Genomic DNA, 57,671 nt, shown 5'->3' on the forward strand with positions numbered 1-57,671 from the left:
AATTATTTATACTCCCCTCAAAAGACCGATGGCTCCCCCATCGGTCTTTTACTTTTCTTTTTTCCACGACTTCTGCTCGAAATACCTTACAGGACTTTGCAGAAAATCTGCTGATAATAGAAACCGGAATATTTATAATGCGCGCAGACTGAACTGGAAGTATCCGCTTCCTCGTCCGGCTGCGCGCATTTACATTCACATTTTATGTTTTTTAGATCATATTCTCAGTTACGTCTTCCGAAAATGCGAAAAAAAACTAGGATCAAAAGCAGCGGGATGACAATCGGCAAAAGCAGCCGCACAATTCCCGTGATGACCGCAAAAATAACAAGGATTACAAGGATAACTCCGAGAAAAAAAAGAATTTTTTTCCACCACGTGTCAATTCCAAGTATGTGAGCGATCATGTCTCCACGACTTTTGTTATTTCTTTTCTCCTCGTCCCCGGTATCGTAGGACCAGGAACTATTTTCCTGCGTTGCGGCATTTCCCCCCGCCGCGATAATAGTCTTCGCGATGATCCAAGGATCCCCCAGCATATCAAGAACTTCCCGTTCGGTCTTTCCGTTTCTGATCTCGTTTCTGATATACTCGTCATAGTATAAGATATGTTCCTGCACTGCTGATCCGCCCAAGTCATTCTCAAGCGCTTCACGAAGTCTATTCAAAAACTCGCTTCGATTCATACATTATACCTCAAATATCAAATCTCCATAGGATGGCATTGGCCATACTTCTTTATCTACAATCATCTCCAACTCATCCACCGGTCTTCTGAGGGCATCCATTGCCGGAACGACATGCTCACGGAATCTTCTTGCCTGATCTTCCCCTTCACCCATCTCAGACGCTTTGCCCGTCTCAGCGATCAGAATATCAAGAGCCTCTTTCGCTTCCTTTAAAAGCCTTCCTGTATCGTTCAAAAGCCCTAACTGTACTTCTGCCTGAGCGCCAGCCTGCGTGACTGCATTGACCGTCTCAGCCAATGTTCTTGTATACCGTATTACTGCCGGAATGATATGTTTGCTTGCCACATCGATCATTGTCCGTGCTTCAATGTTAACCGCCTTGGAGTAGGCTTCATACTTGATCTCCGCACGGGAACGAAGCTCGGCTTCTGTAAATACATGGAACTTTTCGAACATCCGGATGGCATCTTCAGACACAAGAGCAGGGATAGCATCTACCATACTTGAAAGATTCGGGAGTCCTCTTCTTTCTGCCTCTTCTACCCATTCCTGGGCATAGCCGTTTCCGTTAAACACGATCCTCTGGTGTTCCGTCGCATATTCCTTGATAATATCATGAACAGCCTTGTCAAAATCTTCAGCCTTTTCCAGCATATCGCACGTCTCGCATAAAGACTCTGCTACGATCGTATTGAGCACCACGTTCGGCGCTGCCGCGGAATCTCTCGAGCCAAGCATACGGAATTCAAACTTATTTCCCGTAAAGGCAAATGGAGATGTCCGGTTTCTGTCTGTGGCATCCTTGTTTAGTCCAGGAAGTGTCTTTACCCCTGTCTGGAGCTTGCCGCCCTTCAGACTATGGGTGGCATTTCCCGTGTTCACAAGCTGTTCCAGCACATCTTCCAGCTGTTCTCCCAGAAAAACGGAGATGATAGCCGGGGGTGCCTCGCTGGAGCCGAGGCGATGGTCATTTCCCGGATCTGCCGCAGACTCTCTCAAAAGCGCGGAATGCTTGTCCACAGCCCTGAGGACGCACAACAGCATCAAAAGAAATTGGATATTTTCATGTGGTGTCTTTCCCGGATCCAGAAGATTTTTCCCGTCATCCGTCGTGAGAGACCAGTTGTCATGTTTTCCGGATCCGTTGACTCCTGCAAATGGCTTTTCGTGGAGAAGACAGTGGAGTCCCTGTTTCTCCGCCACCTTTTTAAGCGTCTCCATGATGAGCTGATTGTGGTCGACCGCAACATTGCACTCCATATAAATCGGAGCAAGCTCATGCTGTGCCGGAGCCACCTCGTTGTGCTGTGTTTTTGCTGTCACTCCCAGTCTCCAGAGTTCTTCGTTCACTTCCTTCATAAAAGAAGCAATCCTGGCCCGGATACTTCCGAAATAGTGATCATCTAGCTCCTGCCCTTTCGGCGGCATCGCTCCAAATAAAGTCCGCCCTGTAAATACAAGATCCTTTCTCTGAAGATATTTCTGGCGATCTACAAGAAAATACTCCTGCTCGATGCCAACGGATGGTTTTACTCTTTTTGATGTAGTATTTCCAAACAGACGCAAAAATCTTAGAGCCTGTTTGTTTATGGCCTCCATGGAACGCAGAAGCGGTGTTTTTTGGTCGAGAGCCTCTCCTGTGTAGGAGCAAAATGCTGTAGGAATGTATAAGATACACCCGTTTTCATCTTTTTTAACAAATGCCGGAGATGTTGGATCCCACGCGGTATATCCGCGCGCCTCAAATGTGGCGCGAAGTCCGCCGGATGGGAAAGACGACGCATCCGGTTCTCCTTTGATGAGCTCCTTTCCCGAAAAACTCATGAGCACTTTCCCGTTAGACATCGGAGCGGAGATAAACGAGTCATGCTTCTCCGCAGTGACCCCTGTAAGAGGCTGAAACCAGTGCGTATAGTGCGTGGCTCCTTTCTCGATCGCCCACTCTTTCATCTCGTGAGCAATGACGTCTGCCGTTGCAAGATCGAGCTCTTTTCCTTCTTCAATCGTTCTCTTCAACTCTTTGTATATTTTCTTCGGAAGACGTTCCTGCATTACAGTATCATTAAATACATTTTTCCCAAAAATCTCTGCCACATTCACACCTGTTCTGATTTCTTCCATCGTTTTTCCTCCATCTTCTGATACACAAAAAGGCACTCCAATGAATGGAATGCCTTATATTCTTTTTTTCAATTATTCAGCTTTTCCAACGGAACCAAATAATTCCATTTTTTCTTTTACTTTTGCTACAATCGCTTCTGTTCCCGGTTTTAAGAGTTTACGCGGGTCAAAGCCTTTCTTTTCTTTATCTTTGCCTTCTTCAATGTATTTACGTGTAGCTTCAGCAAATACAAGCTGACATTCTGTATTTACATTAATCTTGGCAACTCCAAGAGAAATTGCTTTTTTGATCATGTCATCCGGGATTCCTGTACCGCCGTGAAGTACTAACGGCATATCTCCCGTGAGTTCCTGGATAGCATCCAGTGTCTCAAAGCTTAATCCTTTCCAGTTTTCCGGATATACTCCGTGGATGTTTCCGATACCTGCAGCCAGCATATCTACACCCAGGTCTGCAATCATCTTACATTCTTTCGGATCTGCACATTCGCCTGCTCCGACTACCCCGTCTTCTTCTCCGCCAATAGAACCAACTTCAGCTTCCAAAGACATTCCTTTTTCTTTGCAGGTTGCAACGAGTTCTTTTGTCTTTTCTACATTTTCTTCAATCGGATAATGAGATCCGTCAAACATGATAGATGAGAAACCTGCTTCGATGCATTTCTGGCATCCTTCATATGTACCATGGTCTAAGTGAAGGGCAACCGGAACTGTGATCTTCATTTCTTCAAGCATGCCATTTACCATTCCTACTACGGTTTTATAGCCTGCCATGTATTTTCCGGCACCTTCAGATACGCCGAGGATAACCGGAGACTTTGTCTCTTCTGCGGCTGTCAAAATAGCCTTTGTCCATTCCAGGTTGTTAATGTTGAACTGCCCTACTGCATAATGTCCTGCTTTTGCTTTCTTTAACATTTCAGCTGCTGATACTAACATATTTTTTCCTCCACTTCTTTAAGGTATGACCCCCAGGGGAATCGAACCCCTGATTCCACCGTGAGAGGGTGGCGTCTTGACCGCTTGACCAGGGGGCCATTTGCTGGTGTACATCAGATGTACTCCTCACTTGCATTATTGTATCTTATTTTTCAGAAATATACAAGTCTTTTTCTTCAAGATTTTTGAAATCTTTTTTGTAAGGGTAGTGGATCAGCTCCTGAGCCTTCTCTTCCGGCACCATGATCGACAGTGCCTGCCGCATATTTTCTATCGTAACTTTATCAAATTCTCCGCCAAATTCCCCATCCAAGGTCCACGGGATCTCCTCAAGAGATTCAAAACGGATCTTTTTCGCTTTGAAATTATACATATAGCTGGAATCTTTCTGTTTTCGCATAAGTGCAGTCAGGATTCCCTGAAGCTCCAGCGGATTTTTCGGTGTCTTTACGAGCGTCACTTCAAACTCTCCATCGTCAAACTCCACCTCATGTCCAAACATGTTTCTGAATCCACCCATTGAACGGGAATTTGTAACAGAGGCAAATATGAAATCATCCTCCACCTCTTCCCCATCGAAAGATACTTTGACATGATAAGACGGAATATCAAAAAGACGCTTTGCTCCTTCCAGCACGTACGCCAGATGTCCAAGCATGTTTTTCATCTCCTGCTTTGTCTGGTAGGAAACATCTGTGAACAAACCAAACGCTGCCACATACACAAAAATGTCATTGTTAAAAGTACCTATGTCGCAGTGAAATTCCGTTCCGTTGACCGCGGCATCCGCCGCACTCAACAGATCTTTCGGAATATGAAGGCTGTTGGCAAAATCATTTGTTGTTCCTGTCGGAATATATCCGACCGGAACATGGTTTTTCCGTTTCATCATTCCCGTCACGACTTCGTCCAGCGTTCCGTCCCCGCCGCTGCACACGACGATATCATACTGATCGTCAAATGCCCGTACCTTCCGGTACGCATCGTGATAACTCTGGGTCGGATATATGACTACCTCGCATCCGCTCTTCACAAAAATATCGATAATATCCGAAAGCTTTGGCTTCAGAAGCCCCTTTCCCGCATTCGGATTATAAATAAAAAGTATCTTTTTCATTCTATGTTCTATCTGGCATGCTCCAGGAATTTCTCTATCCCTTTCGCAGCTGCCTCCTCGTCTGCTCCTTCTGTCACAACTGTAAGATTCTCTCCGCCGCTCAGTTTCAGGCTCATCATCCCCATGATACTCTTGGCATTGATCTTTTTATTACCAATTTCGATAAACACCCTGCTTTCGTACTGACTTGCTTCCTGAACAAGCAGCGCAATCGGTCTTGCATCTAATCCGTCATCACATTTAATCTTCAAAGGTTTCTTAATCATACTGTACCTCCTTGCACTCCATTTGCTTCCCTCAATTTTTCGGCAATCTGCCCCAATCGGCGGAGTCTGTGGTTGACGCCTGACTTCCCTATAGGCTCTGCCATCAGTTCTCCAAGCTCTTTTAGCGTCGCCTCCGGATACTTCAGTCTCGTTCTTGCAATATCCTCAAGCCCTTCTGAAAGTTTGTCAAGCCCCATTTTTTCATCAATGTAAGAAATGTCTTCCACCTGCTTTACCGCAGCCGACACCGTCTTGTTGATATTGGCAGTCTCGCAGTTTACCTTTCTGTTGACCGAATTGCGCATCTCTTTTAAGATCCGGATATTCTCCAGCTCCATGAGCGCTACCGGGGCTTCCATAACATTCAGCATCAGCGCGATCTGTGCTCCCTCTTTCAGATATACGACAAACATTTTTTTTCTTTTTACAACCTTAGCGTCCATCTCAAAATCACACATCAGTTTTTGAAGCAGCAAAGCCTTCTCCTCTGACGAACATACGATTTCGAAATGATAAGATTTTTTCGGGTCACTCATAGATCCCGCAGACAAAAATGCCCCCCGCAAAAAAGCTCTTTTACAGCAGCCATTCTGTGTGACCAGGCCGCTGACTGTGGAGAACCCTCCCGTTTCCACTGTGCTTTCTGATAGTTTTGCTGCTTTCCACACTCTTGCCGCATCCCGGCAGTCATCGACCGAAATCGTGTACATGACACTTTTTTTCTCCTGGTTTTGGCGCGTAGAAATTTCAGCCTTTATATTAAACGCTTTTGTCAACAATGTAAAGCATTTTCTTGCAACAGCTTCATTTTCCGTCTGTACTTTCAGAGTTCTGATTCTCCCCTCCCCCCATTTTGCTCTGCCGCAGAAAAGAAGAATAGACGAAAGCTCTGCGATCTGGCAATGCCTGGCTGTACTGATGTGTCCAAGAAGTTCTTCTTTTACATTCCCTGAAAATGACATATCCTTACTTTCCTTTCACCTTGGCATCTTTCTCTATGTCTCTGTGTTCGATTTTCAGCCCGTAACTTTCATCCTGCTCGAGGGCATGATAAAGGCCGTTGGCCAGTGTGACAGACCGATGTTTTCCACCGGTACACCCAACAGCGATGACAAGCTGATTCTTTCCTTCTGTCACATAGTTTGGAATCAAAAACTGGATCATATCCGTCAGTTTGTTCAGAAATTCCTGGGCCACAGGACTTTTCATGACATACTCCCTTACAGGCTCATCATTTCCGCTCATCGGTCGCAATTCTTCGATATAATATGGATTTGGCAGAAAACGCACGTCAAACACAAGATCCGCATCCTCTGGTATCCCATACTTGAATCCGAAGGAGAGGATCGTAACATACAGATTTTTGTAATTTTTGTTCTCAATGAAAATCTTATACATCTCTGAGCGCAGCTCTCTTGTAAGCATCTGACTCGTATCTATGATGTAATCCGCATGCCGCTTCAGGAATAAAAGTCTCCTTCTTTCTTCCTCGATCCCTTTATCTACTCTTCCGCCTCCAGTTAGCGGGTGCGCTCGTCTCGTCTCTTTGTACCGCTTGATCAGCGCCGCATCGCCTGCCTCCAGAAACAAGATCTCAAATTTGATCCCCGTCTCTTGAAAATGTTTTAGAATGTCTGCCATCTCGTCAAAATTTTGCCCTCCACGGATGTCAATGCCAAGCGCCACCTTTGTGTATTCTGTCCCCGGGAGAAGGATCATCTCCATGAATTTTGGAACGAGCGGGATTGGCAGATTATCTACGCAAAAATACCCTGCATCCTCCAGTATTTTCAGTGCTGTTGATTTCCCTGCACCGGACATCCCGGTAACGATTACTATACGCATCTGTACCCCTTTCCACTCTCTTCCCGTTATCTTCCTCAATCTTTTTGTTCAGCCGCTAAAATTCTCCAAGCCGCTTTACTTCCGGCTCCAGTCTCACACCGAATTTCTCATATACTTTGTCTGATACTTGCTGCATCAGGCTGTTCACGTCTTCTGCTGTGGCATCTCCCCCATTTATGACAAATCCACTGTGCTTCTCGGAGATCCTTGCTCCTCCCACACGGAATCCAGAAAGACCGCTGTCCTGAATAAGTTTTCCGGCAAAATATCCTTCCGGCCTCTTGAACGTGCTGCCCGCGCTCGGGTATTCCAGCGGCTGCTTGCTTGTTCTTCTCTCCTTCAGTTCGTCCATAAGTGCTTTTATCTTTTCTTTTTCTCCTTTTTCCAGGCGGATCTTCACACTCAGCACTGTATATCCTCTCTTCATGACAACACTTGTCCGATAGCCGAACTCCAGCTCCTCATTTCGCATCGTCACAATTTCGTTCTCCTCATTTAAAACTGTCACTTCTTCGATGACATCTTTCATTTCTCCGCCGTATGCTCCTGCATTCATGACAACCGCGCCGCCTACACTTCCCGGTATCCCGGATGCAAACTCAAACCCTGCCATGGAATTTTCCAACGCTTTTGCTGCTATCTTGGACATGAGCGCGCCGGCCTGAGCGAAGATGGCGCCGTCTTTTTCCTCAATGCCATTCATTCTGCTCAGACAGACTATCGTCCCTCTGTAACCTTTATCGCTCACAAGAAGATTACTGCCGTTTCCAAGTATATAATATGGCTGTCCTTTTTCCTTCAAAAATCCTATGACATTTTGCACTTCCTGCACATTTTCCGGGAGCACGAAAAAATCTGCCGGGCCTCCGATCCGAAATGTCGTATGTTTTGCCATCAACTCCCCCGTTTTTACTTTTTCTGCCGAAAGACATGCCAGAAGTCCTTCATAAATCTCTTTATTCATACTGTCGTTATCTCCATTTTATTTCTGTTCTGATTTTCCCCACTATCATACATCAAAGCCCTGCCAAATTCAACGTACTCTTGAAAATTAAGATAGAATACGGTAAAATGATAACATGGTCTGTACATCGGGATATTAGTATGAGCATTCCCCGCAAATGGAAGACTAAAAAATTATATTTTTATCACAAAAGGAGTGAACTTTTCATTGGACTCGACTACTGTCATACAAATTATCGTCTTATTGTGTCTTCTCGCCTTGTCCGCATTTTTTTCTTCTGCGGAGACGGCACTTACTACGTCCAATAAGATTCGCATGCGTTCCCTTGCAGATGAGGGAAACAAGCGCGCGAAGCTGGTGCTTTGGCTTTCAGACAATTCTCAGAAAATGCTGACCGCCATCCTGATCGGAAATAATATCGTAAATATTTCCGCAGCTTCACTGACCACGAGTATCGCTTACCAGTTCGGAGGATCGGCGATCGCTGTGGCCAACGCCGCCATTACCATACTGATTCTTATTTTTGGAGAGATCACGCCGAAGACAACGGCAACTCTCCACTCAGAACAAATCAGTCTGGCCTACTCTCCGATCATCCGGCTCTTTACCAAGATCATGACACCGGTTATCTTCCTGATCAATCTGCTCTCAAGAGGCATTTTGCTTCTCCTGCACATCGATCCAAATAAACCGGACAAGACCATGACCGAAACCGAACTGAGGACGATCGTGGACGTGAGTCATGAGGACGGTGTTATCGAATCCGAAGAAAAGGAAATGATATATAATGTATTCGACCTGGGCGATGCCAAGGCGAAGGATGTCATGGTGCCGCGTGTTCATATGACCTTCGCAGATATCGACAGCACTTACGAAGAACTCATCGAGATCTTCCGTGAAGATAAATTTACCAGGCTTCCGGTCTACGAGGAAACGACCGACAACGTGGTTGGTACTATTAATATGAAAGACCTTCTTTTATATGACAGTTCCAAAGAATTTCATGTGCGGGACATTCTCAGAGAAGCGTATTTCACATACGAATATAAAAACATCTCCGAACTTCTGGTAGAGATGCGGGATGCCAAATTTAATATCGCTATCGTCCTGGATGAGTACGGCGAAACAGCCGGTCTGATCACTCTGGAAGATATCCTAGAGGAAATTGTCGGCGAAATCCACGATGAATATGACGAGGATGAAGATGAGGATGTCAAAGAACTTGACACCCATGAATATATTGTGGAAGGTTCCACAAATCTGGACGACCTCAACGACGAACTGGGGCTTTCTCTTGCATCCGACGATTACGATTCTCTCGGCGGATTTATCATCGAGCGACTGGATCGTCTTCCTGCTGAGGGAGATGAGGTAACGACCGAGGATGGTGTTCGGCTTGTCGTGGAAAAGCTGGACAAAAACCGCGTGGAAGACGTTCACGTTTATCTCCCTCCACAATGGGTACATCCGGAAAAAGAAACAAAAGAAAAAGACGAGGAATAACAGAGAGGCAGAGTTTCAACACTCTGCCTCGTTTTTTCGTTTTCCATTCTATTTGTCTTCTTCCTGTATCTCTTCCCCGGCCAGTTTCAGAACTGCCCTAATCTCCGCTTCGCTTCTTTCTGTGTAGAGTGCAAGCTCTTCCAGCGTAATCTTTCGGCCCATCTCTTCTTTCAGCTTACGGATCTGTTCCTCCAGCTCGTCTACTTTTTCTACCATCTTGTTGTCGCGGATTTTTACGTCCTTCTGTTCCGCCAGAAATGCTTCGATCCCCGTCTCTACCGCTTCCAGGATTTTTTCCTCATCCTGCGTCTCCTCCATAGAAAGCATCAGGCTGACATTCCCTTCCTGCACAAGATCCCCCAGAAACACACTGCCGTCGTGAAGTTTGCGGGCAATGTCGAGAACTTTTTCAAGCCAAGGGCCCATCTTTTCCCTGCACGCACCAATCTCCTGTTCATAGTTTTCCAGATATCGCTCTTCCTCAGGTGTGAGAACAGACAGTTCCTTCTCCTCCGCATCCACGATCTTTCCGAACTTTCTTTCATACCCAGATACGGCTACCTTCTGTGATAAAAGGTAGTCGTATACAAGTTCCATCTGCTGTTCGCTTAAATGATCTTCTTCAAAATATTTTTCTACATCTTCTCTTCGGATTCTTCCGCCATGTTCCTTGGCCTCTTCCAGAATCCACCCCAGTTTTCCCTGAAATTCCAGTTTTCCTGACATTGTATCTCTCCTTTTATTTTTTCTGCATTCAAGTTCCTGCTTCTCACAACTGCGAAACAACGACTGTCTGATAACCAGACCGCCGAAGTGCCTGCTCTGTACTTGCCGCCTGATCGACGGATGTGAAATGTCCTACAAGCACTTTGTAAAATGGTCCGATCTGATTTACAAAAGCCGGGAATCCTTCGTTTAAAAGCTCATTTTTTAACCGCTCTGCATATTCCGGATTCCGGAAAGCTCCCACCTGAATATGATATGCTTCCTGTTCACTTTCCTCGGATGGAATCTGAGGCATCACATCCGGGAATGATCCAGGATTCTGGGAGGATGTTGGATTTTGCAGCAATGTATCCAATATTCCTTCTGCGATTGCCTCGGCAATGGCATCAAAATTATCATCAAAAAGCTGATTGTCCGTATCGGAATTGATAAATCCGGCCTCGACGAGCACTGCCGGCATCTTCGTACGTTTCAGAACAACAAGATTCGGTCTCGCTTTCACTCCCAGATTTCGAAAACCGATAGTTTCCAGCTGGTCATTGATATCTTCCGCCATCTCATATTTAACTCCGGAAAGATCATAGACAAGGCTTTCCACCCCCGATACCGCGTTGTCGGTCGGAAAAGAATTTCTGTGTATAGACACAAAATAATCGACCCCCGCTTCATTTGCCTTCATCGCTTTCTGATAAGGGGTTTCATACACATCTGTCGTCCTGGTGTACTGTACATCCAGTCCCCGGTTAGACAGGATTTCTCCGACGGCAAGCGTAAGTTTGAGCGCATCGTCCTTCTCCTGTCTTCCTTTGTAAACTGCTCCGGGGTCTCTCCCTCCATGTGCCGTCTCATATCTGCGCTGTTATCCTATGCCTCCGCCTTTTCCTCACTCTTTGTTCCTTTTTCCATTCTTTTCAAAAGTTTTCGGAATTGAACAAAAAACATTGTAGCTGTCGTTGCCACCGCAAGTGTATCTGCGACTGGTTCCGCCAAAAATACAGCCATCGCTTTGTCTGTAAAGAATAGCGGAAGGACAAAAATCAAAGGAATCAGCAGAATGATCTTACGAAGGACAGCAAGAAACAGGGATGTCTTCGCATTTCCAAGTGCAATGAATGTCTGCTGACATGCAACCTGGATACCAAAGATCAAAGACATTGCCATATAGATCCGCATCGCCCATTCCGTATAGGCAGAAAGATCCGCATCAGATGTAAAGATCATAATGAATGCCTGCGGCGCAAAAACCGCCACTGCCCAAAGCAGTGTTGAGTAGATCACGCAGGCACGCAGGAGAAGAAAGAACGCTTTCTTCACTCGTTCCATATTACCTGCACCATAGTTGAAGCTGACAATCGGCTGGGCTCCCTGTGTAAGTCCCTGAAGCGGCAGCATGGAAAACTGCATCACACTGCTCAGGATCGTCATCGCTCCTACCGCAATATCCCCGCCATATCGAAGCAATGAGGAGTTGAAGCACACTGTGATTGCTCCTTCCGTGGCCTGCATGATAAACGGAGACATCCCAAGAGCCAGGCATGATCCGTAAAGTCTCGGGTCAATTTTCAGATATTTCTTTCGGATCTTCAGCGTCGTCTTCTTTCCAGTCAGGAACAGGAGTACCCACACAGCTGAGAGCGCCTGAGAAATGATGGTTGCCAGAGCTGCCCCGCTTACTCCCATATCAAATCCAAAAATAAAAATCGGGTCCAGAATGATATTTGTAACCGCCCCTATAACAACACTCAGCATACTTGTTCCCGCAAACCCCTGAGTCGTGATAAATGTGTTGAGTCCAAGTGCGATCTGTACGAAAAGTGTGCCGCAGGCATAAATCTTCATATAAGTATCTGCATAGCCAATCGTATTCTCACTTGCGCCGAAAAGCATCAGCAGATCTCTTCCAAAAATAAGGAGCAAAACCGTCAGGATCAATCCCGCTGCAATCGTTCCGCTTGTACAGTTTCCCAAGATCTTCTCAGCTGTCTCACGATCGCCTTTTCCCATCATAATGGAGGCTTTCGGCGCACCTCCCATCGCCATTAAAGCCGCAAATGCACTGATGACCATAATGATCGGAAATGTGACACCCACTCCTGTCAGAGCCGCAGCTCCGATTTTCGGGATATGCCCGATATACATTCTGTCTACCATATTATAAAGTACGTTTACAATCTGGGCTGTAATTGCCGGAACAGCCAACCGGAACAAAAGTCTGCCTACCGGATCTTTCCCAAGATTCGTCTCTTTCTTTTGCTTTGCCATGTTTCCTCTTCCTCTCTTATTATTATGTCATAGGCACATTAACACGCCGGTGCAAAAACCTGTATCTTTTAGTATAGTTCAGAATAAAACAGATGTCCACACCTGTTTTGCCGCTTTACATATCCGCACATCTTTCATCCGCCCTGTCCTGCATCAAGCATAATAGAAACAGCCATAAAAAACTCCCGCATATGTGTTTTTATAACAACATATGCGAGAAGTTTTATTTCTGTGATAAAACATCTATTCATCCGCCTGGCTCTCCGCCTGAAGAATGCGGTTGCTGTTTTCTATCTCATACTGATTGAGCTGCACATTTTGGGTAAATTCTTCTGCTGTATATTTTGGGTCATACCAGTCTTTTGATGAAAACCATTCATTTAAATCTTTTGTCTGAAATGCTCTCCCCCTTCGGGCAAAGATTTCATTTCTCCCTAATCGCAGCTCCTGTCTCGTCTTTCCCTCAAAGTCTTTTTCTGTGAGAAGACGCTTATCACTGTCCGGGAATATATAGTCTCCAGACACCTCCATCTCTTCCTCCTGGGCATCTTCTTCTGTCATCCTCTCGCCATAGTACGCATCCCTTTTCATTGTACACTCCATTTCAGCAGTCAACCCTTGAGGCTGCGTTCCCGACGCCGGCTTTACCGATACTTTCAGGGCATCATCAAGAAATTCGATAACTCCTTCCATCCTGTTTCCGCTCTCATCGGAGAAGGTAAAGGATGCTTTTTTGTCAAATACAACTCCCGTCACGTCGTTGGCACCACGGAATGCATAATCTTCTTCTGCCCCATAGGTATGCCGGATGTCAAAAATGATCTTTTGATTCCCTGCCGTCTTGATGTTGATTTCGTCCAGTCCGTCTGGATCCATGACAGTATTGTCTGCATTTGCCTCGTCGCACCAGTTTCCTCTGTAGCTTGCAAGGCTCCATTTTTCCTCCCCTGTTTCTTTTTGCCCCTGCTCTTTTTTTGTCTCGGCTCCGTTTTTTGCCACATGCTGTCCCAGATAGTGTCCACCAGCCGCTGCAAGACCGATCAAAACGGCTGCTCCGGTCAGGATTGCAATCAACCATTTAAATGAAAATCCCTTTTTATCATCCTTTCCTTCTTCCTCTGCGTAGTCCAATCCTTCCTGAATCTCCAGATAAAGATCGTCCAGTTTCGTCTGTCGTATTTCTTCTTCCGCATCTTCTCTCAAAAGCTCAAACATCAGGTACATCATCTCTTCGGAGACATCGACACTTTCATATCCTTTCTCCGCACACCTAAGTCCAAGCTCAATCCTTGCATACTCCCGAATTCCCTGCACCTTCTCTTCCGCAATTCTGAAAATGCGGGCCACGTCTTCCGTCTTCCACTTTTCGTAATAGCAAGCAAGACAAATCAGCCTTCCGGCAGAGCCGAGTTTCTTATATCCACTTTTCAGTATCCTTGCTATCTTTTGCTTTTCTGCAGTTGTGTCCGGTCTAGATACTCCTTCCCAAGGCGGAGCTGTGTTTTCCTCTTCCAGGTTGAGTCCCTTTTTCTTTCTGCATTCTCTTTCTCCCAGTTTATACAAAACCGTATACAGCCACTTTTCCATCTTGGAATTGTCCTGTAGTGTCTGTATGGTCCGGAATACAACAAGGTACACCTGTTTTACCAAAGCTTTTGCCTCTCCGCGGTTTCCCATCATTAGTCTGGCCCTGAAATATACATCTTCACAAGTTTCCGTGTATATCCGATCGAATCCTTCTATCTCTCCTTGTTTTGCCAATTCTACTGCTGTCTTAAGATTTTCTCTCATACTTACTCCCACTCAACTTTCCCTGCATTGTCTTTCAGCCACTTTCTGTATTGTCTGTAATCCGGCATGATCCGCTCCACCTCGCCCCAAAACGCCTTGGAATGATTCATCTCTTTCAGGTGGCACAACTCATGTATGATCACATAATCGATCACTTTCTCCGGAAGCATGATCAATTTCCAATTAAAATTCACATTCCGTCTGCTGCTGCAGCTCCCCCAACGTTTCCTTTGGGTCTTGACGGTAATTCTGTTCGGCACATAGCCAGTCTGTTCCGAAATCTGTCTCACTCTCTCTGCGATATGTTCTTTCGCCTTTTCCCGATACCATTTTTCCAGTCTCCTGTACCTCTCATCAGAGGAAGTAAAAGCTCCGCCAATCAGAAGATCCTTCCCCGAAATCCGTACTCCCCTGTCCGTTTGCTTCCCCGTCTTCAAAGTATACTCGTTTCCCAGATAAAAATACGTCTCCCCATCCGCAAATTTCTTAGGTTGGCAATCCGCGTTTTGCTCTTCAGCCTTACCTACATGCTTCTGTATCCAGGCGGACTTTTCAGACAAAAAATTCTCAATGACCGGTCTCGACATCCAGTATGGAGCTTTTACCCCTACCTTACCGTTTCGAAAAACGACCACTTCCACTGTCTTTCTCTTTGTCCTTGTAAGATCATAATCAAACATGATCGCATCATCTTTTCGGAAACAGTGCTTCACTCTTTTCTCCCCCAGTCCCTTTCTTTCTATTATCGTCTTTTTCTCCTGTTTGCGCAATACTTTTATCCTTTATATGCCAAAAAGCGGGCCGCACTTCCAATGTCACGGTCCGCCTTCCTTCTTACTTATCATCTTTTTTTATCTTTGCATTGTCCCACAGCCAATTTACCGTTTCTTCCCGCTGCACATTTGATTTGATCTCCTCATCGGTATTCTGACTTTTTAAGTCTTCAACCGAAATCTGATTCAAAGCAGCGTAGTCTTTCAGCCATTGATCGATGTCTTTGTCCGATACACTCACTCCTTCTTCTTTTGCGATCAGATCCAGAGCTTCCTGGCGTTTGATGACATCTTTGATCTGTTTATCCAATTCAGTCTCAAATGTTTTCTCATCCATTCCTGTGTATTGCTGTATCACATCTGCATACTCAACCTGCATTGCATCTGCAATCTGCTGATACTGACTTTTCATCATCTCCGTGTATTCTTCTACCTTTTTTTCCGGATACTTTTTCACTTCGACATTTTCCATCAATGTCTTCTCAATAGCACTTTGCTTTGCAGACTGATAGTCACTCTCTGCTTTGAGTTCCAGCATCTCTTTGATCTCTTTTTTGTATTCGGAGACAGTTGTCTTTTCTCCTTTTACCATCGTCACAAAGTCGTCGTTGACTTCCGGCAGGTTTTTCTGCTGGATCTTCTTCAGAGTAACACTGAATACGACCGGCTGCCCGCTCAGCTCTTCATTTCTGTAGTTATCCGGGAATGTCAAATTGAGATCAAAACTCTCTCCCGTCTTATGTCCGATAATCCCTTCCTCAAATCCATCGATGAAGGTTCCGGATCCTATCTCCAGCTGCTGGTCTTGAGCAGTGCCGCCCTCAAAAGCCACCCCGTCCTTTTTCCCACTGTAATCAATCGTGACGGTATCTCCGTCCTGCACCGCCCGGTCTGTCACATCGGTGTAAGTGGCGTAAGACTGCCGCATGTTTTCGATCTGTGTATCAACGTCCGCATCAGTTACTTTCGTTTTTTTCACATTATCCACTTCAATGCCTTTATAGCCTGTGATCTTTACATAGTCATTTTCGATTTCTTTTGGCGCACATCCTGCAAATGCAACCACGGCCGCCATACACACTCCGGCCATCACTGCTGTCATTCTTTTTTTCATTTATAGTCTCCTTTTTTCTCAAATCATACACAACAACTGTTATATCATATCTTCCATCTCTTTACAAGATATATTCCTTACAGAAGCGGCGAGAAGAGTCTCGATACCTGCTCTTTCATCCGGATCAAAAGTGTACGTTGTTCGTACGTTTCCTCCGTCACTTCCTCGCAGTGCATCAGATCGTTCTCAAATGCCTCTTCCAGTTTTTTTGCCGTTGTCTCACTGTAAATGGTAGCGTTGACTTCAAAATTCAGCTGAAAGCTTCGGATATCCATGTTAGCAGTGCCTACACAGCTTACAAGTCCGTCCACCGTCATCGTTTTTGCGTGAAGAAAACCATTTTGGTACGTATAACACTTTGCTCCCGCCTGAGCCATCTCCCCCAGATAGGAATAGGTCGCCCAGTATACAAGCGGATGATCTGGTTTGCACGGAACCATGATCCGCACATCGATCCCGGATTTTACCGCAATCTTCAGGGAATCCAGTATCGCCTGATCCGGTATGAAATACGGCGTCTGGAAATAAATCCTCTTCTCCGCCATCTGGATCATTTTCAGATAGTTATCCCTCACAGTATCATACTTGGAGTCTGGGCCGCTGGATACGATCTGAACAAGAGAATTGCCGTTTCGTCGGTATTCCGGTATGGCAAAAAGCCTGTCTTCCAGAAAAAGATTCTCTTTTGCCGCATAATTCCAGTCCAAAACGAACCTGACTGCCAGAGATGTGACTGCAGACCCTTCTATGCACAGATGTGTGTCTCTCCAGTAACCGAATTTTTTCGTGTCCAGTCCAATATATTCCCTTCCAATATTAAATCCGCCTACAAATCCAATTCGTCCGTCCACGACGGCGATCTTTCTATGATTCCGGTAATTGATCCGCAGCTGGAGCTGGCCCAAAAATGCCGGAAAAAATTCAGCCACCTGCACGCCTGCTTCCTCCAGCCTGCGCCACGCCCTCTCCTTCATCTTACGGCAGCCCATACTGTCAAAAAGAACTCTTACCTCAACTCCTTCTCTGGCCTTTTTTACAAGTACTTTCTCGATGTCGTGCCAGAGTTCATCGTCCCGTATAATATAATACTGAAGATGAATATAGTTCTCTGCCTGTTCCATCTCCTGGATCAGGGCAAGAAATTTTTCTTTTCCGTCCGTATAGATCCGGATGTCATTGTTGTCCGTAAGAACCGCTTCTCCTGCGTTTAGATTGTATAAGATCAGACTCTGAAAACGCTCCATCTGCGGCGTCTTGAGCCGCAGTTTTTTCCGATAGATCGATTCTTCCTGTCTGCGCACCGCATATTTGATCTCGCCTTCGATCTCTTTCATCTTAAACATCCGGCTTTTTCTGTAATCCTGCCCTACGATGAGGTACAGCACAAATCCCAAGATAGGAATAAAATACAGTACTAAAAGCCATGTCCAGACCGCTGTTGGATTTCTCCTTTGAAAAAAAATGATAACGATGGACAGGAGGATATTGATAAACACAAGATTGTCCAGTATCCACAGAATGACCATTTTGGCCGTATCCAATATCATTTCCATCTTTTTTCCACCTCATTTCTTCTCTTCATTATAACGGGACGGCAAAAAAGATGCAAGCAGGCTTCAAACCTCTTGCACTTAGGCGAAAACAATGCTACAATACAACATGTGCAACAAAAGATTGGAGGAGAGTAATCATGAGCCTTGCATTTAAGATATCTCTTATCGTTTTGGCCATCATTGTAATCTTATTGATCGTTCTCTATTTCCTCGGAAAAAGAGCTCAGAAAAGACAGGCCGAAGCACAGGAAAAGATGGAAGCAATGTCCCAGACCGTTTCTATGCTCGTTATCGACAAAGGCCGTATGAAAATCAAAGAGGCGGGGTTCCCTTCTATTGTTCTTGAGAATACGCCGAAATATCTGCGCCGTTCCAAAGTGGCTGTAGTAAAGGCAAAGGTCGGACCTAAGATCATGACTTTCATGTGCGATGATCAGGTATTTCCGCTGATTCCGGTCAAGAAGGAGATCAAAGCTACTATCAGCGGTATTTACATTACCGGCGCCAAAGGTGTCAGGGGACCTCTGGAGACTCCGAAAAAGAAAAAAGGATTCTTGGCCAGAGCAAAAGAAGCCGCTATGAACAGCAGCGCCGAAAAGAATAACAAGAAAAAATAGCAAATAAAAGTGCTGCCATCCCTGGCAGCCTTTTTTATGCTCTTTATCTGATCGTGTTAGACTGTGATCTTTTGCAGAAGTTCTTCTGACTTTGTCCCTTTCCCTTTGCTGTAGGCGCAAATCTTGGCATGACAGTCTATAGCCGGGCGCTGATCCACTTCTACCGTGTAACGAATATCCAAAAATATTTCGTCTTCCTCTATCGTAATATCAAGCCCTGTCGTCCATATATCAAAAAACACCTGTCCAAACGGAGTGCTGTAGCATGTAAGCGCTCTTCTGTCTTTTTCAAAAAACAGCATTCCTCCCATTTGTCCGTTTTTCATGATCTCTACTGTCTTTTCTTTTTCGTTTATCTTGATCTTGCTTTTGACAATCTTTTTACCGCCGCGAGAAGCCTCGTCGTATACGAAATAATGTTTTCCATTTTTAAAGAAATAATCAGCAGGAACAACAAATTCCACTGACTCCGCATCTTTTTCCTTTGATCCATTTTCCAAACTCTCCGCATGTATTCCTGTTATCTGAAGTAGTATTTCTCTTGTCATCTTCCCTACCATCTCCTAATATTCTTCTATATTGATCTGCTGTGTCGTCCGGATATCGTATGGAAGGATAGAGTTGGCAAAGTGCTTGAACTTGTCTGCCGCATCACTCACATAGAACTCATAGGAACCGTTTGCACAAGATTCCTCTTGTTTATCCGGATCTATGTCTTTTCCGACATTTTGGATGCCCAGTTCTTTTAAAAGCACTTTCAATTCCATTGCCGTCTCATATGCCGGATTGACCAGCCGGATCTCCTCCCCCAGATATTTCATAATTTTGGACCGTAGCAGCGGATAGTGGGTACACCCAAGAATCATCGTATCAATCCCGGATTCTTTCATAGACGCCAGATAATAATCAATCACTTCCTCCGAAATCCGATGCTTGGCAAACCCTTCCTCTACCAGAGGTACAAAAAGGGGGCACGGTTTCCCGATTACCTCTACATCCGGATCCATTTCCCGGATTGTCCGGGAGTACATCTTGCTGCGTATCGTCGCCTCTGTCCCGATGACTCCTACTTTCTTATTGGATGTGGCCTGGACAGCAGCTCTGGCACCAGGAACGATCACGCCCATTACCGGTATATCCGTCTCTTTTTTTACAACGTCAAGCGCCAGGGCGCTTGCCGTATTGCAGGCAATAACGATCGCTTTCACATCCCTTGTTTTCAGAAAACGGATGATCTGTCTGCTGTAACGGATAATGTTGTCCCTGGATTTACTCCCGTACGGCACTCTGGCGGTATCTCCGAAATACACCATATTCTCATCCGGAAGCTGCCTCATGATTTCCCTTGTCACGGTCAGTCCGCCGACCCCGGAATCGAACACTCCGATCGGAGCCGTTCTTTTATTATCTATACTCACTCTTTTTTTCTCCTTATCACTCTTCTGCCTTTCATTTTACAATCTCTCTTTTTATTTTTCAAGGCAAAAAGCAAAATGCTGCAAAAGCACACACTTTTACAGCATTCTGTCTCTATCTTTTGTCTGTTCCTATTATTAGATGGAAAGACCTTTTGCGATATCATACTGATAAGCCGGGATTGCTTTTTGCATATCCAGCGCCTCGTCGATATCGAAATCTACATATTCCCCATGCTTATATCCTACGACACGGTTTGTCTTACCTTCCATAAGAAGCTGTACCGCTTTTGCTCCCATGATAGACGCATATACACGGTCTTTTGCTGTCGGGCTTCCTCCCCGCTGCATGTATCCTAGAATCGTAGCTCTCGTCTCCATTCCCGTGGCTTCCTCGATCTTTCTTGCAAGATTTGCGGAATCGCCTACACCTTCGGCATTGATGATGATGTAATGCTTCTTGCCACGTTTTCTGTTCTCTGTGATATCCTGAATGATCTGTTCTTCATTGTAATCATGCTCTTCCGGAAGAAGGATCTTTTCCGCTCCATTGGCAATACCGCACCACAGAGCCAGGTATCCCGCATCGCGTCCCATTACTTCCACAACACTGCATCTTTCATGGGATGTAGATGTATCGCGCACTTTATCGATCGCTTCCATCGCTGTGTTCACAGCGGTGTCAAATCCGATCGTGTATTCTGTGCAGGCGATATCCATATCGATGGTTCCCGGGATTCCGATCGTGTTTACTCCAAGATTGGACAGCGCTCTGGCTCCTTTGAAAGAACCGTCTCCACCAATGACCACAAGCCCGTCAATCTCATATTTTTTACAGATTGCTGCTGCTTTCTGCTGTCCTTCTTCTGTACACATTTCCAGACATCTTGCAGTCTGAAGGATCGTACCTCCTCTTTGGATTGTATCTGAAACATCACGTGCCGTCATGTCAATAATATCTTCATTTAAAAGTCCTGAATATCCTCTGCGGATACCTCTGACTTTAACTCCATTTCCAAGTGCTGTTCTTACAACTGCACGGATAGCCGCATTCATACCAGGCGCATCGCCGCCGCTCGTTAAAACACCAATTGTTCTGATTTGTTTTGCCATCGTCTTTCCCTCCATAAGGTTTCCTTGTTGAATGTGTTTTTGTTCTTCTGAATATTCTCAACATATTTTAAACTATTTATTTTGCTTTTTCAATATTTTTCCTATATCTTCGACTTTTCGACTACTTTCACGCGTTCATTCCCGAAATAGTTCGTCAATCTGCTCATGAGTTCTTCTGAAATCTCCACATTTTTCCCCGCAGGAAGCTGTTTGACAGCACGTTCCTTTTTACAGTAGATGAACACTTTGTCCTGCCCCTCGCTCATATGGAGCATAGAATAAAGAAGAAGTTCTTCCTGCAAAAACGTCTCCTTATCCGGGTATTGGATCCAAAGTTCTTTTGACGTCTGTTCAAAAGGAATAATGGATTCACAGATCAGCTTGCTGGCCGATTCATCCTCCTCAGACACCCTTCCCCGCACAAATACTTTTCTGTCCACTTCCAGATATTGCTGATTTTTCTCGTAGTCTTTCGGGAAAATAACAACCTCCACCGTACCGAGAAGATCTTCCAGGGTAATAAACGCCATCACTTTGTTCGTCTTTGTGTATTTGATCGTACGGCTCGTGATCATGCCTCCTACTGTCTCTTTTGCTCCGTCCCGTACTTTCGTATGTCCTGTTTCCTGATCATACTGAAAGTCATAGGTTGTGGCGGAGATTCCACGCTTCCATTTTTCTTCATACTCTTCGAGCGGATGGCCGCTTACATAAATCCCAAGAACTTCTTTTTCAAAAGCCAACATCGTCTCTTTCTCATATTCCCCTACATCAGGAAATCGGATGTCAAACTCCTTTTTCTGTTCTTCATCTACAATGTCAAAAAGGCTCAGCTGTCCTGCCATGGAATATTTTTTCTCCTGGTTTACCTGGTCAAGGATCTGAATATAGACCATCATATGCTGCTTTCTTGTCCCTGCAAAACAGTCAAATGCACCGGATTTGATGAAATTTTCGATGGTTCTTTTGTTGATTTCTTTTCCCGACGTGCGCTCCACGAAATCACGGAGATTTTTGAATTCTCCGCGCATGCTCCTTTCTGCCAGAATATCTTCGATGACAGAACGGCCAATACTTTTGATGGCTGCAAGGCCATACCGTATATTGCTGCCATCCACAGAAAAGTCCCCATATCCTTTATTTATATCCGGCGGGAGCAGTTTTATTCCCATTTCTTTGCAGGAATAGATATATTCCGCCACTTTGTTTGGATTATCGATGACAGATGTCATGAGAGCTGCCATGAATTCCACAGGGTAATAGTATTTCAGATAAGCGGTCTGGTAAGAAACGACAGCGTAAGCGGCGGCATGGGATTTATTGAACGCATATTTCGCAAAATCGATCATCTCATCATAAATCTTATTGGCCGTCTGCTCGTCAATACCATTTGCAATACATCCCGGCACCCCTTCTTCCGGATTGCCATAGACAAAGTTCTGGCGCTCCTTTTCCATCACATCAGCCTTTTTCTTTGACATCGCACGGCGAAGCAGATCACTTCGCCCGAGTGTATATCCTCCCAGATCCCGAACGATCTGCATGACCTGTTCCTGGTATACGATACATCCGTATGTGGCTTCCAGGATCGGTTTTAGCTGCGGGCAATCGTATGTGATCTCATCCGGATGATTTTTTCCCCGGATATACTGAGGGATAAAGTCCATCGGGCCTGGACGATAAAGAGAAATGCCAGCTATGATATCTTCCAGATTCTGCGGTTTCAGTTCTTTCATGAAGTTTTTCATACCTGAACTTTCCAGCTGGAACACTCCGTCCGTCTTGCCAGTGCCAAGGGAATCCAGGACCGCTTTGTCATTGTAGTCGATCTTATCGATATCGATCTCTTTTCCGGTACTTTTTTCTGCCAGCTTTACCGCATTTTGAATCACAGTGAGGGTCCGAAGCCCCAGGAAATCCATTTTCAGCAGTCCCAGCTCCTCCAGCGTCGTCATCGTAAACTGGGTCGTCACAGAGTTGTCGGCTCCAAGAGACAGCGGCACATACTCATCGATGGCTTTTTGACTGATAACGACTCCCGCCGCGTGCATGGATGTATGACGCGGCAGACCTTCCAGACGTTTACTCATATCGATGAGTTCCCGGACCTGTTCGTCTGTCTCGTACACTTTCCGAAGCTCCGGGTTTTTCGTCAGAGCCAGGTCAAGCGTCATATTCAGCTCTGTCGGAATCATCTTCGCAATCCCATCTACAAATGCATATGGAAGATCCATAACACGCCCCACATCACGGATTACTCCCCTCGCCGCCATCGTACCAAAAGTCACGATCTGTACGACACGGTCTGCACCATATTTTCTCCCTACATAGTCGATGACTTCCTGTCTTCTCTCAAAACAAAAATCCACGTCAATATCCGGCATCGTGACACGCTCCGGATTGAGAAAACGTTCAAAGAGAAGATTGTATCGGATGGGGTCAATACTCGTGATGCCAAGGCAGTAAGATACGATGCTTCCTGCAGCCGATCCACGCCCAGGTCCCACTATAATATCGTTGTCCCTGGCGTATTTGATAAAGTCCCATACGATCAAGAAATAGTCTACATACCCCATGGATCTTATGATGCCAAGCTCATATTCCAGCCTCTCTTTCAGCTCTTTTGGCTTCTCCGGATACCGCCTTGCAAACCCTTCCAGGCAGAGCTTTCGGAGATATTCCCAGGAGGTATAACCTTCCGGGACATCATATTTCGGGAGTTTTGTCACGCCGAACTCAATCTCCACATGGCATCGGTCTGCAATCTTCTGTGTGTTTTCAATTGCCTGAAGGGCATACGGAAAGAGCTCTTTCATCTCCTCCTCGCTTTTGACATAATACTGTCCGCCTTCATATCTCATCCTGTTCTCATCAGCCAATTTTTTTCCTGTCTGTATACAAAGAAGGATGTCATGAGGCTTCTCATCTTCAGCGTAAGTGTAATGGACATCATTTGTGGCCACAAGTTCGATCCCCGTCTCCTGTGCAAGGCGTAAAAGTCCTTGATTTGCTGTCTTCTGCAGACTCATCCCGTGGTCCTGGAGCTCAAGGAAAAAATTTCCCTTTCCAAAAATTTCTTCGTACTCATAGGCTGCCTTTTTCGCTTCTTCATAGAGCCCTCTCACGAGATTCTTCTGTACTTCTCCCGCGAGACAAGCACTCAGGGCAATGATCCCTTTGCTGTACTTTCTCAAAAGTTCCTTATCTACCCTCGGCTTATAGTAATATCCTTCTGTAAACCCCCGTGATACGATCTTGATCAAATTGTGATATCCTTCGTCATTCTCCGCAAGGAGGACGAGATGATAATAGCGGTCGTCACTGTGCCCGGTTTCCCTGTCAAACCTGGACTCCGGAGCTACATAAACCTCACATCCGAGAATCGGATTGATCCCTGCTTTCTTTGCCTCTTTATAAAAATCGATCACGCCGAACATGACGCCGTGATCGGTAATCGCTGCACTGTTCATGCCAAGTTCTTTGACTCTCGCCACATATTCCTTTATCTTGTTGGAACCGTCCAGAAGGCTGTATTCTGTATGTACATGCAAATGTGCAAAACTCATGCTTTTCCTCCTAATCCTTCTTGTCTTGAACACTTTCTATCAGAATAAAAAGGCCGGGGAACGCACCCCGGCCTTTTTATCATTTCTTAACCGTTAATCATGAAATTGACAAGTTTGTCAATGTCTTCTTTTTCGTATGCGATGATCTCCAGTTCCGGGATCTCTCCGCCGGAAAAAATATTTGCCATGGAAACGTACTGAGATAACTTGGACTTCAGATTCAGTCTGTCTCCTTCTCCTGTAACCAGCTCCACTCTTCCGCTGCAGCTGTCTACTACTTCAAAAAACTTGTCGATATTTGTGATATTCTGTACTTTCATCTTTTCACTCCTTTACAGCTTTCCCTGTACCTTCGCCTTTAAGTATACCTTATCTCATGCGAATTGCAATATCCTTTTCCCGAATTTCTATTTTTTTCTCTTTCAGCAGACGTCCCACTGCTCTTTTGAATTCATTTTTGCTCATAGCAAATTCTGTCCGGATGACTTCCGGAGAAGCCTTGTCTGTAAATGGGATCCGTCCGCCATGCTGTTCCATATAATCCATCAGTTTCGCCGCATCCACATCCATCTGAATAAATGCCTTTTCCCGAACGCTCAGGTCCAGTTTCCCGTCCTCTTTTACTGCTGCCACTCTGGCACGAACTGTCTCCCCTGTGCGGTATTCCCGGAAGAGTTCCCGTTTCGGGATCAAGGCAGAATACATACCGTCTACCGCCACGAAAACACCGAAACGATCGCTTACTTCGTAGATGATACCCTCTACCATGTCATCTTTTTGGTACGGGGAATCTGTACGGAGCTTGTCATACACTTTCATAGTTGCACAAAGCCGCTCGCTTTTATCGATATAAAGACTTACAAGGCACTTGTCCCCGACTTTCACGCGTGTTGTCTGCTCTTTAAACGGGAGGAAAAGGTCTTTTTCAAGTCCCCAGTCCAAAAAAGCTCCATTTTTCCCTGTATCTACGACCTCCAGCACACCCAGTTCTCCCAGTGTGAGTTTTGGTTCTTTTGTCGTCGCAATGAGCCGATCGCTGGAATCTTTATACAGAAAGACCTCCACCGGATCGCCTGGCTCCACTCCTTCCGGCACCTGCTTTTTCGGCAGAAGTACGCGCTCTTTTTCAGAGCCAAGGTAGACTCCAAAATCTACTTCCTTCTCAATGACCAATACCTGTTTTTCTCCTAATTTCATCTTTCTTCTCCTTTGTCCTCCAGTTCAATGACTGCATACGGTTTTCCATCTTTGTCACAAAGCGCTGCTCTGTAAAGTTCTCCTGTATCTTCTAAAACCGGGTAAATGATATCCCCGTAGACGGCCGAGTTTTTATATTCTGCCCGAAGCTTTCGGATATCGAGAGTTCTTCCAAGTTCTTCTTCCAGCTCCTCTACCGCCATCTGCACGTACTGACAATTGTTTACATGCTGGTTTGTATCAATCTGATATTTTCTTACCGGGAATGGTTCCCTTTTTATTCCGGATTTCGGCGCCGGTACTTTTCGGGATGCATAATTCATCGGATAAGGATCGTTTATCCCATATTTTTCCACTTCTTCCTCACTTGGTTTTGCCGGCCGTCCAGTTGTTGTGTCGATATAGACCCAGACAGAATTGGCATAAGCCACGTCTATCCCTTCTTCATCTGTCATAACAAAATTCCGTTCTCCAAAAAAACTCCGGAATCCGGACGCCCACGTTGACACATGGACATACTCCCCAAGTCTTGGATAACGCTTTACTTCTACCTGCCAGGCAGAAAGTACCCATGCCCTGTTTTTCTCTTTCAGATACATCGTTCCAAGCTTCAGATCTTCCGACTGAAAAATACTGATATCCTGAAAATGGTCGATGATCCCGGAAAGAGTAATATATCCGCCGTTTCCAACCTCGCTGAATCGGATCCTTTCCTTCCTTTCGTACTTCATGATACACCCTCTTTTCACTCTTTATTTCTGTTCTTCCACAAAGCTTCTTTCCGCAGTTATGACACACTGATATCTCGAATCCAAATGGTGTATTTTTTCCATCACAAGATGGAGAAGCTCTGTCTCCTGATCTTTCTGGTATCCGTGCGGAACGATCATATCAAAGATCAGATTGATCTGATTTTCGCCGGACACCATCCGGAAATCATGGATGCTGGCAAGGGGTTCTGTCTCCGCCACGATCTTTTCCACCTGTTCTTTTGCACTTATCACTTTCTCATCTTTTGTCTCTACCGGATCCATGTGGATCAGCAGATAAATTCCCAGGTATTTCCTGGCCTCCCGCTCAATACGGTCGATAATTTCGTGAGATGTCTCGATCCCGACGTCATTTGGCACTTCTGCATGAATCGACGCCATACTCCTGCCCGGCCCATAATTATGTACAAGAAGATCATGGGTTCCCACAATCCCGTCATATCCTTCCACAAATTTCGTGATCTCATCGTACGTCTCCGTCGGCACAGCCTCGCCGATCAGCGGTTTGAGCGTGTCTTTTGCGATACCCACACCGGCCCACATGACGACAAGCGCCACTCCTATCCCGACGAATCCATCGATATTGATTCCGGAAATCCGATAGAAAAGAAGGGATAGAATCGTCGCTCCAGTTGTTACCACATCGCCCATGGCGTCCGCTGCCGTGGCCATCATCACTTTTGAATCAATCCTTTTTCCCAGCTTTTTGTTAAATGCCGCCATCCACAGTTTGACACCGATAGATAATACAAGTATGATAACGGAAAATGTGCTGAATTTCAAGATTTCCGGATTTGTAATTTTCCTGAATGCATCTTTAAAAAAGGTAAACCCCACCTGGAGGACGATAAACGCTACTACAAGAGCTGATATATACTCGATCCTTCCATGTCCAAACGGATGTTCTTCGTCAGCAGGTTTTTCCGCCATTTTCACGCCAACAAGGCCGATGACGGAAGATCCTGCGTCAGATAGGTTGTTAAAGGCATCCGCCGTGACGGATACACTGTTCATTATGATTCCTGCCGCCGCCTTGATGAGAAATAAAAATACATTGCAAAAGATGCCTGCTGCACTTGCAAGCACCCCGTATGCCGTGCGCACAGACACCTTCTGCGTATCTTGATAGTCTTTTACAAAATGTCTTACCAAAAACTCTGTCATGTTTGCCCCTTTATTCGTCTTTCCTGTCCCCGAAGAAAAACCACCGGATCCGAAATCTGGATGTCGCCGTGACCATATCATACTCGTCATCTGTGAGTACATTCTGGAGCTTCTCCTTCCCTTTTTCTGGGACTACCGCATGGACGGTATCGATAAAACAGAGATTCGGATAGAGAACGCACCACCAGTTTTTCCCGTCCCCATTTCCAATCTCGATGCGGAGCGCCTCGTATGTCCCTGCCGGGAACGTTACATCCCCGTATGTCTTCTCTGGGAAGTCCGTCTTTTCCAGCCGGACTTTTACAGGATAGGAATATCCCTCCTGCTCCACAATCTTTTTCGCCTCTTTTTCAATCTCAGGAATATGAGCTTTCACGAATTCTTTCGTCTCATCTAATGACTCCGTCTCCGGCCCCATTGTCTCTTCCAGATATCCGATAACCTGGTCTTTTACTTTCATCTTCAGATTCTGATCTTCCTTGGTATCACTGTTTGCAAGTACATGGAAGCGCAGCACTTCGTCTGCCATATGTTCCTGTGTTTCCTGCACTTTTGTTTCCACCGCCCTGACTCTTACGACCCCTCCTGTAAGAAGAAGCCCTGCCAAAACCGCCAGTATGATCCTGATATATTTCCCCGGTATATTCATTGTGTATGTACCTCCCGTCTGTTCTTTCTCTAACGGGAGTATTGCCACATCATTCTTCTTTATTCTGTTTTTCCTGATTTTTGTTTGCTCTGATCGTCTCCAGCACAGCCTCCGCCTGCTTGTCAATGTGGCGTCCGATGACTTCTGCCGCTTTTTGCGTTTCTCTGGCCCGAAGAAAACCGATCAATTCTTTGTGTTCCATCGAGATCTGTTCGTGGAACCCCCGGTGCTTCAAGTATTCCACACGAAACCGATACATTTGTTCACTCAGGTTGTTGAGAAGCTGGATCAGCCGTCTGTTGTCCGTGGACTGGTACACGATGTCGTGAAAATGAACATCCGCCTCCGCCAGTTTTGTCACATCTTCGGACACAAGGCAGGCGTCGAATTCTTCCGCTGCACGTTCCAGATCCGAAAGCGCCTCTTCTGTCATCCGCTGGCATCCGAGCTGTACAGCCAGCACTTCCAGCGCCCTTCGTACTTCCAGAACGTCCCTCATGTTCTTTTCCGTTATCTCTGCCACCTCCGCTCCCCGTCTTGGGATCATGAGCACGAGTCCTTCCAGTTCCAGTTTACGTATAGCTTCCCGGATAGGGGTCCTGCTTACCCCAAGTTTGTTTGCGAGCTGTATCTCCATAAGTCTCTCGCCAGGTTTCAGTTCTCCTCTGAGGATGGCCTGGCGCAGTGTGTTAAATACGACATCGCGAAGTGGTAGGTATTCGTTCATCTGTGCTCCAAAATCTGCTTCCATCAGTCATTCCTCCTGTTCCTTCGTACATTGTGGATGGTTGTAGTATAGACTTGTCTGGCTAGTCCTGCCTGCCGGATCCTTTCTCCTGCTTTTCTCGCCGCGCTTCGTTCTTTAAAAAGACCGAACACCGTCGGACCGCTGCCGCTCATCATGGCATTCATCGCCCCCGCCTGTTTCATTTCTCCCTTGATCCGGGAAATAACCGGGCACAGCTCTTCTGTGACTGTCTCCAGTACATTTCCAAGCTTGTCCGCCACAGCTTTCACATTTTGCTCTTCCAGCCCCCGGATAATGCCGTCGATATCCGGGTGTGCCGTAATCTCCCGGGAATCCAGTTTTTCATAAATAGTCTTTGTGGAAATGCTTACAGGTGGTTTTGCGATCAGGACATGGCACTTCGGCATAGGCGGGAGCGGCGTTAAAATTTCTCCGATCCCTTCCGCCAGAACTGTCCCGCGCATCAGACAATACGGTACGTCCGCGCCAAGGAGAACACCCCTTTTTTTCAGTTCTTCCATATTAAGCTGGAATCCAAACAGACGGTTCATTCCAAAGAGCACCGCAGCCGCATCGGCGCTTCCGCCGGCCATCCCTGCCGCCACCGGAATGTGCTTTTTCAGGCAGATCTTCACCCCACCTTCCGGCCGGAATTCGTCCAGCAAAAGCCTGGCCGCCTTGTACGCGATGTTTGACTCATCTGTAGGCAGAAACGTAAGATTCGTGGACACCTGGATCTTTGGCTCTTCTTTCTTTTCGATCGTCACTTCATCGTAAAGATATACTGTCTGCATGACCATCCTGACATCGTGATACCCATTTTCTCTTCTCCCGAGCACATCCAATCCCAGGTTGATTTTTCCCAAAGCTTTTAACTGAATCCGTTCCATCGAATCTCTCCTTTATCCATCCGTGTGCGTATTGAAACGATACCGGAAGGTTCTCTTTCTGCCACCGAAAAAGGGAATCTTCCGGTATGTATTTTGTATACATTACGCTTATAGTATACTCATATTTTCCCTAAAAATCAATATCCGTTCTCCCGCTTTTAACTCCTCATCCTTCAGACCGTTTACCTCCCGGATACTTTCTTCTGTCGTCCCGTATCTCTTTGCCAGATCAAAAAGGTCTTCCCCTTCTTTTACGATGTATCCGACAATGCCCGGCCGTCCTTCTATGTCTTCCATAGACTTCGGTACAGCCTCCGCATTCACAATGAGATTCACTTCTTCCGGTTTTCTCACAAACGCACGAAATGCAGCGGATGCTTTTACTTCCGCTTTTCCTCCTCCGAGAAGGCTTACTGTGATCTGTTCCGGATATCCGTCTACGAAGCACCGGATATGAGGGCCAATCTCCGGGCATTCCAAGAGACAGGAGAATGGCACCATGCCCTGCCATGTGTCAAATGGAATGCTGTCATCCGGCTTTACATACAAAAAGCAGATATGAAGAATCCCTTCTACCCGGATCCCCTTTTCCTCGGCTTCCGTCCGGACAATTTCCATGGTTCCCCCGGTATGACAGATTTGAAAAATATTGTCTTTGAGCTCCGGCAGGGAAAGCGTCTCATGGATGGAACACTTCAGATGATTCTGCATGACCACCTGCTCATACTCTTCCTTCTTTGTGTCCATTGTAATATCCTGTGTCAGAGAGTACATATCCCTCAAAAATTCCTGTTCTCTCTCCTCATACACTGCCGCCCGTACTTCCAGAGTCACTTCCATACCAATGGCTCTCATTTCCCCGTCTTCATCGAGCCTTGGCTCCGCCGTCTCGTCGGTAAATTTTGTATAAATCTGGTGGAACATTGTCTCATCTGCTCCAGGGCAAGGAATCCTTCCCTCGTAACTTACCGTTTCCTCAATCCAGTTCAGCGTCTCATCCGGAGTCTCGTAGAAGCAAAAAACCAGAAGTTCCCCTGATGCGATAAGGCCGTCCTGGACAAGTTTTGTATCCAGCCTTTGAGGCTTGATATCCGTCCAGAGCAGCGATGCGATATTGTCTTTCCCCTTCGGGAGTTTCAGTTCTTCTTTGATGCGGTATGTATCCCGGATCACATTCTGAACCGTAAGGATCTTCCTTGATTCCTTCTTCTTCATGCTGTCCGCAATCCCTTCCACATCTTCTGTGATCTCCCTGTTTTCCCGTTCCTCCGGGACAAGTACAAGTTCAGCCATGGTCCTGATGTTGAGTTTTCTTGAGTGGATCATCGTCACTGTTACATCCGTGCGGCTGCTCCTCGGCACCCACTCTCCCTTTTCTTCCTCCGAGTAGACCATCTCCTCAAACGGTATCTGACCCGACAGCTCAGCAATCTTTTCATCTGCTTCGTCCGTAACATACAAAATGCGGAAAAGCAATTTCCCCTGTACTTTTATATATTTGTCCGCCCGCTTGATCTCCTCCGGCTTCAGTTCTCCTTCCGACAACATGATTTTCCGGATATCTTTGCGATTGTCCGGTACATTATAGTCACTGTCTATGAGAAACTGATCCACTACCGGCTTCCCGCTCCACTGTGTCTGTACCTGTCTTTTTATCAGCTCCATGAACGCCCTCCTATTCTTCGAATACGACCTGCTTGTCATAATAGTCCAGTTTGACTGCCACATATGGGTATGTCTTCTTTTCTGTCACTTTTTCTTTTTCCCCGGGTCCTTCCAGTACGGTCCGTATATGTACGGCCTTCCCCGTCTCATATACATCTGTTACCTGGATACTGTAGCCGCTCGTCTTCTGTTCCCCGTATCCTCTTGCAATATACATTTTCCCTTTGTCCGTATATGTGATTCGGAACGGATTTGCTTTTTTTTCATCGATGGTCTCTTTTAGCTCCTCAGGAAGTTCTTCTTTCCTTATTACAGTAAATTCGAGATCCTGGCGCTTCCCCTCTGCAAGATCCGTGACGGAACATCCGGAGACTACAATACAGCAGAAAAAGGTTACCACCATTGTCTGGATTTTCCGTTTCTTTCTGGACATAAACAGCACCCTTTCGTTTCTCTTTATCATCATACACAGCTCTTCCGTGAAAAATGACAAATACTGATTTCTTTTCTCTGTTTTTTATAGTATAATTGGAAAGAATACTTATCAAAAGGCAAATTCGTCTGCCATATATGATTATCAATTACAGAAAGGGCTGCACGCTATGTTTCGATTTCTATGTATCGTCCTGTTTCTTGTCGTATACCTGATTCTATCCATTCCTGTCTTCTTTGTGGAATGGCTCATAGGGAAGCAAGACAGAGACAAACGGGACCTGTCATCCCTCCGGATCGTCCAGTGGGGATTTCGATGTATCCTGAAGATTACCGGTGTTTCCGTAACTGTCATAGGGGAAGAAAATGTACCCGAAAACGAACCGGTACTTTTCATCGGGAACCACCGAAGTTTCTTTGATATTCTTCTCACATACACGCGGTGCCGCAGCAAAACGGGATATGTGGCAAAAAAAGAAATGGAAAAAATCCCTCTTCTCTCCACATGGATGAAGTTTCTCTACTGTCTGTTTCTGGACCGCCACGACCCGAAAGAAGGGATGAAGACGATCCTCAAGGCCATCGAGTATATAAAAAATGGGATCAGCATCTGCATCTTCCCGGAAGGAACAAGAAATAAAGGCGAGGAACTTACTCTTCTTCCTTTTAAAGAAGGTTCTTTTAAAATTGCAGATAAAACAGGATGTGCCGTTGTTCCTATCAGTCTCAACAACACGGCCGCCATATTCGAAAATCAGTTTCCACGTATCCGGAAAACCCATGTGGTCATCGAGTATGGGAAACCTGTTTATCCAAAAGACCTGGACAGGGAGACGAGAAAGCATCTCGCGCCTTACTTCCAGAATATCGTACAGGAAACGATCACTCGGAATGCCAAACTTGTATAACATTCCATTGAAGCTGCAAAGGGACCGTGACAAACAGTCACAGTCCCTTTTTGTATCTTATTTCATTTTATTTGATCTGACTTTTCTTTTACTTACATGCCAGAAAATCTTCCACCGCTTTAACTGACGCGGCCTCATCTTCTCCTTCGGCCACAATCTCTACTTCTGTCCCTTCTGAAAGCCCAAATGCCATCACTCCCATCATACTTTTCGCATTTACCTGTTTGCTTCCGCTTTTTAGTAATATCCTGCTTTGAAACTGGCATGCAATACGAACCAGTTCCGTGATGGGATTGTCGTATACCTTTCCAAGATCCCCGGCTGTCGCTTTGCTTGTGGTCATATTGTTGTCCTCCTTTCACGCAAAAATTACCCTGTATGTTATTTAAAAATTATTATATACCGGTTGTATTTTGATTTCAATTTAAACTTGGCAGATTTCATGTTTTTCTTTCCCTTTACAAAAATGAGTGCTATAATGTTTGGAGTATTATGCAGATTTTCGCTATCCGTCGTCTTTTCTTTGGATAGGGGAACAAAAAGGAGTGTGGCCAATGTTTGAAAGAAATTTGACATTGTTGACAGATTTATATGAACTTACTATGATGCAGGGATATTTTAAGGAGCAGGATCATGACAAAGTGGTCGTGTTCGATGTTTTTTATCGTTCTAACCCGTGCAACAACGGCTATTCCATCGCTGCCGGACTGGAGCAGGTCATCGATTATATCAAAGGACTTCATTTTTCTTACGAAGCAGTCGACTATCTGAGAGGACTTCACATCTTCGATGAGGATTTTCTTCATTATCTGAGCGGATATCACTTCAGCGGGGATATTTACGCGATTCCGGAAGGGAGCGTGATTTTCCCGCGGGAACCTCTCATCAAAGTCATCGCTCCTATCATGGAGGCGCAGCTAATCGAGACCGCACTTTTGAACATCACCAACCACCAGTCTCTCATTGCCACAAAGACGGCGCGTGTCGTGTATGCAGCATCCGGCGGCGGTATTATGGAATTCGGTCTCCGCAGAGCTCAGGGCCCGGACGCAGGGCTTTACGGGGCAAGAGCTGCGATGATCGGAGGGTGTGTAGGCACATCAAACGTCCTTGCCGGACAGCTTTTTGACGTTCCGGTCATGGGGACACATGCTCACAGCTGGATCATGAGTTTTCCGGACGAGTACCATGCTTTTAAGGCCTATGCAAATCTTTATCCGGACGCATGTACCCTCCTTGTAGATACGTACGACACTCTCAAATCCGGTGTGCCAAATGCCATCCGCGTGTTCCGTGAAATGAAAGAATCCGGTATTCCTCTTAAAAATTATGGTATCCGCCTTGACAGCGGGGATCTTGCTTACCTTTCCAAAAAGGCTCGAAAGATGTTGGATGAGGCCGGTTTCCCGGATGCAAAGATTGCCGCCTCCAATGACCTTGATGAATACCTGATCCATGATCTGAAACAGCAGGGCGCAGCTATCGATGTGTGGGGTGTGGGAACACACCTGATCACATCCAAGGACTGCCCTTCTTTTGGCGGAGTATATAAACTTGCTGCCATGCAGGATGAGACCGGCACTTTTATCCCGAAAATCAAGCTTTCCGAAAACACGGAAAAAATCACAAATCCAGGTAACAAAACGATCTTCCGAATCTATGACAAAGAATCCGGAAAAATTCGTGCAGATCTCATCTGTTTTGCCGACGAGAAATTCGACGAAAGCAAAGATCTCCTGATCTTCGATCCTATCGAAACATGGAAGAAGACAAAGCTCAAAGGCGGCACTTACACGATGCGTGAAATGCTAGTGCCGGTATTTATCCGGGGTGAATGTGTATATCAGTCTCCTACTGTGATGGAGATCGCAGAATATTGTAAAAAAGAGAAGGAAACTTTGTGGGATGAGACAAAACGTCTTTTCTATCCGCATAAAGTGTATGTAGATTTATCCGATAAATTGTACGCGGTCAAAAAACAGCTTCTTGACAAAATGAGCGTAAATGAAGAATAAGGAGGTTTCTATGAAAATTGTAGTATTAGCAGGCGGACTTAGTACAGAGAGGGATGTCTCCCTTTCTTCCGGCGCCGGCATTTGCCGCACGCTTTTGGAAAGAGGACATCAGGCAATCCTTCTGGATCCATTCCTTGGACTCCCGGATGCACCGCAGAACCTGGAGGAGGTATTTTCCCTCCCGGACGCCGGACTTTCTATTGCCTCCGGCATCAAATCCACAGAACCAGATCTCGATGCCGTACGCGCCTCAAGGGAAGACAAATCAGATTGTTTTCTTGGCGCCAATGTGATCGATATCTGCCGCCTTTCCGACATTGTATTTATGGGACTTCATGGAGATGTGGGGGAAAACGGAAAACTTCAGGCTGCCTTTGATATTCTGGGAATCCGCTACTCTGGCCCAAGTTCTCTCGGATGTGCCCTTTCAATGGACAAAGAAATCACAAAAGTCATTTTTGAAGCGAACCAGATTCCGACTCCTCACGGCACATGGATGAAACGAGGCTTGGCAGACCACTCTCTGGCATCTTGCGGACTTTCCCTCCCTCTTGTTGTAAAACCATGTTCCGGCGGCTCCAGCATCGGTGTTTATATCGTCCACACGGAAGAGGAGTTTGACCGTGCCGTAACGGAGTCCTTCCGGTACGAGGATGAGATCATCGTCGAAGAATACATCAAAGGACGAGAACTCGCCTGCGGAGTCATCGACGGCAAAGCTCTTCCGGTCATCGAAATCTGTCCAAAAAATGGATGGTTTGATTACGCCAACAAATACCAGGACGGATACACAGAGGAAATCTGTCCTGCCAGAATCCCGGAGGAAATCGCTGACCGCATCCAGAAAGCAGCCGAAGCGGCCTTCCGCGCACTGAAGCTTGATGTGTACGCCCGTGCCGATTTTCTTTTGACAGAATCCGGCGAAATCTATTGTCTGGAATATAACAGTCTGCCTGGTATGACGGCTGCAAGTCTTCTTCCAAAAGAAGCGCAGGCTGCAGGAATTGAGTTCGGAGATCTGTGCGAACTCATTATCGAGAAATCTATGGATGCCAGATATCGTGGATAAGCAGATTGATACGAAAGAATGGAGGAATGAACTATGAAAGGGTTATCTCTAGAAACAATCGCTTCTGCGTGTGGAGGGACCTATGTGGGAGATCCGTCGCTTCTTGGGCGGGAAATCCTTGGTGTTGCCATCGACAGCCGAAAAATACAGACGGACTTCCTTTTTATCCCTATCAAAGGTGCACGGGTGGACGGCCATGATTTTATCGGTCAGGTAATGGAAAGCGGCGCATTATGTACACTCTCCGAACACCCTCTCAGCGATGTCTCCTACCCGTACATCCAGGTAAGTTCCACAACCCAGGCTTTGAAAGATATCGCAAAGTATTACCGGACACACCTGGATATCAAAGTGATCGGCATTACCGGAAGTGTTGGCAAAACGAGCACAAAAGAAATGATCGCTTCCGTCCTGTCTCAGAAATACCATGTTCTGAAAACAGAGGGAAATTATAACAACGAGATCGGGCTTCCGCTTACGATCTTTCGGCTGACAGAAGAGCATGAAATCGCAGTTCTGGAAATGGGGATCGATCATTTTGGGGAAATGCACCGGCTTGCTGATATTGCGCAGCCGGACATCTGCGTCATCACGAATATCGGCTATGCCCATCTGGAAAATCTCGGCAGCCGTGAAGGGATCTTAAAGGCAAAAACCGAGATCTTCGATCATCTTGGCCCGGATTCCTGCGTTATCTTAAACGGGGATGACGACATGCTCCGAACGATTTCCGATGTACAGGGAAATCGTCCGATCTTTTTTGGTATCGATACTGCTGCTCCGGTCTTTGCTTCCCATATAGAAGACAGAGGTCTGCTTGGAACACTGTGCCGGATCCAGCTTCCACAGACTTCAGATGCCCCAGAAATTTCTGTCACTGCAGATATCACAATCCCGGGAAAACATATGGTATACAATGCTATGGCCGGCGCCTGCATCGGGCATCTTCTTGGGCTTTCGAAACAGGAAATCGAGGACGGTATTCACGCTTTAACACCGGTAAGCGGGCGCAATCATCTGATCCAGACCGGATATCTCTCTGTTATCGACGACTGCTATAACGCCAATCCGGCATCCATGAAAGCTTCTCTCGACGTCCTTTCCTCAGCACCCGGACGAACAGTGGCTATCATGGGCGATATGCTGGAGCTTGGGAAAGATGAAAAAGCGCTGCATTATGAAATAGGAGAATATGCAGCCCGAAAAGGCATTGATCTGATTATCTGTATCGGAGAGCTCGCTTCCGAAATCTGCCGCGGTGCTTCCAATACCGGATTTGGAACCAAAGCTTTACACTTTGATTCCAAAGAAGCCTTTCTGGAAAACATGCCGTCCCTTCTCCAAAAAGGAGACACTGTGCTCGTAAAAGCATCCAACAGCATGAAATTTCCGGAAATCGTAAACGCACTGCGTGAGTTTTATGCGTAGTGATGCGTCAGATTACAAATAAAATTAGAAAGGTTTTACTATGAAATATCAAGTACTTGTTCTGGATTTGGACGGCACACTGACAAATTCATCGAAACAGATCACACCGCCCACAAAACAGGCGCTTATCGACATACAGGAAAACGGAAAACGAGTCGTTCTTGCAAGTGGACGCCCTACACAGGGCGTTCTTCCTCTTGCAAAAGAACTGAAGATGGATCATTTCGGCAATTACATCCTTTCCTTCAATGGGGGAAAAATCATCGACTGCCGGACAGGAAATGTCATTTACAATAAAACAATCCCGAACGGCATTGTTACCCCACTGTTTGAGATCGTAAAACAATACGATGCAGATATTATAGCCTACACGGACAAAAATTTGATCTCAGGCATCAAACCGAACCAATATACACAGCTGGAATCCCGCATCAATAATATGCCGATCCTGCAGACAGACCACTTCACAAAAGATGTGGACTTTCCGAACAATAAATTTCTGATCAGCGGAGAACCTGACGTCATCGCACTGATCCAAAAAGAAACGACCCATCATTTCCGGGGCCTTCTGAATATTTACTGTTCCGAACCATTTTTCCTGGAGATCATGCCACAGAATATCGACAAAGCATACTCCCTCCTGAAACTTCTGAGCAGCATCGGACTAGACGCAGACGAAATGATCTGCTGCGGAGACGGATATAACGATATAACGATGATCGAAACAGCCGGACTCGGCGTGGCGATGCAGAATGCTCAGCCCCTCGTACGCGAAAAAGCCGACTACATCACAAAATCAAACGATGAAGACGGCGTCCTGCATGTGATACAGCAGTTTTTACTTGACTAGGGGACGGGTTCCGACTCGTCGGTACACGTCCCCGATTTTTGACACGATTTTTGTCAAGTTCTTTTTTTGTATTTGTTGCATTTCTTTTGTACTTCTTCGAATTCTGGTATGGATGTGAGTCCTCCGATTTTTTGTACGGAGAGTCCTGATGCGCATGTGCTTTGTATGAGATTTTTTTCCATGTTCCATTTTCTTGTCAGTCCGTAAGCAAAGGCTCCATGGAAGATATCTCCTGCTCCGGTGGAATCGACGGCTTTTACCTGGCAGGCTGGCATATGCCCCAGGCTGCCGTCTTTTTTTCTGTAAAGGAGCCCGTTTTCTCCCAGTGTGACAACAGCGTATCTGCCGTTGATCTGTTCTATCTGTCGAAATATTTCCTCACATATATCCCATTCTTCCAGGTGGATTCCTTTTCCTGTATACTGTCTTGCAAAATCTTCTGAGCAGATGAGATAATCGGTCTTTTGGGCAACTTTGTATGTGCTTTCCCGGAATGTGCCTGCATCTGCCACAGAGATTGCCTGGGGATTCGCCGCGATCATGGCCAGGCTGATCTCCGGTTCATGTCCATCACTTAAGATCACATCCGCCTTCTTTTCCGGGATGTGATACTCTGTCTTTTCCCGAGTTCCCGGGAAATTAAAGATCGTCCGGCTGCCTTTTGCTTTTCCGGCTATGATCATGCTGTGCGGGGTTTTCATCCCCGGACATGGAATCAGATATTCTGTACCCACATGGTATTTCTGCAGTGTCTCTTTCAATTTCTTCCCATATTCATCTGAGCCAATCCGTGATATCAATTCCACATTCGCGCCCCATTTTCCGCACAGACATGCCGCATTGAAGGCAGGTCCTCCTCCGCACTCGAAATATTCCAAAACCCGGTATTTCCTGTTTTCCTCTATCGCTCCTTCAATAGGCACTGTGATATCATAAGCGGACTGCCCGATACAAAATATGTTCATTTCTTATTCCTTTCCCTTCTTATCCTCCGGGCATAATTCTTTACATAGAATATGGCGGAGCAGTCCCCCGTACTTTTCTTTTGTCTTCATGATCTCATATCCTCTCCTCTGCACATTGGAGAGGCTGTATATGTTATCCGGATGGACTGTGGCTAATAAATATCGGAATCCCCTTCTTTTCATCTCTTCCTCACACACTTCCATCATCCGCCTTTGAAGATGATACCCTCTGTACTGCGGACGGACAGCGGCGATATCCATGTGCGCGGTCACACTCCTCTGTTCTTTCGTATATCCAAGGTCAAATCCCATATTTTCCTCTTTTTCTCCCGGTATATCCACGAGAAACAGACCGGCAATGACGCCGTCTTCCGCTTCTGCAACTACTACATATCCGATCTTGTCATTTTCCAGATGTTCTTTTACATATAATTCTCCTGAATTGGAAAACCATTCTGAATTTTCCATGTTGTCCACAATATCTCTTATGATCTCACAGATTTGTTCTGCATCTGTCTTTCTTGCAGGGCGAATGCAAAATGTATGTCCCTTCGCTCTATCTATTGCCCGATTATAGGCCTTTCTTGTATCCGGGTCAAAGCAGACCATCGTCACTTCTTCTATCCGGCTTCCGCTTTTCAGAAACCGAAGGATTGTTCTCACTGCAATTTCTGCCGCCTTCTCGACAGGGAATCCGTACACTCCTGTACTGATAGAAGGAAACGCTACCGTCTGAAGTCCATATTCCTCCGCCAGGAGCAGGCTGTTGTGATAACAAGACTCCAGAAGTTCTTCCTCTTTTTTGCTTCCCCCGCGCCAGACTGGCCCAGGTGTATGAATCACATATCTTGCAGGCAGACGGAATCCCTGCGTAATCTTTGCCTGTCCGGTCTCGCACCCATGAAGCTTCCTGCATTCTTCCAGGAGCATCGGTCCGGCCGCTCGATGGATAGCACCATCCACTCCACCCCCTCCCAACAGGGATGTGTTTGCAGCATTGACAATCGCGTCTACCTTGTATGTCGTAATATCTCCCGTTTCAATTTTCAATCTTCCCATTTGCCGCCTCCAAACCATTTTCTTTTCCCCAGTTTTTTACAATTTCCGGAACCTCTAAAAGAGACTCGGCAACACAGTCGATATGCTCCATAAGGTCCTCATCCGGCTCTGTCAAATCGGGAATCATCAAAACTTTACAGCCGGCACCATGTGCCGAATATATACCGTTTGGCGCATCTTCCACTGCAAGACAATCTTCCGGTTTTTCCCCCATCTTCCGACACGCGTACAGATATACATCCGGAAATGGCTTTCCCCTTTCTACCATGGTCGCACAGACAATCTCATCAAACAAATCATAAATGCCGGTCTGCTGCAAATATGCTCTTGTCCTCTCCTCATCTGTAGCTGTCACTACCGCCGTCCTTATATGCATTTTCCTCAGTGAGGACAGAGCCTCGTCCACTCCCGTTTTTTTCTCTACCCCATGCTTTTCCAGGTGCTGCTTCATCAGCGCCTTCCTGCGTTCCCGGATAGCCATGTAGTCAAAATCGGCCCCATATTTTTCCGCAAAGTAAGGTGCCGCATATGTACTTGCAAAGCTCCGAAACTGACAGGCCTCCTCTATCGTGAGTTCAAACCCTGCCTCTTTGGCCGCCTGCACCCAGAATCTCGTCAGATATTTTTCTGTATCGATCAATGTTCCGTCCATATCAAATAACACTGTCCGTATCATGCGCTCTCCCTCCGCCGGCTTTCTCTGTCTGCCAGATGCCATTCATCATTTCTACCTTCAAGCTCTCTACCGCGCCGTCTCCGTGGACATGGATCTCAAACATTCCCATATCCGACTGCTGATAAAATTTTTTTGTCCCGGAATCTTCCCCGTCATTCAAAAAAACTTCACATACATTTCTGTCCACAAAAACTTCTACCTTTGTTACCATCTGTGTTTCTGCAGGATAAAGAATATTCTTGGATCCCATTCCAACTGTGCGGAATCTTGTCTGCCCGTTCTGCTGCTCAAGATAGAGCTTTCGATCCTTCCATTTAAAAAGTGTCATCCGAAAGTCTGCCGCCTCTTTCATTTGAAGCTTTACGTGATATGTATTTCCTTTGATTGTCTCCAGCTTTACCCGGGAATCTTTGCCTTCATAGAGCGTCTCCCCTATCTGTCCATAGATTGCCGGCAGCGGATTCCGATACAGTTTTCCATCTCGGATATAAGTAATCCTCGGGATGCTCATACTGCCGCATCCTCCATTTTGAGACTTCACATGTTCTTTTAATGTATCCCGTATCCATCCGATGGATACGATACCATTTCTTGTCTTCACAGACTGGACAGCATAGAGATCGCCTCCGAAATCATAGAGTCCCCTTTTCTCCGGATGGAATCTGTCCTGGTACCACTCGCCGATATAGTAATAAACGCCGTTCTTTCTCCCTGCTTCGTCCCGGTGTCCACAGTACCCAACTGTAAGGATCCATTTTCCACCGGTGCGGAAAAGATCCGGACATTCCAAAGGAAATGCATGATCTGCCTCCAGCTCCTCAAAGGCTGTCCCGTCATAGGTCCAATGATGGAGATTTCGTGATGTATAAAGTGCGATAGCCGGATACTCTTCTGTCCCTGTACCCAAAAGCATTTTATATATTCCATTTTCCACAAAGACTTTGGGGTCTCTGATATCTTTTAAAAGTCCTTTTTCCTGTTCTTGGATCAATGGTTCTTCCCGCTCAAATTCAAGTCCATCTCTTGATTCTTTCACGACCTGGTATTCCATCATCTCGCTTGGCTCTTCCCGCCTGGATATGTGTCTTGTAAAGAATAGTCTCATTTTCTCATCCTGATCAACAAACGCATGCCCGGAAAACGCCCCTCCCACAAGAGACGGATCTTCCAGAAGCTCTGTCTGAGGTTCTATACAGACCGGAAGATGTGTCCAATGTACCATATCTTTGGTTACAGCATGGCCCCAGTACATGTTATCCCATTCCTCTGAAAACGGATGGAACTGGTAAAACAGATGATAATAGTTGCGGTAAAAACAGAACCCGTTCGGGTCATTCATCCAACCTTTGAACGGCATAAAATGATATTGTGTCCGCATCGGTGTGTCGTACCATTCCCCAAGATCTTGTTTTTCGTATGTACTCCCATCCTGCAAAAAGCAGACGCCTTTCTCCATGATCTGATCCAACCCGCTTAGATATGCATAAGAAATGTCGCAGTCTGCTGTATAAAGCTCATAAGCAGTCCCCTGATTTACTGCCATGCGTATCCATTGCCGGTACTTTGTCGTCCGTATCGTCTTGTACACTCCTCCGGAAATAACCTGGATCGTCCCTGTCTTCCCCGGTTTTGTCTTTATAAACAACTCCAGTCGTCTGTATTTCTGTGTATGAATGATCATGTCCTCGCCCTCCTGTCGCAGCAGGCCGTACCTCAACTCAGCCTTCGTTTGTTGTTTTACATCTACTTTAGTATACCACAAAAACAGTGCCCTTTGCAGCAAAACGGCATCTTACCTCCCTTCTTCGTAAGTAAGATGCCGTCTCTTTTCCGTTATCCTATAAAATGGAACGCTGCGATTACGATTGTCGTGCCGATGACTGCTATCATTGCAGTCAAAAAGCCAACTGTAACCCATCTCGGAAGCGTTTGCGCATTCTTTGGTATCTCATCTCCTGGCGCCGTAGAAAGCTCCGCTTCAGAAAGAACCGATTCGATAATTTCCATCGCTCTGGATGCATCCAGCTCATCCACATAGATTTTCTCTCCATAGATAGAGTTTCCGGTATATACATCCATGGCTCCTCCGCTTCCCGGAGCTTCCCGAAATCCCTGGATATGATTTCTGTGAAGTGCTTCCAGGAGCATTTCAGCCTCTACCCTGTCTCCCGCCGTATAAATCTTTACCGGCTTCATTGCCTCTACAGCTTCTTTTCTCGCTTTCACTGCCATAAAAACACCTCCGCCCCACATATCGGATCATCGGATTTTCAGTTGTTCGTATAGAATCATTATAGCCCTGTTCTTTTCTTTTTTCAATCGATAAATCTTTCTCTCCGCTCTTGACATTTTCTTGATTTGGATCTATTATGATATCAAAATAATATCATTTCAACTCATACATTAATAGGAGGAATCAGTTATGGAGAACAGTCAAAATGTAACTTTGGAAGAACGGATTTTACACGCCAAGAACGGGTTTGTGATGCTTTTTTTCTTTCTTCTCATAACCGCTGCCGGAATTGCAGCCTGCATCGCTGGTCCTGTTCTATCTGAGTCCGGGATGCTTTCCGATGGAGCTGCTGTCGCCATTTTTTCCGTCGGTATGCTGATCGTGATCGCAGCCATCATTGGGCTGTGCGGACTGAAAGTACTTAATCCAAACGAAGCCATCGTACTTGCATTATTCGGGAAATATTACGGCACCATCAAGAAATCCGGATTTTTCTGGGTCAATCCATTCTGTACGGCTATCAATCCTGTACGGAAGAGTTCCATCACTGTAGGAAGCGGCGGCCACACTTCTGTAAGTACCGGAGTCAAAAAGATCTCTCTGAAAACCATGACACTTGACAATGCGAAGCAGAAAGTAAACGACGAACTTGGAAACCCGGTAGAAATCGGAGCAGTTGTCATCTGGAAAGTTATCAACCCTACACAGGCTGTCATCAATGTAGAGAACTACAAAAACTATCTCTCCATTCAGTGCGATGCTATTATTCGAAACACTGCCCGAAAATATCCGTATGACGTAAATGAAGGAGAGGATGAAAAGTCACTTCGCGGAAGCAGTCAGGAAATCGCGCACATCATGAGTCTGGAACTCCAGGAAAAAGTAGAAAATGCAGGTATTCAAATCCTTGATGTGCGGATTACCCATCTTGCCTACGCTCCGGAAATCGCATCCGCAATGCTTCAGAGACAACAGGCAGCCGCCATTATCGATGCAAGACAGAAGATCGTGGAAGGCGCTGTCGGAATGGTAGAGATGGCTCTTGACAAATTAAACGAAAATGATATCGTAGAGCTGGACGAGGAACGAAAAGCGGCCATGGTAAGCAATCTCCTCGTTGTCCTCTGCGGAAACAAAGATGCACAGCCGATCGTTAACAGCGGAACCCTCTATTAAAATAAAAGAAAAGGCGGGACACATTTTGGAAAAGAAAACAAGCGATAAGGGAAAAGCCAAAAAGCAGGTTCCTTTGCGGCTCTCTCAGACTCTTTATAATGAAATTGCCCAATGGGCAGAAGATGATTTCCGTTCTATGAACGGACAGATTGAATATCTTTTGACAGAGTGTGTGAAATACCGGAAACGAACGCAAAATAAACAAAACATGGAAGAATCTATATAAAAGAAAAACTGCGGGGATCTGTTTCAGATTCCCGCAATTTTTCTTTTTTTCATTTATCATACTATTCCCAACAGGTGTGTCGCTACCTGGAAGTAGATCAGGATAGATCCTGCATCTACAATCGTTGTGATCAACGGCGCAGCCATGATGGCCGGGTCGACATGCAGTTTCTTTGCGAATAATGGCAGAATACATCCGATGATCTTAGCCATAATAATAGTTGCCGTAAGAGAAATGGCAATGAGGACTGCCATCATCGGGTCATGATAACGTACCATGATATAGATTCCGTTTGTCACTGCAAGGACGACTCCCACAAGCAGAGCGACCCGGAATTCTTTAAACACGACACGGAAAATATCCTGGAAATGAATCTCGTCCAGAGCAAGGCCACGGATTACAAGAGTGGAGCTCTGAGATCCACAGTTTCCGCCCGTATCCGTAAGCATCGGGATAAAGGATACAAGGAGAGGCAATGCCGCAAATGCCGCTTCGTACCGCGCGATGATCGTCTGTGTGATGGTAGCGGAGAGCATCAAAACAAGAAGCCATCCAATCCGGTTTTTTGCATGTACTGCAACTGAAGTCTCAAAATACGTTTTTTCACTTGGATTCAAGGCGTTCATGATCTCCATATCTTCCGTGGTTTCGTCCACTATGACATCCAAAGCGTCATCGATAGTCACGATTCCCACCATATATCCCTGCATATCCAGTACCGGGAGCGCCAGCAAATCATATTTGGCAAACAACCGTGCCGTCTCCTCCTGATCCGTGTGAGTCGTGACGGATATGATTTCCGTCTCCATCAGTTCTTCCATCTGCAGATCATCATCCATCGTCATCAGGTCTTTCGCCGAAACAATCCCTATCAACCTGCGGTTTTCCAAAATATAGCACGTATAGATCGTCTCCTTGCGAATTCCCGTTTCCTTTATATGAGCCATGGCCTCTTTGACGGTCGTTGTTTTCTTGAGATCCACATACTCCGTCGTCATAATGCTCCCCGCACTGTCTTCCGGGTAGTTCAGGATCGTATTGATCTGGTCTCGCTTTTCCTTACTTACATGATCAAGGATCCTTGTCACTAAATTCGCCGGAAGTTCTTCCAGCAAATCAACAGTATCATCCATGTAAAGATCGTTTAGTAATTCCTGCAGTTCCTTCTCCGTAAACATCTCAACCAGGTACACCTGCATGGAGCTGCTCATCTGAGCAAACACATCCGCCGCTTTTGACTTCTCAATGAGGCGAAATGCCTGAATCAGCTCTTTATCTTCCAGATCGGCAAGGAGAGCTGCAATGTCCACAGTATTCATCACTTCCAGAATACTTCTCACTGCCTTGAACTCTTTCTTTTCCAGAAGATCCATAAAAATCTGTTTGTTCATAGCAATACCTTCTTTCTTTGTTCAATTTTTTCTGATCCGTATACTTCTTCGAGTCATAACTGCCTCCTGCGTCCATTACACTCACCTGCCTTTCTTCTATTATCTTTTTACTGCAAGCCTTGTGATCATATATATCCGTATTTTTTCACATAAAATAAAAAAGCCTCCGGAATCTCATTCCGGAGGGATCACATGCCTTGCTCATCTGCATTTTCATACGTTCAAGCTTTAGTATCACAGGGCGTATCAACTGCATTAGGTTATGCCTTCTTTTCGACATACCCTGCTAACCAGCGCATTGTGTCTCCACAAATCTGCGGCAGCAATCTTAGGTTTCCCAAATCCCTGTGGTAACCTCACCTACCGAATTATTTCCTTTACCATCATACTTCCCCTTCCACATTCTGTCAAGTTTTTATTTCATTCTTTCCAAATGTGCTATATACTAAAGATTAGTATGAAGGCTGATTTCGCCTTTCCATTTCACATAATCAAGGAGGCTGATACTTTGCGGATACTGATTGCAGAAGACGAAAAAGATTTAAACCGGATCCTTACCTCTAGACTTAGAGAGGAGCATTACAGTGTGGACTCTTGCCTGAACGGCCAGGAAGTCTTGGACTATCTTGCCGGTGCAGAATATGATGCGCTGATCCTCGATATCATGATGCCTGTTATGGACGGACTGACTGTCCTAAAGACAATACGCAGGCGTCGGATCAATACCCCCGTTCTTCTTCTGACTGCAAAAGACAGCATTGAAGACCGGGTCGCTGGGCTGGATGCAGGGGCAAATGATTATCTTGTAAAGCCGTTCGCATTTGAAGAACTTTTAGCCAGGATCCGTGTACTGCTGCGCCGTCCTTCGGCCACTCCAACCAACTGTTTACAGATCGCCAACCTGAAAGTGCTTCTTGACACCCACCAAGTCTACCGCGGCGACACAGAGATCAAACTGTCCGGGAAAGAATTCTCTCTGCTCCGCTATATGATCCAGAACGAAGGTATCGTACTTTCCCGCGCAAAGCTGGAACAGCACATCTGGAACTATGATTTTACAGGGGGATCCAACGTTATTGATGTCTATATCCGGTATCTGCGCCGGAAGATCGACGACGGATACGAACCAAAATTGATCCACACAGTCCGGGGCGCCGGATATGTATTGAGGAAGCCATTATGAAACGCATGTCATTAAAACTGAAACTCACACTTATTTATACATTTTTCATGATGCTTGTAACGTGTGTAGCTCTTGGAATCTTATTTTCCCTCAGCAACAAAGAAGTACTTTCCTCCAAAAGAATGCAGCTTCAAAAGCATGTTCAGGAAAGTATGGAAGATATTGGCTCCGATGCTGGAAAACTGAAAGTGGATTCCGATTTTTATAATCTGGAGGACAATATCTATCTTTCCCTTTACGGAACAAACGGAGATTTTCTGTACGGACGCGTTCCATACGGTTTCGACAAACAGCCGGACTTTCAGGACGGAAGGCTGCGCACCATCACGGAAAATTCTTCGGAATGGTTTGTATTTGATTTGGAGTACTATGCAGAAGACTATGGACCTGTCTACATTCGGGGCATTACTTCTGTGACACGGGCGGAGGAAAGTTTCCTCATCACACTCCGCTTTGCCATGATCATTCTGCCGCTTCTTGTGATTCTTACAGCCATCATCGGATACAGGTTTACACGGCGTACGCTGAAACCAGTTCGTCTCATCACAGAAACGGTTCGGAAAATCCAAGCGGACGAAGACCTGTCCCGTCGGGTAGATCTCGGAGACGGAAAGGACGAGATCTACCATCTTGCCAACACTTTTGATCAGCTTTTGGAGCAGCTGGAAAAGGCCTTCGGGCGTGAGAAACAGTTTACATCTGATGTCTCCCATGAGCTTCGAACACCCATTACCGTCATCCTTACCCAGTGTGACGCCCTTCTCACAGATCCGACACTGACATCCAGTCAGCGGGCCCAGTTGGAACTGATTGAGCGCAAAGCACAGAATATGGCACAGATGATTTCCCAGCTCCTTCTCCTATCCAGAGCAGACCAGGGACGCCAAAAGCTTACCCTTGAGTGCCTGAATATCAGCGAACTCATGGAAATGACAGCGGAAGAACAGCAATTGCTTGCCCATGAAAAGCAGATTACAATCCACCAGGAAATCGAACCGGACATCTGGTACGATGTAGATGAAACATTCTTCATCCGCATGCTGACAAACCTCTTTTCCAACGCGGTGTCCTACGGAAAACAAGGCGGAAACATATACGCCCGCCTGTCTGTACAGAACAATTTCATCACAGGCTCCATAGAAGATGACGGCATCGGCATCTCCAAAGACGTTCTGCCCCATATCTGGGAACGATTCTACCGGGCAGACACCTCACGCACTGATTCGGGACATTCGGGGCTTGGACTTTCCATGACCAAATGGATCGTGGAAGCGCACGGGGGAACTATTACTGCGGAAAGCGAACTCGGAAAAGGCAGCACATTTACATTTCTCCTTCCACTAAAATAGTTTTCTGTTATCAGAAAAAGAGTCTTGGGACTATACTCCAAGACTCTTTTTTTACATATCTTTAGTATGAGATATAAGCATGCCGCATGTGATTACTGCCACACAAAATGCAGCTATAAAATACCACAGATTTTCAAACCGAAATCCATTGTTCAACATTAATCTATATCCCCAGAAAGCAGGGAAAATGCGTCCTGACATTTCCAGAAAATTTGGCAGCAAATCAGCAGGAAACATAATCCCCGAAAGCAGGATAGATGGTAAAAATACAAGCTGTGCGATCATTGTTAGCTTCGCCTGATTTTTTACGATCAGTCCCAATATACTTCCAATGCTGAGCGATACCACTATGTATATGGCAAGCGCAAGAAAAAATCTCGGTAAATGTATCGGTAAAATCGCCTCAAACAATACAGGGGCAAACAGCAGTATAATAATACAGGTAATCATCAAATGGACAAATGTGGAAAAAACATCGTGACAAGACCTAAGTATAAAGGCACTCCGTTTGCCTTATAAACCTTTTTTACATCGCTTCCATAAGTTTCCATCAGCGATGGCGGCAATCCGATAAATGCTCCCATTGAAACGCTCATCACGATCATAGATTGTATCAGCGTATCTCTCATCTTAGGCATAACAGATGTAAAAATACCGCCCATGAGAAGGAAGAAAATAAGAGGAACGATATAGCAGGTAACCAACAAAGATTTGCTTCTTATATCCAGTTTCCACTGTAACGCAGCGCCATACAAAAAACCACTCATAATCCTTCCCTCCTTGCCATTTCAATAAAATGCTGTTCAAGTGTACCTCTATCAACTTTAATATCCAACACTCCAATACCCCTGTGTTTTAATTCTCCGAGCAGGGAAAGTAAGGCATCTTCTATATTATCCGTTTCAAAAGTGTTGATCCCTTGCTGCGTTTTGATATGAATACGGTATTTTTTCCCAACTTTTTCGGTCAGCTCCGAAACCGTACCACAAAAAGCAATCTTGCCGCCATTCAAAATTGCAATACGGTCGCATAATGTTTCTACTTCCGCCATATCATGGCTTGCTAGCACAATCGTTTTGCCTTTGGATTGAAGTTTTCGGATTTGTTCGTGCAGTGACAGCCTGCCTTCCACATCAACTCCCGCCGTTGGCTCATCAAGAAAAATAATATCCGGATTGCCGACAAGTGCAAGAGCGAGGTGTAATCGCCTTTTTTGCCCTGTTGACAGCTGGATATATTGTTTCTTTTCCATTTCTTTTATACCGAGATTCTCAATCATAACATCGTCAATCTTTGCCTTATTCCATTTCGCAAACAGTTTTACAGCTTCCATTGGTTTCATGTGAGAAGGCAAAGATGATGATTGTAACTGAATCCCCATTTTACCGTTTACCGTGATCATACCGCTGTCATAAGTTCTCAAACCTTCGATACATTCAAAAGCAGTTGTCTTTCCTGCTCCGTTTACGCCAAGCAAGGCAAAAATCTCTCCTGGCTCGACCTGAAAATCAAGTCCTTTGAGAACCACATGGCTGCCATAACTTTTCTTTAATTCACAAACCTGTATAGCACTTCTCATTTTTTTGCCTCCTCAAACGGATTGGTCCGAGCCTGGAAAAGTACACCTGCAAAGCTGGCTCTAAATAATCGTTCACGATTTTTTGCTTTTCTTCCCATGCATTTGCTGCAGTATCAATCTGTCCAATTTCCATCAGTTTGGGCAGCATGCTCATATCTCCGTTCGTAAACTCCATGATCAATTCCCAATACATTTTTGTAATCTGTTGGCTTTTTTCGCTTTCAGGCAGCACATTGTCTTTTTTTAACCGTACAATTTCATCACTCAAATGGTTAAATCTTTCCATAAAGTCCAACCCGCTTTTTTTATCAAATTGACCGCGTATATGGTCAAGCGTATCATCGTCGAAGAGCTTAATGAGGTAGTAAAATTCATTGTTCATCTGCAGATTGACGATAATATCCGCATATTTTTTAAAATTTACTGTCTTCATTTGCAGCACTTCTGCTTTTAACTGTTCTATCGCCGTCAAAGAAGCGGTCAGCTGATCTATTTTTTTACGTATATTATTTTCCTGCTCTGTAAGAGCGTTTGCAACATCGGAAGGTGTCTCTAAAGAAATCAGATGTTGTTTTATATCGTCCAAAGAAAACCCCAGTGATTTCAAAGATATAATCTGATGAAGGGTAATCAAATCCTTATCTGTATAAAGCCTTCGCCCTCCCTCGCTTTCTGCTGATGGGGAAAGCAGCCCTTCTTTATCGTAGTATTGCAAAGTACGGACGGTAACGCCCATTTTCTTTGCCACTTCTCCAACTGTCATAAACCCCGGCGGTATTGCTCTGTATTTTGCCATAATCATTTCGCCTCCTGACACATATTATAGATCATTACGCTGCGTCACGAGCAATACTATATTTGAGAAAAGACAACCTTAAGGACATGACACGCGGTAAATACGGGTACCTGCCTTTCGAACATTTGAGGAAAAATTTGGGAATTACTGTTAAATAAAAATAGAAAAGCAACGTATTTCCGCTGTTTCTCGGCACTTTTTTAATGAAAAATCCTTCTCAAAAAAAATTTAAAAAGTTTTGAGATTTAATCTTCCTTTAATCTTGGAATCCTATAGTTTAATCAACAACAAACAAGAAACAAAAAACAAGCCGGAAGGCGAAAGGAGAATTTATTATGAAGAAAAGATATATTTTAACAGCACTTATCTCTGCAACATTACTTGGTCTCGCAGCAGGATGCGGAAGCGGAAAAGATATCGGCGAAGCCGAAGCTAAAAAAGTAGCTCTGGAAAACGCAGGCGTTCAGGAATCCGATGCCACAAGAATCCGTGTCTCCAAAGACAGAGATGACGGAATGACAATCTATGATGTACAATTTGATGTAAATGAAAAAGAATATGACTACGAAATCAACGCAAAAAACGGCGAAATCCTAAGCTCTGATGTTGACACCGATGAAAACTATGCAAACCAGCAAAATCAGAATGGTGCCACCGACACAGGAAATACGGCCCAAAATAATAATACCAACACAACCGATGACACCCAGCAGCAGAATACACAAACTACAAACAATGCAAACGTAAAAATCAGCGAGGCAGATGCAAAAAAAGCCGCTCTGGACAGAGTACCTGGAGCCTCCGAAACTGATTTAAAAATGGAACTGGAATTTGATGACGGCAAATACACTTACGAAGGAGATATCATCTATCAGCAAAAAGAATACGAATTTGAAATTGACGCAAATACAGGCACATTTCTAAAATGGAGCGAAGAAAACCTGTAAGTCTAAGGGTTTTACAGATGATATGGGGACGTGTTCCGACTAGCAGGTACACGAAGTAGAAATCCAGAAAATGTCAGTAAACCGCGGAAATTCAATAAAAATCACGGGGACGTGTTCCGATCAGTCGGAACACGTCCCCGTTCTTTGTTTTTCTAAATTTTTGTTATTTTTCATACAATTCTATCTGTACCGTATAGTCCAGTTTTTGTTCTGGTTCGACAAATTTGAGTCTTTTTTGTTTTCTCATTTCGTCTCGGCCATCCGGATAGCAGTTTCCACATTCCAATCCCAGCACGTAGTCTCTTACCCCCATCATTTTCCATTCAGTAAAGCTGTCCAGTTTTTGGGGATCGAAGTGGATTTGATATGCTCCCCTTTAGGTAGACAGTTGAAATAATAAAACTGTTTATCTGGAGGGGAGTTTTATTATGCCTAGAGGAATATTACCAGAAGTGAAGCTGCAGGCTGTAAAAGATTACATTTCAGGAAACGGATCCTATCTATCACACGCCAGCGAACTTGGAGTGGGTAAAACCGTTTTTAGAAGATGGGTTGACAAGTATAAAGCATTCGGAGAATCCGCTTTCCTCAGAACAGGTCACAATCAATCTTATTCGGCCTCCTTTAAAAAAGATGTTGTTGAAGCGTATCTAAACGGAGAAGGATCTTACAGGGAACTGGCGGTTACCTATAACATTCCTTCCGAAAATACGATCGGACAGTGGGTTTTGAAGTATAATGGACATGAGAAGCTAAAAGCTTCCGGAACAGGAGGAAATGCTATCATGACCAAAGGGAAAAAAACCACCTTCGATGAACGGGTTGAAATCGTGCAATACTGCATCGCCCATGATCATAATTATGCCAAGACATCAGAACAGTTTGGGATTTCTTACCAACAGGCACGTAATTATACGATAAAATACGAGAAACAGGGAGTGGAGGCTCTTCGTGACAGACGCGGAAAACGAAAACCAGAAGCGGAAATGTCAGAACTCGAAAAGCTGCGGGCAGAAAACCGGATCTTGCGGGCAGAAAAAGAACACGCACAAATGGAGGCGGACTTTCTAAAAAAACTTGCAGAAATCGAAAGGAGGCGGGGCTGAGCCGGCAGAGAAACAAACACATTTATCAGGTAATCAAAGAGGAACATGAAGAACACCATTATTCGATCCGGTCCTTATGTAAACTTGGCGGCATTACAAGAGCGGCTTACTACAAATGGCTGAACCGTATAGAAACAGCAAATGACCGGCTGAACAAACAGATTTCCGACCGGTTGGAAGCAATCCATCAAGAACATCCTGACATGGGATATCGGAGATTGAATGACAAACTCCGCCACGATAATGGCATCAAAGTAAATGATAAGAGGATCCTGCGTATATGCAGGAAACAGCAAATAAGGTCAAACTTAAAATATCGTTATGACGGCTGTACCAGACCATCGAAAAATCCAGCTTTTATCGCAGAAAATATTTTAAACAGAGACTTTCATGCAGATAGTCTGAACAAGAAATGGGTAACTGATGTAACAGAGTTTAAGTATGGCACTTCATTTGACCATATCCATAAGCTATACCTGAGTGTGATTCTGGACTTATGTGATCATCGTCCGGTTGCATATGTGTTAAGCGATCACAATAACAATCAGCTTGTATTCGATACTTTCGATCTGGCAGTAAAGAACAATCCGGGAGCTCATCCAATCTTTCATAGTGACCGGGGATTCCAATATACCTCCCGTGTATTTCACCAAAAGCTGGTAGATGCGGGAATGATACAGAGCATGTCCCGAGTGGCGCACTGTACGGATAATGGACCTATGGAGGGATTCTGGGGGATACTAAAACGCGAAATGTATTATGGGAAGAAGTATCATACCAGAGAGGAGCTTGTACAAGCGATAACGGCATATATAGACTATTACATAAATGACCGCCCGCAAAGGGGCCTTGATGTATTAACACCGTTTGAATTTCATGAACGGTTATTAGCCGCATAAAAATATTGCCCGGCACAAACCGGGCAACACAAAAATTTTATATTTTTTTCATTGTCTACTTGACGGGTAGCACACCATTCCGGCATGTCCCATATTGTTAATCAATGACAGCGATACGCATCATATTGCTTCTTCCGTTGTTTGAAAATGCGCCGCTCTGTGCAGGTAGACCCGCTGTGAGAACAACAATATCCCCTGGTTCTACATATTGTTTTACTCTTACCATCTCAATCGCATTTTCACACACATCTTCCATAGAATTGAGACGAATGGATTTGAGCGGACGGACTCCCCAGTAGATCTGCATTCTCCGGAGTGTGGCCTCATCCGGACTTACACCGACAACACATGCCTTTGGCTTAAACTTTGATACCACTTTTGCCGTTGCTCCTGACATCGTCGGCGCAACAATACATTTTGCGCTGAGATTTGCCGCCGTAGCTACCGCCGAAAATCCTATCGCGCTGGATATACTGCTGGTCCTATGTTTCTGGGCTTTCTTGAGCATTACTTCGTAATCGAGATGGCTTTCCGTATTTTCCACGATCTGAACCATCATCTTCAGTGCCTCCACCGGATATTTTCCCTGTGCCGTCTCGCCGGAGAGCATGACCGCATCCGTCCCGTCGTAAACGGCGTTGGCTACGTCTGTCACTTCCGCACGGGTTGGACGAGGATTTCTTATCATGGAGTCCAGCATCTGTGTGGCCGTGATAACCGGTTTAAAATTGTCGTTGCATTTACGTATGATCTCTTTCTGAATATACGGCACTTCCTGAGCTGGAATTTCCACGCCCATATCTCCTCTTGCCACCATAATTCCGTCTGCACACCGGATGATCTCATCAATATTTTTGATTCCTTCCGCATTTTCAATCTTGGCGATAATCGGAATATACGGCGCTTTCAGCTCACGAAGCCAGCTTCTGATCTCAATGATACATTCCGCATTGCGCACAAAAGATGCCGCGATAAAATCAATTCCCTGTTCCACACCAAATTTCAAGTCTTCTCTGTCTTTTTCCGTGATAGCCGGGAGACGTACCGGCACGTTCGGGACATTGACACCTTTTTTCTCGCCCAGTTCTCCACCATTCAAAACTGTACAAGCGATATCAGATCCCTGGATACTCTTTACTTCCAGTTCGATCAGTCCGTCGTCAATTAAAATCTTTTTCCCAGGTGTGACATCTTCTGTGAGTCCACTGTATGTGATGGAAACTCTGTTTTCGTCTCCTATGACTTCTTCTGTCGTAAGGACAAAGTCACTTCCTTCGGTAAGCATAACCTTTTTCCCGTCTTTGAGTTTTCCTGTGCGGATCTCCGGACCTTTTGTATCCAAGAGAATCGCAATCGGAAGGTGTTCTTCTTCACGGATCTTCTTGAGAAGATCCATCCGATATTTATGTTCTTCATAATCTCCGTGGGAGAAATTAAATCTGGCAATATCCATTCCACTCTTCACAAGGCTGCGCATAACGTTCTCATCGTTGGAATTTGGCCCCATTGTACAGACGATTTTTGTCTTCTTCATCTTTTTTTCCTCCTTTTTCTGTCCTTTTCCTCTACTTTACATGCTGATGAGTAAACAGATGGTCCTGGCAATATTCATAGTTTCCATTACATTTGGAACAATACCGAAACTCAAGTTCCGGATGATCCAGCTCTGTCCGCCCGCAAACCGCACACCGGTGTTTCGGGACACGTCCGTCTGCCTGAGCAGCATAACGATTCTCCGTGCGCATCTTCTTTTTAAACTGCCGACTCCGTTTTTTCTGTCCCGGAGAATATTTTGCAAAGTTTCTGGAAGACAGATAAAATATAAAAAAGTTAAGAACTGAAATTCCCGCTGCCAGCGCATATACTTTATACGCACTGTTGACCCCTCCGTATGCAGGCAGAAACGCCTGGACGATGGTCCATATAAAAAATGCTCCGTCCACCCATGCGAGCCACTTTGCCTTGACCGGGAGAATGAAAAAAAGCAGAAACTGCATGTCCGGATACAGCGCGGCAAACGCAAAAAACAGCGACAGATTGAGATATGTCGTGTTCAGCATGTAGACTGCACCGGTTAGCAGATAAATGACAATCGCGGCAAGCACATGAAACAGAACCCCTGCAAAAAAATACAAATTAAAACGGAACGCTCCCCACGTCTGTTCCAGGGCATTTCCAAGCATATAATAAAAATAAAGGGCAATTACCAGATATAATAAATTGTAAGAAGGGGGCTGAATCAAAAATGTCAAAATCCTCCAGATTTGCCCGTGCAAAATGGCCGATGCATCCAAGGATAAATACTGGATATAAAAATACGGATTGACATAATGCAGCACGAATCCGATCCCGTACAAAATGATAATGTAATACATCAGATTTGGGATCGCAAACCTGCCAAATCTGCGCTCCATTCTGGAAATCCAATTCATAAAGTCTCTCCTTTCATATACGGTTTTCATTGTATCGTCTGGCCGTATATTTGTCAATGTACTTCTTGGAGTTTACAAGAAATTTACGCTTCCTTCATAATATTTTATTGTATCTTGTATTGTTTTGTCGTATAATATATCGTTGTTGCAAAACACATATAATTAGGTAGAAATTTTTTCCTACAAACAGCAAAGGAGTATCACATATGAGTCAAAAGGATTTATTTACACTGGGCATTGACATTGGTTCCACAACTGTCAAGATCGCTGTCCTGGACGAACAGAATGAACTCTTGTTTTCAGATTATGAACGTCATTATGCCAATATTCAGGAAACCCTTTCTGATCTTTTGGGGAGAGCGGTGTATAAACTCGGGGCTATCCACGTGTCTCCTGTCATTACGGGAAGCGGTGGTCTTACTCTTGCGAAACATTTGGGCACACCGTTTGTCCAGGAGGTCATCGCGGTTTCCACAGCCCTGCAGGACTATGCGCCCCAGACCGATGTGGCCATTGAACTTGGCGGGGAAGACGCCAAGATTATCTACTTCGAAAATGGAAATGTAGAGCAGCGTATGAATGGGATCTGCGCCGGAGGAACCGGTTCTTTCATCGATCAGATGGCCTCTCTTCTGCAGACAGATGCCACCGGTTTGAATGAGTACGCCAAAAACTACAAAGCCATCTATGACATCGCTGCACGCTGCGGTGTCTTTGCAAAGACAGATATTCAGCCTCTGATCAATGACGGCGCTGCGAAGGAAGACCTTGCTGCTTCCATCTTTCAGGCGGTCGTCAACCAGACAATCAGCGGCCTTGCCTGCGGCAAACCAATCCGCGGACATGTAGCCTTCCTCGGCGGTCCTCTTCACTTTTTGTCGGAACTGCGCCAGTCCTTCATCCGGACACTGAAGCTGGATGACGAGCATACGATCGCTCCTAAAAACTCCCATCTTTTTGCGGCGGTCGGCTCAGCATTAAACTCCAAGAGGGATCTCGACATCCCGATTATGGAACTTCAAAAACGCCTTGCAAATCATATTGAGATGGATTTTGAGGTAGAGCGTCTGGAACCTTTGTTTGCTTCTGAAAAGGACTATACAGAATTCAAGGAACGCCACGAAAAGCATCAAGTACCAGTGGGAGATCTCGCCACATACAAAGGCAATGTATATCTCGGTATCGATGCCGGATCTACCACCACAAAAGCAGCTCTCGTGGGAGAAGACGGTACGCTTCTTTATTCTTTCTATCACGGAAATGAGGGGGATCCTCTCGCCACCACCATTACTGCTGTCAAGGATATCTATTCCAAACTCCCGGGAGGAGCACGGATCGCCTACTCCTGTTCCACCGGATACGGGGAGGCTCTTATGAAAGCCGCTTTCCTTCTGGACGAGGGGGAAGTGGAGACAGTCTCCCATTACTATGCCGCCGCTTTCTTTGAACCGGATGTGGACTGTATCCTGGACATCGGCGGTCAGGATATGAAATG

At 45.4% G+C, this 57,671-nt stretch carries 53 protein-coding genes, 1 tRNA gene, 4 pseudogenes and 1 riboswitch (1 of these 59 running past the window's edge); of the genes and pseudogenes, 15 read left to right on the forward strand and 43 right to left on the reverse strand.

The genetic code is table 11. The features are described 5' to 3' along the window. Positions 1–224: 224 nt before the first annotated feature. From ACLROL_RS07840 to murB, 9 genes are all read right to left on the reverse strand, one after another. On the reverse strand, positions 225–686 hold the full coding sequence (locus tag ACLROL_RS07840) for a DUF1700 domain-containing protein (protein WP_413067645.1): 462 nt from the start codon (positions 684–686) through the stop codon (positions 225–227). A 3-nt stretch (positions 687–689) separates the two neighbouring features. Then, complete coding sequence (locus ACLROL_RS07845; RefSeq protein WP_287449415.1) at positions 690–2,810, reverse strand: glutamine synthetase III; 2,121 nt, start codon at positions 2,808–2,810, stop codon at positions 690–692. A gap of 72 nt (positions 2,811–2,882) precedes the next feature. Continuing rightward, positions 2,883–3,749, reverse strand: a complete 867-nt coding sequence (fba, locus tag ACLROL_RS07850) for a class II fructose-1,6-bisphosphate aldolase (protein WP_087201116.1) — start codon at positions 3,747–3,749, stop codon at positions 2,883–2,885. Positions 3,750–3,775: 26 nt separating this feature from the next. Continuing rightward, positions 3,776–3,847: transfer RNA gene (locus tag ACLROL_RS07855), tRNA-Glu, on the reverse strand. 47 nt (positions 3,848–3,894) lie between these two features. Further along, positions 3,895–4,866 (reverse strand): diacylglycerol/lipid kinase family protein, encoded by a 972-nt coding sequence (locus ACLROL_RS07860; RefSeq protein WP_087209719.1) that lies wholly within the window; start codon positions 4,864–4,866, stop codon positions 3,895–3,897. Between the two features lie 8 nt (positions 4,867–4,874). Next, entirely contained in the window at positions 4,875–5,132 is a 258-nt protein-coding gene (locus ACLROL_RS07865) for an HPr family phosphocarrier protein (RefSeq protein WP_087201121.1), read from the reverse strand. Further along, positions 5,129–6,094, reverse strand: a complete 966-nt coding sequence (gene whiA / locus ACLROL_RS07870) for a DNA-binding protein WhiA (protein ID WP_413067646.1) — start codon at positions 6,092–6,094, stop codon at positions 5,129–5,131. Before whiA ends, ACLROL_RS07865 begins: the two co-directional genes overlap by 4 nt. A 4-nt stretch (positions 6,095–6,098) precedes the next feature. Continuing rightward, entirely contained in the window at positions 6,099–6,977 is an 879-nt protein-coding gene (gene rapZ, locus ACLROL_RS07875) for an RNase adapter RapZ (protein ID WP_087201125.1), read from the reverse strand. Between the two features lie 55 nt (positions 6,978–7,032). Continuing rightward, positions 7,033–7,941 carry a UDP-N-acetylmuramate dehydrogenase gene (murB, locus tag ACLROL_RS07880; RefSeq protein WP_413067647.1) on the reverse strand — a complete coding sequence of 303 codons (909 nt, stop codon included), beginning with the start codon at positions 7,939–7,941 and terminating at the stop codon, positions 7,033–7,035. A 207-nt stretch (positions 7,942–8,148) separates the two neighbouring features. Between murB and ACLROL_RS07885 the strand changes: the two genes are divergently transcribed. After that, positions 8,149–9,444: an HlyC/CorC family transporter gene (locus tag ACLROL_RS07885; protein ID WP_087201129.1), complete on the forward strand. Its 1,296-nt coding sequence runs from the start codon at positions 8,149–8,151 to the stop codon at positions 9,442–9,444. A gap of 48 nt (positions 9,445–9,492) precedes the next feature. Here ACLROL_RS07885 and ACLROL_RS07890 read toward each other — a convergent pair whose 3' ends face one another. From ACLROL_RS07890 to cls, 7 genes and pseudogenes are all read right to left on the reverse strand, one after another. Further along, a complete protein-coding gene (locus tag ACLROL_RS07890) occupies positions 9,493–10,170 on the reverse strand; it encodes a hypothetical protein (protein WP_413067648.1) in 678 nt (225 codons plus the stop codon). Between the two features lie 43 nt (positions 10,171–10,213). Then, a pseudogene (locus tag ACLROL_RS07895) lies at positions 10,214–11,017 on the reverse strand (N-acetylmuramoyl-L-alanine amidase); the annotation flags it as partial. A gap of 17 nt (positions 11,018–11,034) precedes the next feature. After that, entirely contained in the window at positions 11,035–12,432 is a 1,398-nt protein-coding gene (locus ACLROL_RS07900; protein ID WP_413067649.1) for an MATE family efflux transporter, read from the reverse strand. A gap of 243 nt (positions 12,433–12,675) precedes the next feature. Then, the gene (locus tag ACLROL_RS07905) at positions 12,676–14,223 is read right to left on the reverse strand and encodes a YARHG domain-containing protein (protein ID WP_413067650.1); all 1,548 of its coding nucleotides are present in this window, start codon (positions 14,221–14,223) and stop codon (positions 12,676–12,678) included. A 2-nt stretch (positions 14,224–14,225) separates the two neighbouring features. Beyond that, positions 14,226–14,936 (reverse strand): M48 family metallopeptidase, encoded by a 711-nt coding sequence (locus tag ACLROL_RS07910; RefSeq protein ID WP_413067651.1) that lies wholly within the window; start codon positions 14,934–14,936, stop codon positions 14,226–14,228. A 121-nt stretch (positions 14,937–15,057) separates the two neighbouring features. Continuing rightward, positions 15,058–16,110 (reverse strand): trigger factor, encoded by a 1,053-nt coding sequence (gene tig, locus ACLROL_RS07915; RefSeq protein WP_413067652.1) that lies wholly within the window; start codon positions 16,108–16,110, stop codon positions 15,058–15,060. 77 nt (positions 16,111–16,187) lie between these two features. Then, on the reverse strand, positions 16,188–17,663 hold the full coding sequence (gene cls / locus ACLROL_RS07920) for a cardiolipin synthase (protein ID WP_087201141.1): 1,476 nt from the start codon (positions 17,661–17,663) through the stop codon (positions 16,188–16,190). Positions 17,664–17,800: 137 nt separating this feature from the next. On the opposite strand from cls, the gene ACLROL_RS07925 reads away from it, so the two are divergent. After that, positions 17,801–18,280 (forward strand): ABC transporter ATP-binding protein, encoded by a 480-nt coding sequence (locus ACLROL_RS07925; RefSeq protein WP_087201143.1) that lies wholly within the window; start codon positions 17,801–17,803, stop codon positions 18,278–18,280. A 56-nt stretch (positions 18,281–18,336) separates the two neighbouring features. On the opposite strand, the gene ACLROL_RS07930 is transcribed toward ACLROL_RS07925, so the two are convergent. The 13 genes from ACLROL_RS07930 to ACLROL_RS07990 form a co-directional block, all read right to left on the reverse strand. Beyond that, positions 18,337–18,828, reverse strand: coding sequence for a DUF1934 domain-containing protein (locus ACLROL_RS07930; RefSeq protein WP_158096539.1), 492 nt, complete (start codon positions 18,826–18,828; stop codon positions 18,337–18,339). 15 nt (positions 18,829–18,843) lie between these two features. After that, on the reverse strand, positions 18,844–19,698 hold the full coding sequence (gene murI / locus ACLROL_RS07935) for a glutamate racemase (protein ID WP_087201148.1): 855 nt from the start codon (positions 19,696–19,698) through the stop codon (positions 18,844–18,846). Positions 19,699–19,833: 135 nt separating this feature from the next. Beyond that, positions 19,834–20,808: a 6-phosphofructokinase gene (pfkA, locus tag ACLROL_RS07940; RefSeq protein WP_087201285.1), complete on the reverse strand. Its 975-nt coding sequence runs from the start codon at positions 20,806–20,808 to the stop codon at positions 19,834–19,836. 101 nt (positions 20,809–20,909) lie between these two features. Continuing rightward, positions 20,910–24,374: a DNA polymerase III subunit alpha gene (locus tag ACLROL_RS07945; protein WP_413067653.1), complete on the reverse strand. Its 3,465-nt coding sequence runs from the start codon at positions 24,372–24,374 to the stop codon at positions 20,910–20,912. An 86-nt stretch (positions 24,375–24,460) separates the two neighbouring features. Next, positions 24,461–24,694: a polya polymerase gene (locus tag ACLROL_RS07950; protein ID WP_087213076.1), complete on the reverse strand. Its 234-nt coding sequence runs from the start codon at positions 24,692–24,694 to the stop codon at positions 24,461–24,463. Between the two features lie 49 nt (positions 24,695–24,743). Further along, positions 24,744–25,571 carry a S1 RNA-binding domain-containing protein gene (locus ACLROL_RS07955; RefSeq protein ID WP_087201155.1) on the reverse strand — a complete coding sequence of 276 codons (828 nt, stop codon included), beginning with the start codon at positions 25,569–25,571 and terminating at the stop codon, positions 24,744–24,746. Further along, entirely contained in the window at positions 25,568–26,302 is a 735-nt protein-coding gene (locus ACLROL_RS07960) for an acyl-[acyl-carrier-protein] thioesterase (RefSeq protein ID WP_087213080.1), read from the reverse strand. The genes ACLROL_RS07955 and ACLROL_RS07960 overlap by 4 nt, the downstream gene beginning before the upstream one ends. Positions 26,303–26,323: 21 nt before the next feature. Next, complete coding sequence (locus ACLROL_RS07965; protein ID WP_087201159.1) at positions 26,324–27,505, reverse strand: cation diffusion facilitator family transporter; 1,182 nt, start codon at positions 27,503–27,505, stop codon at positions 26,324–26,326. 10 nt (positions 27,506–27,515) lie between these two features. Beyond that, positions 27,516–28,154, reverse strand: coding sequence for a stage II sporulation protein R (gene spoIIR, locus ACLROL_RS07970; RefSeq protein WP_087201287.1), 639 nt, complete (start codon positions 28,152–28,154; stop codon positions 27,516–27,518). Positions 28,155–28,203: 49 nt separating this feature from the next. Then, complete coding sequence (locus ACLROL_RS07975) at positions 28,204–28,905, reverse strand: GntR family transcriptional regulator (protein ID WP_087201162.1); 702 nt, start codon at positions 28,903–28,905, stop codon at positions 28,204–28,206. Further along, positions 28,905–29,792 (reverse strand): 4-(cytidine 5'-diphospho)-2-C-methyl-D-erythritol kinase, encoded by an 888-nt coding sequence (gene ispE / locus ACLROL_RS07980; protein WP_413067654.1) that lies wholly within the window; start codon positions 29,790–29,792, stop codon positions 28,905–28,907. Before ispE ends, ACLROL_RS07975 begins: the two co-directional genes overlap by 1 nt. Before the next feature lie 108 nt (positions 29,793–29,900). Further along, positions 29,901–31,457, reverse strand: a complete 1,557-nt coding sequence (locus ACLROL_RS07985) for a DUF3794 and LysM peptidoglycan-binding domain-containing protein (protein WP_087201166.1) — start codon at positions 31,455–31,457, stop codon at positions 29,901–29,903. 10 nt (positions 31,458–31,467) lie between these two features. After that, positions 31,468–31,923 carry a protease complex subunit PrcB family protein gene (locus ACLROL_RS07990; protein WP_246599100.1) on the reverse strand — a complete coding sequence of 152 codons (456 nt, stop codon included), beginning with the start codon at positions 31,921–31,923 and terminating at the stop codon, positions 31,468–31,470. A gap of 136 nt (positions 31,924–32,059) precedes the next feature. On the opposite strand from ACLROL_RS07990, the gene ACLROL_RS07995 reads away from it, so the two are divergent. Continuing rightward, positions 32,060–32,797 carry a lysophospholipid acyltransferase family protein gene (locus ACLROL_RS07995; RefSeq protein ID WP_087201169.1) on the forward strand — a complete coding sequence of 246 codons (738 nt, stop codon included), beginning with the start codon at positions 32,060–32,062 and terminating at the stop codon, positions 32,795–32,797. Positions 32,798–32,885: 88 nt separating this feature from the next. On the opposite strand, the gene ACLROL_RS08000 is transcribed toward ACLROL_RS07995, so the two are convergent. Continuing rightward, the gene (locus tag ACLROL_RS08000; RefSeq protein ID WP_087201172.1) at positions 32,886–33,140 is read right to left on the reverse strand and encodes an HPr family phosphocarrier protein; all 255 of its coding nucleotides are present in this window, start codon (positions 33,138–33,140) and stop codon (positions 32,886–32,888) included. A gap of 211 nt (positions 33,141–33,351) precedes the next feature. Between ACLROL_RS08000 and ACLROL_RS08005 the strand changes: the two genes are divergently transcribed. Genes ACLROL_RS08005 through ACLROL_RS08020 form a run of 4 tightly spaced genes read left to right on the forward strand, consistent with a single transcriptional unit; the run spans position 33,352 to position 38,159 of the window. Further along, entirely contained in the window at positions 33,352–34,812 is a 1,461-nt protein-coding gene (locus tag ACLROL_RS08005) for a nicotinate phosphoribosyltransferase (protein WP_413067655.1), read from the forward strand. Positions 34,813–34,822: 10 nt separating this feature from the next. Beyond that, a complete protein-coding gene (locus ACLROL_RS08010) occupies positions 34,823–35,881 on the forward strand; it encodes a D-alanine--D-alanine ligase (protein WP_413067656.1) in 1,059 nt (352 codons plus the stop codon). 33 nt (positions 35,882–35,914) lie between these two features. After that, positions 35,915–37,309, forward strand: coding sequence for a UDP-N-acetylmuramoyl-tripeptide--D-alanyl-D-alanine ligase (locus ACLROL_RS08015; protein ID WP_087201179.1), 1,395 nt, complete (start codon positions 35,915–35,917; stop codon positions 37,307–37,309). Between the two features lie 40 nt (positions 37,310–37,349). After that, entirely contained in the window at positions 37,350–38,159 is an 810-nt protein-coding gene (locus tag ACLROL_RS08020) for a Cof-type HAD-IIB family hydrolase (protein ID WP_413067657.1), read from the forward strand. 53 nt (positions 38,160–38,212) lie between these two features. Here the strand turns inward: ACLROL_RS08020 and ACLROL_RS08025 are convergent, their stop codons facing one another. The 6 genes and pseudogenes from ACLROL_RS08025 to ACLROL_RS08050 form a co-directional block, all read right to left on the reverse strand. Further along, positions 38,213–39,124, reverse strand: coding sequence for a carbohydrate kinase family protein (locus tag ACLROL_RS08025; protein WP_413067658.1), 912 nt, complete (start codon positions 39,122–39,124; stop codon positions 38,213–38,215). 3 nt (positions 39,125–39,127) lie between these two features. Continuing rightward, positions 39,128–39,592, reverse strand: coding sequence for a GNAT family N-acetyltransferase (locus ACLROL_RS08030; RefSeq protein ID WP_246599105.1), 465 nt, complete (start codon positions 39,590–39,592; stop codon positions 39,128–39,130). Positions 39,593–39,685: 93 nt separating this feature from the next. After that, positions 39,686–40,183: pseudogene (locus ACLROL_RS08035) on the reverse strand (O-acetyl-ADP-ribose deacetylase); the annotation flags it as partial. Beyond that, positions 40,164–40,859 carry an HAD family hydrolase gene (locus tag ACLROL_RS08040; RefSeq protein WP_413067659.1) on the reverse strand — a complete coding sequence of 232 codons (696 nt, stop codon included), beginning with the start codon at positions 40,857–40,859 and terminating at the stop codon, positions 40,164–40,166. The gene ACLROL_RS08040 and the pseudogene ACLROL_RS08035, both read right to left, overlap by 20 nt. Next, positions 40,837–42,540: a glycoside hydrolase family 32 protein gene (locus ACLROL_RS08045; RefSeq protein ID WP_221919460.1), complete on the reverse strand. Its 1,704-nt coding sequence runs from the start codon at positions 42,538–42,540 to the stop codon at positions 40,837–40,839. The genes ACLROL_RS08040 and ACLROL_RS08045 overlap by 23 nt, the downstream gene beginning before the upstream one ends. A 152-nt stretch (positions 42,541–42,692) precedes the next feature. Continuing rightward, entirely contained in the window at positions 42,693–43,091 is a 399-nt protein-coding gene (locus tag ACLROL_RS08050; RefSeq protein WP_087213333.1) for a putative signal transducing protein, read from the reverse strand. Positions 43,092–43,281: 190 nt separating this feature from the next. Here ACLROL_RS08050 and ACLROL_RS08055 point away from each other — a divergent pair, with 190 nt between their 5' ends. Next, positions 43,282–44,268 carry an SPFH domain-containing protein gene (locus ACLROL_RS08055; protein WP_087201195.1) on the forward strand — a complete coding sequence of 329 codons (987 nt, stop codon included), beginning with the start codon at positions 43,282–43,284 and terminating at the stop codon, positions 44,266–44,268. 25 nt (positions 44,269–44,293) lie between these two features. Continuing rightward, on the forward strand, positions 44,294–44,494 hold the full coding sequence (locus tag ACLROL_RS08060) for a hypothetical protein (protein WP_087201197.1): 201 nt from the start codon (positions 44,294–44,296) through the stop codon (positions 44,492–44,494). A gap of 56 nt (positions 44,495–44,550) precedes the next feature. Here the strand turns inward: ACLROL_RS08060 and mgtE are convergent, their stop codons facing one another. Next, positions 44,551–45,885: a magnesium transporter gene (gene mgtE, locus ACLROL_RS08065; RefSeq protein WP_288722192.1), complete on the reverse strand. Its 1,335-nt coding sequence runs from the start codon at positions 45,883–45,885 to the stop codon at positions 44,551–44,553. Positions 45,886–46,090: 205 nt separating this feature from the next. Further along, positions 46,091–46,260: riboswitch (M-box (ykoK) riboswitch) on the reverse strand. A gap of 133 nt (positions 46,261–46,393) precedes the next feature. Here mgtE and ACLROL_RS08070 point away from each other — a divergent pair. Further along, positions 46,394–47,068, forward strand: a complete 675-nt coding sequence (locus ACLROL_RS08070; protein ID WP_287450217.1) for a response regulator transcription factor — start codon at positions 46,394–46,396, stop codon at positions 47,066–47,068. Continuing rightward, the gene (locus tag ACLROL_RS08075) at positions 47,065–48,417 is read left to right on the forward strand and encodes a sensor histidine kinase (RefSeq protein ID WP_413067660.1); all 1,353 of its coding nucleotides are present in this window, start codon (positions 47,065–47,067) and stop codon (positions 48,415–48,417) included. The genes ACLROL_RS08070 and ACLROL_RS08075 overlap by 4 nt, the downstream gene beginning before the upstream one ends. Before the next feature lie 51 nt (positions 48,418–48,468). Here ACLROL_RS08075 and ACLROL_RS08080 read toward each other — a convergent pair. The 3 genes and pseudogenes from ACLROL_RS08080 to ACLROL_RS08090 all read right to left on the reverse strand — a co-directional run bounded on the left by ACLROL_RS08080 (position 48,469) and on the right by ACLROL_RS08090 (position 50,792). Next, a pseudogene (locus ACLROL_RS08080) lies at positions 48,469–49,184 on the reverse strand (ABC transporter permease). Next, positions 49,181–49,996, reverse strand: coding sequence for an ABC transporter ATP-binding protein (locus tag ACLROL_RS08085; RefSeq protein ID WP_413067661.1), 816 nt, complete (start codon positions 49,994–49,996; stop codon positions 49,181–49,183). Before ACLROL_RS08085 ends, ACLROL_RS08080 begins: the two are co-directional and overlap by 4 nt. Then, positions 49,993–50,792, reverse strand: a pseudogene (locus tag ACLROL_RS08090) (MerR family transcriptional regulator). Before ACLROL_RS08090 ends, ACLROL_RS08085 begins: the two are co-directional and overlap by 4 nt. Positions 50,793–51,127: 335 nt before the next feature. Here ACLROL_RS08090 and ACLROL_RS08095 point away from each other — a divergent pair. Continuing rightward, positions 51,128–51,739, forward strand: a complete 612-nt coding sequence (locus ACLROL_RS08095; protein ID WP_413067662.1) for a PepSY domain-containing protein — start codon at positions 51,128–51,130, stop codon at positions 51,737–51,739. A 163-nt stretch (positions 51,740–51,902) separates the two neighbouring features. On the opposite strand, the gene ACLROL_RS08100 is transcribed toward ACLROL_RS08095, so the two are convergent. After that, positions 51,903–52,100: a DUF4432 family protein gene (locus ACLROL_RS08100; RefSeq protein WP_413067665.1), complete on the reverse strand. Its 198-nt coding sequence runs from the start codon at positions 52,098–52,100 to the stop codon at positions 51,903–51,905. Between the two features lie 67 nt (positions 52,101–52,167). Between ACLROL_RS08100 and ACLROL_RS08105 the strand changes: the two genes are divergently transcribed. Both ACLROL_RS08105 and ACLROL_RS08110 read left to right on the forward strand, forming a co-directional pair. Further along, positions 52,168–52,845 carry a helix-turn-helix domain-containing protein gene (locus ACLROL_RS08105; protein ID WP_087213692.1) on the forward strand — a complete coding sequence of 226 codons (678 nt, stop codon included), beginning with the start codon at positions 52,168–52,170 and terminating at the stop codon, positions 52,843–52,845. A 32-nt stretch (positions 52,846–52,877) separates the two neighbouring features. Beyond that, positions 52,878–53,744 (forward strand): IS3 family transposase, encoded by an 867-nt coding sequence (locus ACLROL_RS08110; protein WP_405121555.1) that lies wholly within the window; start codon positions 52,878–52,880, stop codon positions 53,742–53,744. Between the two features lie 97 nt (positions 53,745–53,841). Here the strand turns inward: ACLROL_RS08110 and pyk are convergent, their stop codons facing one another. After that, positions 53,842–55,278: a pyruvate kinase gene (gene pyk / locus ACLROL_RS08115; protein ID WP_413067663.1), complete on the reverse strand. Its 1,437-nt coding sequence runs from the start codon at positions 55,276–55,278 to the stop codon at positions 53,842–53,844. 31 nt (positions 55,279–55,309) lie between these two features. After that, a complete protein-coding gene (locus tag ACLROL_RS08120) occupies positions 55,310–56,176 on the reverse strand; it encodes a rhomboid family intramembrane serine protease (RefSeq protein ID WP_087210688.1) in 867 nt (288 codons plus the stop codon). A gap of 206 nt (positions 56,177–56,382) precedes the next feature. On the opposite strand from ACLROL_RS08120, the gene ACLROL_RS08125 reads away from it, so the two are divergent. Continuing rightward, positions 56,383–57,671, forward strand: the 5' portion of a protein-coding gene (locus ACLROL_RS08125; protein ID WP_413067664.1) for an acyl-CoA dehydratase activase-related protein. The gene runs 2,983 nt beyond the window's last position; the window shows 1,289 of its 4,272 coding nt (coding positions 1–1,289); its start codon is at positions 56,383–56,385; the stop codon falls past the right edge of the window.

This window comes from Sellimonas sp. (assembly GCF_047234585.1).
GTDB classification, from domain to species: domain Bacteria; phylum Bacillota; class Clostridia; order Lachnospirales; family Lachnospiraceae; genus Sellimonas; species Sellimonas caecigallum.

What these genes read in the sequence shown, in the direction of transcription:
- ACLROL_RS07840 (WP_413067645.1), bottom strand. Translation starts at nt 686, where the DNA reads ATGAATCGAAGCGAGTTTTTGAATAGACTTCGTGAAGCGCTTGAGAAT.
- ACLROL_RS07845 (WP_287449415.1), bottom strand. Translation starts at nt 2,810, where the DNA reads ATGGAAGAAATCAGAACAGGTGTGAATGTGGCAGAGATTTTTGGGAAA.
- fba (WP_087201116.1), bottom strand. Translation starts at nt 3,749, where the DNA reads ATGTTAGTATCAGCAGCTGAAATGTTAAAGAAAGCAAAAGCAGGACAT.
- ACLROL_RS07860 (WP_087209719.1), bottom strand. Translation starts at nt 4,866, where the DNA reads ATGAAAAAGATACTTTTTATTTATAATCCGAATGCGGGAAAGGGGCTT.
- ACLROL_RS07865 (WP_087201121.1), bottom strand. Translation starts at nt 5,132, where the DNA reads ATGATTAAGAAACCTTTGAAGATTAAATGTGATGACGGATTAGATGCA.
- whiA (WP_413067646.1), bottom strand. Translation starts at nt 6,094, where the DNA reads ATGTCATTTTCAGGGAATGTAAAAGAAGAACTTCTTGGACACATCAGT.
- rapZ (WP_087201125.1), bottom strand. Translation starts at nt 6,977, where the DNA reads ATGCGTATAGTAATCGTTACCGGGATGTCCGGTGCAGGGAAATCAACA.
- murB (WP_413067647.1), bottom strand. Translation starts at nt 7,941, where the DNA reads ATGAATAAAGAGATTTATGAAGGACTTCTGGCATGTCTTTCGGCAGAA.
- ACLROL_RS07890 (WP_413067648.1), bottom strand. Translation starts at nt 10,170, where the DNA reads ATGTCAGGAAAACTGGAATTTCAGGGAAAACTGGGGTGGATTCTGGAA.
- ACLROL_RS07900 (WP_413067649.1), bottom strand. Translation starts at nt 12,432, where the DNA reads ATGGCAAAGCAAAAGAAAGAGACGAATCTTGGGAAAGATCCGGTAGGC.
- ACLROL_RS07905 (WP_413067650.1), bottom strand. Translation starts at nt 14,223, where the DNA reads ATGAGAGAAAATCTTAAGACAGCAGTAGAATTGGCAAAACAAGGAGAG.
- tig (WP_413067652.1), bottom strand. Translation starts at nt 16,110, where the DNA reads ATGAAAAAAAGAATGACAGCAGTGATGGCCGGAGTGTGTATGGCGGCC.
- cls (WP_087201141.1), bottom strand. Translation starts at nt 17,663, where the DNA reads ATGGAAATGATATTGGATACGGCCAAAATGGTCATTCTGTGGATACTG.
- ACLROL_RS07925 (WP_087201143.1), top strand. Translation starts at nt 17,801, where the DNA reads ATGAGCCTTGCATTTAAGATATCTCTTATCGTTTTGGCCATCATTGTA.
- ACLROL_RS07930 (WP_158096539.1), bottom strand. Translation starts at nt 18,828, where the DNA reads ATGACAAGAGAAATACTACTTCAGATAACAGGAATACATGCGGAGAGT.
- pfkA (WP_087201285.1), bottom strand. Translation starts at nt 20,808, where the DNA reads ATGGCAAAACAAATCAGAACAATTGGTGTTTTAACGAGCGGCGGCGAT.
- ACLROL_RS07945 (WP_413067653.1), bottom strand. Translation starts at nt 24,374, where the DNA reads ATGAGTTTTGCACATTTGCATGTACATACAGAATACAGCCTTCTGGAC.
- ACLROL_RS07950 (WP_087213076.1), bottom strand. Translation starts at nt 24,694, where the DNA reads ATGAAAGTACAGAATATCACAAATATCGACAAGTTTTTTGAAGTAGTA.
- ACLROL_RS07955 (WP_087201155.1), bottom strand. Translation starts at nt 25,571, where the DNA reads ATGAAATTAGGAGAAAAACAGGTATTGGTCATTGAGAAGGAAGTAGAT.
- ACLROL_RS07960 (WP_087213080.1), bottom strand. Translation starts at nt 26,302, where the DNA reads ATGAAGTACGAAAGGAAGGAAAGGATCCGATTCAGCGAGGTTGGAAAC.
- ACLROL_RS07965 (WP_087201159.1), bottom strand. Translation starts at nt 27,505, where the DNA reads ATGACAGAGTTTTTGGTAAGACATTTTGTAAAAGACTATCAAGATACG.
- spoIIR (WP_087201287.1), bottom strand. Translation starts at nt 28,154, where the DNA reads ATGAATATACCGGGGAAATATATCAGGATCATACTGGCGGTTTTGGCA.
- ACLROL_RS07975 (WP_087201162.1), bottom strand. Translation starts at nt 28,905, where the DNA reads ATGGAAGCAGATTTTGGAGCACAGATGAACGAATACCTACCACTTCGC.
- ispE (WP_413067654.1), bottom strand. Translation starts at nt 29,792, where the DNA reads ATGGAACGGATTCAGTTAAAAGCTTTGGGAAAAATCAACCTGGGATTG.
- ACLROL_RS07985 (WP_087201166.1), bottom strand. Translation starts at nt 31,457, where the DNA reads ATGGAGCTGATAAAAAGACAGGTACAGACACAGTGGAGCGGGAAGCCG.
- ACLROL_RS07990 (WP_246599100.1), bottom strand. Translation starts at nt 31,923, where the DNA reads ATGATGATAAAGAGAAACGAAAGGGTGCTGTTTATGTCCAGAAAGAAA.
- ACLROL_RS07995 (WP_087201169.1), top strand. Translation starts at nt 32,060, where the DNA reads ATGTTTCGATTTCTATGTATCGTCCTGTTTCTTGTCGTATACCTGATT.
- ACLROL_RS08000 (WP_087201172.1), bottom strand. Translation starts at nt 33,140, where the DNA reads ATGACCACAAGCAAAGCGACAGCCGGGGATCTTGGAAAGGTATACGAC.
- ACLROL_RS08005 (WP_413067655.1), top strand. Translation starts at nt 33,352, where the DNA reads ATGTTTGAAAGAAATTTGACATTGTTGACAGATTTATATGAACTTACT.
- ACLROL_RS08010 (WP_413067656.1), top strand. Translation starts at nt 34,823, where the DNA reads ATGAAAATTGTAGTATTAGCAGGCGGACTTAGTACAGAGAGGGATGTC.
- ACLROL_RS08015 (WP_087201179.1), top strand. Translation starts at nt 35,915, where the DNA reads ATGAAAGGGTTATCTCTAGAAACAATCGCTTCTGCGTGTGGAGGGACC.
- ACLROL_RS08020 (WP_413067657.1), top strand. Translation starts at nt 37,350, where the DNA reads ATGAAATATCAAGTACTTGTTCTGGATTTGGACGGCACACTGACAAAT.
- ACLROL_RS08025 (WP_413067658.1), bottom strand. Translation starts at nt 39,124, where the DNA reads ATGAACATATTTTGTATCGGGCAGTCCGCTTATGATATCACAGTGCCT.
- ACLROL_RS08030 (WP_246599105.1), bottom strand. Translation starts at nt 39,592, where the DNA reads ATGGAAAATTCAGAATGGTTTTCCAATTCAGGAGAATTATATGTAAAA.
- ACLROL_RS08040 (WP_413067659.1), bottom strand. Translation starts at nt 40,859, where the DNA reads ATGATACGGACAGTGTTATTTGATATGGACGGAACATTGATCGATACA.
- ACLROL_RS08045 (WP_221919460.1), bottom strand. Translation starts at nt 42,540, where the DNA reads ATGATCATTCATACACAGAAATACAGACGACTGGAGTTGTTTATAAAG.
- ACLROL_RS08050 (WP_087213333.1), bottom strand. Translation starts at nt 43,091, where the DNA reads ATGGCAGTGAAAGCGAGAAAAGAAGCTGTAGAGGCAATGAAGCCGGTA.
- ACLROL_RS08055 (WP_087201195.1), top strand. Translation starts at nt 43,282, where the DNA reads ATGGAGAACAGTCAAAATGTAACTTTGGAAGAACGGATTTTACACGCC.
- mgtE (WP_288722192.1), bottom strand. Translation starts at nt 45,885, where the DNA reads ATGAACAAACAGATTTTTATGGATCTTCTGGAAAAGAAAGAGTTCAAG.
- ACLROL_RS08075 (WP_413067660.1), top strand. Translation starts at nt 47,065, where the DNA reads ATGAAACGCATGTCATTAAAACTGAAACTCACACTTATTTATACATTT.
- ACLROL_RS08085 (WP_413067661.1), bottom strand. Translation starts at nt 49,996, where the DNA reads ATGAGAAGTGCTATACAGGTTTGTGAATTAAAGAAAAGTTATGGCAGC.
- ACLROL_RS08095 (WP_413067662.1), top strand. Translation starts at nt 51,128, where the DNA reads ATGAAGAAAAGATATATTTTAACAGCACTTATCTCTGCAACATTACTT.
- ACLROL_RS08105 (WP_087213692.1), top strand. Translation starts at nt 52,168, where the DNA reads ATGCCTAGAGGAATATTACCAGAAGTGAAGCTGCAGGCTGTAAAAGAT.
- pyk (WP_413067663.1), bottom strand. Translation starts at nt 55,278, where the DNA reads ATGAAGAAGACAAAAATCGTCTGTACAATGGGGCCAAATTCCAACGAT.
- ACLROL_RS08120 (WP_087210688.1), bottom strand. Translation starts at nt 56,176, where the DNA reads ATGAATTGGATTTCCAGAATGGAGCGCAGATTTGGCAGGTTTGCGATC.